The sequence below is a fragment of the Streptomyces sp. NPDC031365 genome, assembly GCF_055569765.1.
In genome coordinates, this window is the sequence record NZ_JBVIIM010000002.1 from 157700 (window position 1) to 214613 (window position 56914).

Annotated in this window: 50 protein-coding genes and 1 pseudogene (2 of these 51 cut by a window edge); 20 read left to right on the forward strand and 31 right to left on the reverse strand. The window is 72.6% G+C overall.

Going from position 1 to position 56914, the window contains the following annotated elements:
* The 11 genes and pseudogenes from ACZ5C2_RS03420 to ACZ5C2_RS03470 all read right to left on the reverse strand — a co-directional run.
* Positions 1-371, reverse strand: partial view of an AAA family ATPase gene (locus ACZ5C2_RS03420; protein WP_468786050.1) — the 5' portion only. It extends 691 nt beyond the left edge of the window; the window shows 371 of its 1062 coding nt (coding positions 1-371); its start codon is at positions 369-371; the stop codon falls past the left edge of the window.
* Between the two features lie 32 nt (positions 372-403).
* Complete coding sequence (locus ACZ5C2_RS03425) at positions 404-2086, reverse strand: VMAP-C domain-containing protein (protein WP_468786052.1); 1683 nt, start codon at positions 2084-2086, stop codon at positions 404-406.
* Positions 2083-2436, reverse strand: coding sequence for a CU044_2847 family protein (locus ACZ5C2_RS03430; protein WP_468786054.1), 354 nt, complete (start codon positions 2434-2436; stop codon positions 2083-2085). Before ACZ5C2_RS03430 ends, ACZ5C2_RS03425 begins: the two co-directional genes overlap by 4 nt.
* Before the next feature lie 73 nt (positions 2437-2509).
* Positions 2510-3871, reverse strand: coding sequence for a carboxyl transferase domain-containing protein (locus tag ACZ5C2_RS03435; RefSeq protein ID WP_468786056.1), 1362 nt, complete (start codon positions 3869-3871; stop codon positions 2510-2512).
* Positions 3864-5315 carry an acyl-CoA synthetase gene (locus ACZ5C2_RS03440; RefSeq protein WP_468786058.1) on the reverse strand — a complete coding sequence of 484 codons (1452 nt, stop codon included), beginning with the start codon at positions 5313-5315 and terminating at the stop codon, positions 3864-3866. Before ACZ5C2_RS03440 ends, ACZ5C2_RS03435 begins: the two co-directional genes overlap by 8 nt.
* 64 nt (positions 5316-5379) lie before the next feature.
* Positions 5380-5589, reverse strand: a pseudogene (locus tag ACZ5C2_RS03445) (SLC13 family permease); the annotation flags it as partial.
* Positions 5590-5614: 25 nt separating this feature from the next.
* Entirely contained in the window at positions 5615-6688 is a 1074-nt protein-coding gene (locus ACZ5C2_RS03450) for a MerR family transcriptional regulator (RefSeq protein ID WP_468786060.1), read from the reverse strand.
* Positions 6689-6776: 88 nt separating this feature from the next.
* Positions 6777-8282, reverse strand: coding sequence for a sensor histidine kinase (locus tag ACZ5C2_RS03455; protein ID WP_468786684.1), 1506 nt, complete (start codon positions 8280-8282; stop codon positions 6777-6779).
* Between the two features lie 41 nt (positions 8283-8323).
* A complete protein-coding gene (locus ACZ5C2_RS03460) occupies positions 8324-9028 on the reverse strand; it encodes a response regulator transcription factor (protein ID WP_468786062.1) in 705 nt (234 codons plus the stop codon).
* A 42-nt stretch (positions 9029-9070) separates the two neighbouring features.
* Entirely contained in the window at positions 9071-9892 is an 822-nt protein-coding gene (locus ACZ5C2_RS03465) for an ABC transporter permease (protein WP_468786064.1), read from the reverse strand.
* Entirely contained in the window at positions 9889-10821 is a 933-nt protein-coding gene (locus ACZ5C2_RS03470) for an ABC transporter ATP-binding protein (protein ID WP_468786066.1), read from the reverse strand. Before ACZ5C2_RS03470 ends, ACZ5C2_RS03465 begins: the two co-directional genes overlap by 4 nt.
* Before the next feature lie 264 nt (positions 10822-11085).
* Here ACZ5C2_RS03470 and ACZ5C2_RS03475 point away from each other — a divergent pair, with 264 nt between their 5' ends.
* Entirely contained in the window at positions 11086-11958 is an 873-nt protein-coding gene (locus tag ACZ5C2_RS03475; protein WP_468786068.1) for an ATP-grasp domain-containing protein, read from the forward strand.
* Here the strand turns inward: ACZ5C2_RS03475 and ACZ5C2_RS03480 are convergent.
* From ACZ5C2_RS03480 to pgfA, 10 genes are all read right to left on the reverse strand, one after another.
* On the reverse strand, positions 11939-12547 hold the full coding sequence (locus ACZ5C2_RS03480; RefSeq protein ID WP_468786070.1) for a hypothetical protein: 609 nt from the start codon (positions 12545-12547) through the stop codon (positions 11939-11941). The two genes, ACZ5C2_RS03475 and ACZ5C2_RS03480, sit on opposite strands and share 20 nt — an antisense overlap.
* Entirely contained in the window at positions 12516-13352 is an 837-nt protein-coding gene (locus ACZ5C2_RS03485) for an FkbM family methyltransferase (RefSeq protein ID WP_468786072.1), read from the reverse strand. The genes ACZ5C2_RS03480 and ACZ5C2_RS03485 overlap by 32 nt, the downstream gene beginning before the upstream one ends.
* Positions 13349-13648: a Trm112 family protein gene (locus ACZ5C2_RS03490; protein WP_468786074.1), complete on the reverse strand. Its 300-nt coding sequence runs from the start codon at positions 13646-13648 to the stop codon at positions 13349-13351. Before ACZ5C2_RS03490 ends, ACZ5C2_RS03485 begins: the two co-directional genes overlap by 4 nt.
* A complete protein-coding gene (locus tag ACZ5C2_RS03495; protein WP_468786076.1) occupies positions 13645-14571 on the reverse strand; it encodes a hypothetical protein in 927 nt (308 codons plus the stop codon). Before ACZ5C2_RS03495 ends, ACZ5C2_RS03490 begins: the two co-directional genes overlap by 4 nt.
* A 16-nt stretch (positions 14572-14587) precedes the next feature.
* Positions 14588-15328, reverse strand: a complete 741-nt coding sequence (locus tag ACZ5C2_RS03500; protein ID WP_468786078.1) for a class I SAM-dependent methyltransferase — start codon at positions 15326-15328, stop codon at positions 14588-14590.
* Positions 15325-16581, reverse strand: a complete 1257-nt coding sequence (locus ACZ5C2_RS03505) for a condensation protein (protein ID WP_468786080.1) — start codon at positions 16579-16581, stop codon at positions 15325-15327. Before ACZ5C2_RS03505 ends, ACZ5C2_RS03500 begins: the two co-directional genes overlap by 4 nt.
* Positions 16578-20879, reverse strand: coding sequence for an alpha-(1->3)-arabinofuranosyltransferase domain-containing protein (locus tag ACZ5C2_RS03510; protein ID WP_468786686.1), 4302 nt, complete (start codon positions 20877-20879; stop codon positions 16578-16580). Before ACZ5C2_RS03510 ends, ACZ5C2_RS03505 begins: the two co-directional genes overlap by 4 nt.
* Positions 20876-21601 (reverse strand): class I SAM-dependent methyltransferase, encoded by a 726-nt coding sequence (locus ACZ5C2_RS03515; RefSeq protein WP_468786082.1) that lies wholly within the window; start codon positions 21599-21601, stop codon positions 20876-20878. The genes ACZ5C2_RS03510 and ACZ5C2_RS03515 overlap by 4 nt, the downstream gene beginning before the upstream one ends.
* A 128-nt stretch (positions 21602-21729) precedes the next feature.
* On the reverse strand, positions 21730-22881 hold the full coding sequence (locus tag ACZ5C2_RS03520; RefSeq protein WP_468786084.1) for a glycosyltransferase family 4 protein: 1152 nt from the start codon (positions 22879-22881) through the stop codon (positions 21730-21732).
* Between the two features lie 217 nt (positions 22882-23098).
* A complete protein-coding gene (gene pgfA, locus ACZ5C2_RS03525) occupies positions 23099-24088 on the reverse strand; it encodes a cell envelope lipid trafficking protein PgfA (protein WP_468786086.1) in 990 nt (329 codons plus the stop codon).
* 218 nt (positions 24089-24306) lie between these two features.
* On the opposite strand from pgfA, the gene ACZ5C2_RS03530 reads away from it, so the two are divergent.
* The 4 genes from ACZ5C2_RS03530 to ACZ5C2_RS03545 all read left to right on the forward strand — a co-directional run bounded on the left by ACZ5C2_RS03530 (position 24307) and on the right by ACZ5C2_RS03545 (position 27504).
* Positions 24307-24459 carry a hypothetical protein gene (locus tag ACZ5C2_RS03530; protein ID WP_468451085.1) on the forward strand — a complete coding sequence of 51 codons (153 nt, stop codon included), beginning with the start codon at positions 24307-24309 and terminating at the stop codon, positions 24457-24459.
* Positions 24460-24462: 3 nt separating this feature from the next.
* A complete protein-coding gene (locus ACZ5C2_RS03535; protein ID WP_468786088.1) occupies positions 24463-25704 on the forward strand; it encodes a PucR-like N-terminal domain-containing protein in 1242 nt (413 codons plus the stop codon).
* A gap of 175 nt (positions 25705-25879) precedes the next feature.
* Positions 25880-26653: an IclR family transcriptional regulator gene (locus ACZ5C2_RS03540; RefSeq protein WP_468786090.1), complete on the forward strand. Its 774-nt coding sequence runs from the start codon at positions 25880-25882 to the stop codon at positions 26651-26653.
* The gene (locus tag ACZ5C2_RS03545; RefSeq protein WP_468786092.1) at positions 26650-27504 is read left to right on the forward strand and encodes an SMP-30/gluconolactonase/LRE family protein; all 855 of its coding nucleotides are present in this window, start codon (positions 26650-26652) and stop codon (positions 27502-27504) included. The genes ACZ5C2_RS03540 and ACZ5C2_RS03545 overlap by 4 nt, the downstream gene beginning before the upstream one ends.
* A 158-nt stretch (positions 27505-27662) precedes the next feature.
* Here the strand turns inward: ACZ5C2_RS03545 and ACZ5C2_RS03550 are convergent, their stop codons facing one another.
* From ACZ5C2_RS03550 to ACZ5C2_RS03575, 6 genes are all read right to left on the reverse strand, one after another.
* Positions 27663-29066 (reverse strand): FAD-dependent monooxygenase, encoded by a 1404-nt coding sequence (locus ACZ5C2_RS03550; RefSeq protein ID WP_468786094.1) that lies wholly within the window; start codon positions 29064-29066, stop codon positions 27663-27665.
* A complete protein-coding gene (locus tag ACZ5C2_RS03555) occupies positions 29056-30255 on the reverse strand; it encodes an MAB_1171c family putative transporter (RefSeq protein WP_468786096.1) in 1200 nt (399 codons plus the stop codon). The genes ACZ5C2_RS03550 and ACZ5C2_RS03555 overlap by 11 nt, the downstream gene beginning before the upstream one ends.
* A 31-nt stretch (positions 30256-30286) precedes the next feature.
* Positions 30287-31471 (reverse strand): MAB_1171c family putative transporter, encoded by a 1185-nt coding sequence (locus tag ACZ5C2_RS03560; RefSeq protein ID WP_468786098.1) that lies wholly within the window; start codon positions 31469-31471, stop codon positions 30287-30289.
* Positions 31468-31992: a toxin gene (locus ACZ5C2_RS03565; RefSeq protein WP_468786100.1), complete on the reverse strand. Its 525-nt coding sequence runs from the start codon at positions 31990-31992 to the stop codon at positions 31468-31470. The genes ACZ5C2_RS03560 and ACZ5C2_RS03565 overlap by 4 nt, the downstream gene beginning before the upstream one ends.
* A gap of 91 nt (positions 31993-32083) precedes the next feature.
* Complete coding sequence (locus ACZ5C2_RS03570) at positions 32084-33319, reverse strand: DUF6545 domain-containing protein (protein WP_468786102.1); 1236 nt, start codon at positions 33317-33319, stop codon at positions 32084-32086.
* Between the two features lie 647 nt (positions 33320-33966).
* Positions 33967-36750 carry a glycoside hydrolase family 35 protein gene (locus ACZ5C2_RS03575; protein ID WP_468786104.1) on the reverse strand — a complete coding sequence of 928 codons (2784 nt, stop codon included), beginning with the start codon at positions 36748-36750 and terminating at the stop codon, positions 33967-33969.
* Positions 36751-37047: 297 nt separating this feature from the next.
* Between ACZ5C2_RS03575 and ACZ5C2_RS03580 the strand changes: the two genes are divergently transcribed.
* Positions 37048-37698 carry a DUF4360 domain-containing protein gene (locus tag ACZ5C2_RS03580; protein WP_468786106.1) on the forward strand — a complete coding sequence of 217 codons (651 nt, stop codon included), beginning with the start codon at positions 37048-37050 and terminating at the stop codon, positions 37696-37698.
* 214 nt (positions 37699-37912) lie between these two features.
* On the opposite strand, the gene ACZ5C2_RS03585 is transcribed toward ACZ5C2_RS03580, so the two are convergent.
* From ACZ5C2_RS03585 to ACZ5C2_RS03600, 4 genes are all read right to left on the reverse strand, one after another.
* Positions 37913-39124, reverse strand: coding sequence for a PucR-like N-terminal domain-containing protein (locus ACZ5C2_RS03585; RefSeq protein ID WP_468786108.1), 1212 nt, complete (start codon positions 39122-39124; stop codon positions 37913-37915).
* Positions 39125-39351: 227 nt separating this feature from the next.
* A complete protein-coding gene (locus ACZ5C2_RS03590) occupies positions 39352-40293 on the reverse strand; it encodes a hypothetical protein (RefSeq protein WP_468786110.1) in 942 nt (313 codons plus the stop codon).
* A gap of 46 nt (positions 40294-40339) precedes the next feature.
* Positions 40340-41971 carry a DUF6801 domain-containing protein gene (locus tag ACZ5C2_RS03595; protein WP_468786112.1) on the reverse strand — a complete coding sequence of 544 codons (1632 nt, stop codon included), beginning with the start codon at positions 41969-41971 and terminating at the stop codon, positions 40340-40342.
* A gap of 104 nt (positions 41972-42075) precedes the next feature.
* The gene (locus tag ACZ5C2_RS03600; RefSeq protein WP_468786114.1) at positions 42076-42708 is read right to left on the reverse strand and encodes a hypothetical protein; all 633 of its coding nucleotides are present in this window, start codon (positions 42706-42708) and stop codon (positions 42076-42078) included.
* 719 nt (positions 42709-43427) lie between these two features.
* Here ACZ5C2_RS03600 and ACZ5C2_RS03605 point away from each other — a divergent pair.
* From ACZ5C2_RS03605 to ACZ5C2_RS03670, 14 genes are all read left to right on the forward strand, one after another.
* Positions 43428-44432 carry an ABC transporter ATP-binding protein gene (locus ACZ5C2_RS03605; protein WP_468786116.1) on the forward strand — a complete coding sequence of 335 codons (1005 nt, stop codon included), beginning with the start codon at positions 43428-43430 and terminating at the stop codon, positions 44430-44432.
* A complete protein-coding gene (locus ACZ5C2_RS03610) occupies positions 44429-45193 on the forward strand; it encodes an MlaE family ABC transporter permease (RefSeq protein WP_468786118.1) in 765 nt (254 codons plus the stop codon). Before ACZ5C2_RS03605 ends, ACZ5C2_RS03610 begins: the two co-directional genes overlap by 4 nt.
* A 6-nt stretch (positions 45194-45199) precedes the next feature.
* Positions 45200-46006, forward strand: a complete 807-nt coding sequence (locus ACZ5C2_RS03615) for an MlaE family ABC transporter permease (protein ID WP_468786120.1) — start codon at positions 45200-45202, stop codon at positions 46004-46006.
* A gap of 1 nt (position 46007) precedes the next feature.
* A complete protein-coding gene (locus tag ACZ5C2_RS03620; protein WP_468786122.1) occupies positions 46008-47273 on the forward strand; it encodes an MCE family protein in 1266 nt (421 codons plus the stop codon).
* A complete protein-coding gene (locus ACZ5C2_RS03625; protein ID WP_468786124.1) occupies positions 47270-48343 on the forward strand; it encodes an MCE family protein in 1074 nt (357 codons plus the stop codon). Before ACZ5C2_RS03620 ends, ACZ5C2_RS03625 begins: the two co-directional genes overlap by 4 nt.
* Complete coding sequence (locus ACZ5C2_RS03630) at positions 48340-49383, forward strand: MCE family protein (RefSeq protein ID WP_468786126.1); 1044 nt, start codon at positions 48340-48342, stop codon at positions 49381-49383. The genes ACZ5C2_RS03625 and ACZ5C2_RS03630 overlap by 4 nt, the downstream gene beginning before the upstream one ends.
* Positions 49380-50405, forward strand: a complete 1026-nt coding sequence (locus ACZ5C2_RS03635) for an MCE family protein (RefSeq protein WP_468786128.1) — start codon at positions 49380-49382, stop codon at positions 50403-50405. Before ACZ5C2_RS03630 ends, ACZ5C2_RS03635 begins: the two co-directional genes overlap by 4 nt.
* Entirely contained in the window at positions 50402-51763 is a 1362-nt protein-coding gene (locus tag ACZ5C2_RS03640) for an MCE family protein (protein WP_468786130.1), read from the forward strand. The genes ACZ5C2_RS03635 and ACZ5C2_RS03640 overlap by 4 nt, the downstream gene beginning before the upstream one ends.
* Positions 51760-53037 carry an MCE family protein gene (locus ACZ5C2_RS03645; RefSeq protein ID WP_468786132.1) on the forward strand — a complete coding sequence of 426 codons (1278 nt, stop codon included), beginning with the start codon at positions 51760-51762 and terminating at the stop codon, positions 53035-53037. The genes ACZ5C2_RS03640 and ACZ5C2_RS03645 overlap by 4 nt, the downstream gene beginning before the upstream one ends.
* A complete protein-coding gene (locus tag ACZ5C2_RS03650; protein WP_468786134.1) occupies positions 53034-53549 on the forward strand; it encodes a hypothetical protein in 516 nt (171 codons plus the stop codon). The genes ACZ5C2_RS03645 and ACZ5C2_RS03650 overlap by 4 nt, the downstream gene beginning before the upstream one ends.
* The gene (locus ACZ5C2_RS03655) at positions 53546-54277 is read left to right on the forward strand and encodes a hypothetical protein (protein WP_468786136.1); all 732 of its coding nucleotides are present in this window, start codon (positions 53546-53548) and stop codon (positions 54275-54277) included. The genes ACZ5C2_RS03650 and ACZ5C2_RS03655 overlap by 4 nt, the downstream gene beginning before the upstream one ends.
* A 26-nt stretch (positions 54278-54303) precedes the next feature.
* Complete coding sequence (locus ACZ5C2_RS03660; protein WP_468786688.1) at positions 54304-54852, forward strand: nuclear transport factor 2 family protein; 549 nt, start codon at positions 54304-54306, stop codon at positions 54850-54852.
* 48 nt (positions 54853-54900) lie between these two features.
* A complete protein-coding gene (locus tag ACZ5C2_RS03665; protein WP_468786138.1) occupies positions 54901-55653 on the forward strand; it encodes a hypothetical protein in 753 nt (250 codons plus the stop codon).
* 160 nt (positions 55654-55813) lie between these two features.
* On the forward strand, positions 55814-56914 hold the 5' portion of the coding sequence (locus tag ACZ5C2_RS03670) for a lytic transglycosylase domain-containing protein (protein WP_468786140.1). The gene runs 174 nt beyond the window's last position; only the first 1101 of its 1275 coding nucleotides appear in the window; its start codon is at positions 55814-55816; the stop codon falls past the right edge of the window.

Below are 56914 nucleotides of genomic sequence, written 5' to 3' on the forward strand. Positions count from 1 at the left end.
GGGTCGTACTGGTAGAGGCCGTCGTGCAGCGTGCTCCGGCTGGTGATGTTCCAGCGCAGCACCGGGCCGAGGCGCAGCTCGCGGGCGACCGCGTAGACGAGCGAGGACTTGCCGGTACCGGGCGGCCCGGTGACCAGTAGCGGACGGCGCAGATACAGGGCGGCGTTGACGAGCTGGACCGTCTGGGGTGTCGCCCGGTAGGTCGCTGCGCGATGGGTGCGGTCGGGGGAGACGGCGGCGGCGTCGGCCTCCTCGTCGGGCGGGTCGAGTGCGGGACCGCCGTCGAAGGCCCGCCAGGGCGGGGGCGGCGGCAGTTGGGCGATGCCGTCGTGCGGTTCCTCGGTGCCGGTGTAGACGGGCCACAGGGGCATGGGGTTCTTCTCCGTGGGGTCTCGGCGGGCGGTCAGGCGACGGGGGAGTGCAGGGGGGCGGCGGTCTCCGGGAAGCAGCGCGGGTCGTCCCACAGCAGCTGCACGTCCCTCGCCCAGTGCCCGTCCGCCTCGTCGGCGGCGTCCGCCGTCAGCCGTAGGGACAGGACGTGATGCGGAAGGTCGGCGGGCGGAACACCGGCGACGGACGCGGTGAGTTCGTCGAGGAAGGCCCCGCCGCCGCAGGGATCGTCGTGGCCGGCCTCCGGACAGCCCGTGCGGGGCCACAGCAGCACGGGAACGGGGACGGTCAGGCCCACCTCGAAGTGCTCCCGCACGGCTGCGGGGGGAGAGGCGAAGCCGACCAGGCCCGTGCCGTTGTCCCACAGCCGCTTGCGCAGACTGGGCGGCCGCTCCGGCGTGCCGCACTCGATGCGGTGCACGGTCGCCGCCGGACCCCCGTCCAGCTTCCGCCACTTCTTGTGGAGCTGATGGCGCATCCGCCCGCTGCGGTGGCGGGTGCGGTCCGCCACCACGAGCGGATAGGCACAGCCGAGCGGAGTGGGGTCGTCCGTGCCGCACTCCCAGCGCGCCACCGGCTCGTTCAGCCAGCCACGCGGCAGTACGAAGGTCAGCAACTCATCGGCTTCCGGGGTGAGTTGGGTGACAGCCTCGTCGATGTGCTCCTGGACATAGGCCCGTACGCCGGACCGCGGCAGTCGGCGAGCCCCCACCGGGCGGCGCTGTCCGTCGCGGTACGCGGACACCTCGACGGTGACCTGGTCGGGGCCGGCGCCGCTGTGATCGATCTCCACGACGATGGGCGACCAGGCGGTGGCCCGTCCGGGCCGTCCGCCCGGGACCGTCTCGCACCGGCCGTCGGGACGCTCCAGCAGCTCGCGCAGCCGGGCGGTGAACCGGGGCACCGCCTCCGGCACCTCCCACTGCACGTAGGTCGCCGCGGACGCCAGGGAGCCGAAACCGCCCTTCGGCAGGCCGGGACCGAAGGCGCCCACGGCGTCGACGTACAGCCGGTCGTGATCGCACGTCCGCCCCTCGCGTTCGGCCCGGCGCACCAGCTCGTACAGCTCTCTCAGCTGGTCCCGCGTGTGGCCCGGAGTCGGCACCAGCTCGCCCAGGCCGCTCCAGTAGCGGGCCATGACCTCGGTGGGCAGCATGCGCCCCGCGCGCACCTCCCGGCCGCCCGCGACCGCCGTGACCATGCCGACCACCGAACCGTCGGCCAGCGTCACCGCCGCCCCGCTGAAACCGTCGGCCAGCGGCTGTCCGTGTCCGGAGACGGCCTCCAACTGCACCCACTCGTCCGCGATCAGGGGCCCGGGCACAGCGCGGTACAGCGCGAGGGCGCCCTCGTCGTAACCGCGCGGAAAGCCGTACGCGATCAGGCCGGGGGAGGGCAGGTCGCGCTCCGCGCCGGGCGGCGCGAAGACGGCCGGGGCGAGCGGTACCTCCCGCTCCAGCTCCAGTACGGCCATGTCCCCGGGGTCGGTGGTGCCGCCCCGCCAGCCGCCGTGGACGGCCACCGTGGCGCAGACCTCACCCAGCTCGGCGCGGTTCGGGAAGCTCACCGACACCGCCGACGTGCCGCTCGCCGCCACGACGTGGGCGCAGGTGACCACCTGGCGCGCCGAGACGAGGAAGCCCGCGCCCACGTCGTTCCCGCACTGGATCCGGGTGTGCCAGGCAGCGCCGCTCATCGGGGGCCGGCGGCCACACGGTCCGTCCCGGGCGTCGGCTCGGGTGCCCAGCTGAGCTTGACGACCAGGTGTCCCTCCGCCGCTCCCCTGGCGATGACGGCCCCGGCCTCCGCCGTGAATTTCACACCGAACTCGAGCTCCACCGCGTCCGGTCTGAGTGAGCCGTCGCGGAACACCCGCAGCGCGGACTCGGCGGCGGCCCGCACCCCCTCCAGGGAGCCCTCGAAGGTGCGTGCCGCCTGGGCCGGTGCGCCGCCGCGCGAGACGAGCCGGGCTCCGGACCCGTCCTCCACGCCCTCCACCACGACCGCACTGCCGCTCTCGGTGGTGAACTGCATCAATCCGTCCATCGCGCGGCGCGCCCCCCGTTGTGTACGACTGCGTGAACTCCCCATGTTAAAGCTGGTGTTCGCCTGGTGGCGGTCAACCGGCCGACTCCGCCCGCCCGGCCGTTCCGGTTCCCACGATCCCGCGCACCACCCCCAGCTCCACCAGGTCCTGCGGGCGGATGCGGAGCCGGTCCGCCGTTGCCTCCACCTCCTGCGGAGGGCGCTTGAGGATGGCCGCCGCGAGCTCCGGAGTGATCACCGAGAAGTAGCTGTCCGGGGTTGCCCAGGTGTTGCCGGGGGCCGCCAGGGCCAGCGCGCCGCCGGAGCCGCCCTCGCCGACGACCAGGGTGGTCACCGGCGTACGAGCGGCGGCCACCGCGCCGAACAGGTCGGCGATGGCCGGCCCCGCGCCCTGCCGTTCCGCCTCCGCGTCGTTGGCCGCGCCCGGGGTGTCCACGAGCGTCAGCACCGGGATGCCGAGCCGGTCCGCCAGCCGGACCAGCCGGGCGGCGGTGCGGTAGCCGGCGGGACGGGTGGCCGCCCCGGTCTGCGCGGCGTAGGCGACCGTACGGCCCCGGTGTTCACCGAAGCCGCAGAGCATGCCGTCGGGGTCCCTGCCGCCGCAGCGGTCGCCGCTGATTGTGACGCGGGAGGAGAAGTAGGCGTCCAGGTAGGCGGTGGCACGAGGGCGTTCGGGGGAGCGGGCGCGGCGGACCGCGTCCCAGCCGGTGGCCGGGAGGTCCGGTGCGCTCAGGGGGAGGGGCGTCGGGGCCGGCGCGGTGGAGGAGCGGGTCAGCAGCCGCAGCCAGCGGCCGAGGGTCTCCCGCAGTTCCTCCGGCCGGACCAGCGCGTCCGCCGAGCCCGCCGCAACCTGCGCCTCGGCCGTGTACGCCGCCGGGTCCGCGTCCGCCGGGCGCACCCGTGAACCGGCGAAGGCGACCTGGGCGCCGGGCAGCGCCAGTACGACGTCGGCGCCCGCCCCCAGAGTGGCCCAGCCGCCGCCGGTCGTCGGATCCCGCAGCACCGCGATCTGCGGCAGCCCGGCCTCCCGGGTGAGTGCCGACTCCCGTGCCACCCGCTGGAGTTGGGTCAGCGCGAGCATGCCCTCCTGCATCCGGCTGCCGCCGGTGGCGACCAGCGGCACCACGGGCAGCCGGTGCGCGCGGGCGTGCTGGTACGCCGCCTCAAGACGGTCGCCGGTGCGTTCGCCGAGGGAGCCGCCGAGGAAGCCGAACTCGAACGCGATGAGGACGGCCCGGGTGCCGTCGATGCTCGCGGTGCCGCAGACCACGGACTCCCGCTCGCCGGTGCGTTCGGCGGCGAGGGCGTGGGCGGTGTCGTAGCCGGGCCAGCCGAGTGGGCCGTCCGGGGGTGACTGCCGGTCCGGATGCGGCAGCTCGGTGAAGTCGTCGGTGAGGGCGGTGACGGTCTCTCGGGCGGAGAAGCGGTCAGCCACGGGACAGCGCCCGCTTCATGATCTTGCCCATGTCGTTGCGGGGCAGGGCGTCCAGATGGTGGACGACCCGTGGCCGCTTGTGCGGGGCGAGACGCCCGGCGACATGAGCGGCCAACTCCTCGAGCACGGGCGGAGACTGCGGATCCGCCGGCACCACCCACGCCACGATCCGCTCGCCCAGATCGGCGTCCGGCTCCCCGGTGACCGCCGCCTCCCGCACCCCCGGGTGTTCCAGCAGCGCGTTCTCGATCTCACCCGCGCCGATCTTGTACCCGCCGCTCTTGATCAGGTCGGTGGCCTTGCGGCCGACGATGCGGACATAGCCGTCGGGGTCGCGCACCGCCATGTCCCCGGTGCGGAACCAGCCGTCGGGGGTGAACGCGGCGGACGTGGCGTCCGGCCGGCCCAGGTACTCGGTGAACAGGTTCGGCCCGCGCACCTGGATCTCGCCGACCGTCTCACCGTCGTGCGCCGCCACCGGCGAGCCGTCCTCCTCCACCAGCCGCAGCTCCACCCCCGGCAGCGGCACGCCCACCGTGCCGGGGCGGGCCTCGCCGTCCGCGCGGACACTGGTGTTCATCAGCGTCTCCGTCATGCCGTACCGCTCGACGACCCGGCGTCCGGTCGCCGCCCCGATCCGCTCGTGGTCGTGCACGGGCAGTGCGGCGGAACCCGACACCAGCAGCCGCGCCCCGGCCAGCGCCTTCGCCAGCTCCGGCTCGGTCGGCAGCGCCTCCGCGACCCGGTGGTACATCGTCGGCACGCCGAACAGCATGGTCGCGCCGCCGTTCAGCTCGCGCGCCACGCCCTCGGTGGTGAACCTGCCCAGGTGGCGCACGGAACCGCCGCGGCGCAGCGGGCCGAGTGTGCCGAGGACCAGCCCGTGCACATGGAACAGCGGGAGCCCGTGCACCAGCACGTCGTCGCCGGTCCACCGCCAGGCGTCGGCGAGGGCGTCCAGGGTCGTGGCGATCGCGCGGCGGGGGATGACGGCACCCTTGGGCGGGCCGGTGGTGCCGGACGTGTAGACGATCAGGGCGGGATCCTCCGCGCCCCGGGTGCGGTCATCGGGGAGTACACCCCTCCCCGCCGGGTCCACGTCGATGCGGCGCAGACCGTCCAGCGGGGCGGGAAGCCGTGTGCCGGACGCGGTGAGCACGAGGTCCGGGGCGCTGTCGGTCAGGATGTGGCCGAGTTCCTTCCCGCCCGACTTCGGGTTGAGCGGCACGACGGCCACCCCGGCGAGCAGCGCCGCGGTGACCGCGACCGCGGTCTCCATAGTGGGCGTGGCCCATACGGCGACCCGGCGCGCCTCCTTCAGGCCGTCGGTCACGGCGCCGGCGGCCGCGGCGAGTTCCCCGTACGTCAGTGAGCGCTCGCCGAAGCGCAGGGCGGGCCGGTCGGCGGCCTGGCCGTCGGTCAGGGCCGGGAAGAGAGAGGACACGCGTCGTACTCCTTCTGTGGAACCAGCTGTCGTTCGTAGGTTGCCAGGTGCTCGTGCCCGGGGCCTACCCCCACCCGGGCACGACCATCACCCGCCACACCACCGCCGGGACCACCGCGACCACGATCCCGCCGTACGTCATCAACTGCCGGAAGAAGCGGTCGCGGTCGACGTCCGGGGCGGCGGCCAGGACCAGAGCGCCGTTCGTGGAGAACGGGCTCACGTCCACGACCGTCGCCGACACCGCCGGCGCCGCCACCATGCCGACGGCCCCCGCGGGCAGCCGACCGGCCCGTGGGTCAGGCCGCTGTCTCCACCACGTCCGCCACCACGCAGCTGATGTTGTCCGGGCCGCCGGAGTCGTTGGCACCGGTGATCAGGGTCTGGACCGCCTGGTCCGGAGTCGGGGCGGTGGTCAGGACGTTCCTGATCGTGTCGTCGGGGACGACCGTCGAGAGGCCGTCGGAGCAAAGGAGGTAGCGGTCGCCCGGGTGGGCGTCGTGGAGGCGGAGGTCGGGGGAGGAGGTGGTTGCCTCCGTGCCCGTGAGGGCCTTCAGGAGAAGGGTGCGCTGGGGGTGGGAGACCGCTTCCTCCGGGGACAGCCGGCCCTCGTCGAGCATCGACTGGACCACCGTGTGGTCGTGGGTGACGCGGAACAGCTCGCCGTCGCGCAGCAGGTACGCGCGGGAGTCGCCGATGTGGACCAGGGCCAGGCGGGAGCCCGTCCAGAGGAGGGCCGTCAGCGTGGTGCCCGCTTCCTCCGCGCCGTCGGCCGCGTCACGCACCGCCTGCGCCGCGCCCTGCACCGCGTCCTCCAGGAGGTTCAGCACCCCGCCCGCCGGTACCTCCCGCGTGTCCAGGAACCGCAGCGCCTCCACCGCCGCGTTGCTCGCCGGCGCCCCCGCCGGACCGAAGCCGTCGGCCACGGCCAGCAACCGGGCGCCCGCATACGCCGTGTCCTGGTTGGCGGGGCGGACCCGGCCCCGGTCGGAGTGGGCGCTGTAGCGCAGCTCCAGTGTGCTCATGGTGGTGTCCCTTCTCGACTCTTCCGTGAGGTGATCGACCAGGAACGCGGCGAGGTCCCGCCGCAGCGCCGTCTCCGCCTCCACCCGGGCCCAGTACGCCCGGATCTCCACGGCGGCGGCACCGTCGTCCAGCGAGCGGACGCGACGGATCTCGGCCAGCGGCATGCCCAGGCGGCGCAGCCACGCCACCAGACGGGCCTGCTCGAGCTGGTCCGCCGCGTAGTAGCGGTAGCCCGTGTCCGGGTCCACCCGGGCGGGGCGCAGCAAATCCAGCTCGTCGTACAGGCGCAGCGCCTTCGGGGACAGCCGGCACGCCTTCGCGAAGGCGCCGATCGTCAGCATGTCCATCGCCCTTCCCCTCTTTTCGCACCGCGCTTCCGCGCTTCCGCGTTTCCGCGTTCCGCCACCGATGCTGGGGCTTCCCCGAAGGGGAAGGTCAAGCGTGGTGGTCGTCCGTCGGGTCGTGCGGCGGGAGGAGGATACGGAACGTGGCGCCCTCGCCCGGGGCCGTGCGGAGTTCCACCCGGCCGTGGTGGGCCGTCACCAGGGATCTGACGATCGCGAGGCCGAGGCCCGCGCCCCCGTCGCGGGTGCGACCACGGGCGGCGTCGGCGCGGTAGAACCGGTCGAACGCACGGGCGGCCTGGTCGGCGGACATGCCCGGGCCCTCGTCGTGGAGTTCCAGGACGGCCAGCCCGTCGCGCGTGCCGACCCCGATGCGGACCGGCGTGCCGGCCGGAGTGTGGGCGACCGCGTTGCCGACGAGGTTGGACATCACCTGCCGCAGCTTCGCCTCGTCGCCGAGCACCGGCGCGCCTCCCGGCGGGCCGCCGCCGGGCCCGGTGAGGGCGACGGGCCGTCCGGGGTCGAGGGCGCGCAGGTCGTGCAGGGCGTCGGCGGCCAGGGTGCGCAGGTCCATGGGGGTGGGGCGGAGGGGAAGGTCCGCGGCGGACGCGGGCTCGTCGAGCCGGGCGAGCAGCAGCAGGTCCTCGACCAGCCGGATCAGCCGTCCCGCCTCCCGCTCGACCCGGCCCATCGCGGCGTCGACGTCGGCGCGTTCGGGCATGCCGCCCATCCGGTACAGCTCGGTGAACCCCTTGATGCCGAACAGCGGGGTGCGCAGCTCATGACTGGCGTCCGCGAGGAAGCGGCGCATCCGCTCCGCGGAGGCCGCCCGGGCGGCGTCACTCTCCTCGATCCGGTCCAGCATGCCGTTGAGTACCCCGGCCAGCCGGCCGAGTTCGGTACGGGAGTCGGCCAGTCCGGGCACGCGGCTGGACAGGTCGCCGTCCGCGATGGCCGCCGCGGTCGTCTCGATGCGCCGCAGCGGACGCAGTCCGACCCCCACCGCGAACCATCCTGCCGAGCCGAGCAGCACCAGCACGAGAGAGTCGATCACCAGCACCCGGGTGCCGAGCTGCCGGATCGTCGCGTCGACCTGGGTGAGCGAGCCGGCGACCACGACGCTCCCCCCGTCGGCCGCCGGCCCGTCCGGGCCGTCGAGCGGCAGGGCGATCGCCCGCCAGGCCGTGCCGCCGTCCCGTGCCGGAGCCTCGAAGGCCCGTCCCTCGCGTCCGGCAACCGCCGCCGCGTCCAGGCCGGGCAGGACCGGGGCGCTTCCCACGGCAGGCCGGACCACGCGCAGCGCCCGGCCGGCCGGGTCCAGGTAGACGACATGGACATCCCCGGTCAGCTGCCGCTCCACGCTCTGCCGCACCTGCGGCGTCCGGTCACCCGCCACATCGGCCAGATCGGTGAAGCGCGAGGTGACCGTGGCGGCGGTACGCAGCCGGTCGTCCAACTGCCCGACCAGGTCCCGTTGCAGCAGGGTGACCACGAGCGAGCTGCCGCCGAGCAGGGCCACCACGAGCAGCACCAGCGAGATCGCCAGCAGTCGGCCGCGCAGCGAGATGCGGCCGCGCAGCGAGATGCGGCCGTGCAGCGGGACGCGGCGGCCGCTCAGCCGGCCCGCGGGGTGCCCCCTCACTGCCGGGGCCTGCGCAGCACGTACCCGGTGCCGCGCACGGTGTGAATGAGTTTCGGGTCGTCCTGGTCCACCTTGCGGCGCAGATAGCTGATGTAGGAGGCCACGATGCTGTCGTCGCCGCCGAAGTCGTAGTGCCAGACCAGCTCGAGCAGCTGGGCCTTCGACAGCACCTGTCCGGCGTTCTCCATCAGCACCCGCAACAGGCTGAACTCGGTCGGCGAGAGCTGCACGGGATGCCCGTCCCGGGTCACCTGGTGGCTGTCGGGGTCGAGCTCCAGCGTGCCGACGACCAGCCGCCCGTCCACCGGACGGCCGCTCGTACGGCGCACGATGGCCCGGATGCGCAGCACCAGCTCCTCGAGGTTGAACGGTTTCGTCAGATAGTCGTCACCGCCCGCCCTCAGCCCGCCGATCCGGTCCTCGGGCGCGTCCCGGGCGGTGAGGAACAGCACCGGCGGATGCCCCGACAGCGTGGAGGAGTGCTCCTCGCGCAGCCGCCGGACCACCTCGAAGCCGTCGAAGTCGGGCAGCATCACATCCAGCACGATCAGGTCGGGGCGCCGCTCCCGCACCGCGGCCAGCGCCTCCGCGCCGGTCTCCACCGGGACCACGTCGAAGCCGGCCAGCCGCAGGCTCGCGGACAGCAGTTCGCGCAGGGTCGGCTCGTCCTCCACCACCAGCAGCCGTTCGGACGCCGTCATCCGTCCACTCCCCACCTGATCGCCGGCTTCCAGTCTGCGGCCCTACGCGTCCCGCTTGCGGAAGACGACGAACGCGACGGCGAGCAGAGCCGCCACACAGCCCGCCATGACGGTGAGCCCGGGCCAGGGGGCCAGCAGCTGCGGATCACGGTAGCCGGTGATGATCTGCCCCCCGGCGATGGGCGGCCAGTACGTCGTCATCCAGTCACCGAACGCCCCGGGCAGCGCCGGAGCGAACGCCTGCACGATCAGCAGCACCCCGAACAGGGTCGTCACCGTCGCCGTCGTACTGCGGATCACCGTCCCGATCGCCAGCCCGAACAGCGCGGCCAGCGTCAGATACAGCGCCCCGCCCCAGATGGCGCGCAGCGACTCCGGATCGGACAGGGCGACGTGCGGGGCACCGGCCCCCTCCAGTGCCGCCTGCCCGACCAGGAACCCGCCGAGGGAGACCAGCAGCCCCACCGGCAGAGCGACCGCGATCAGCGTCATGGCCTTGGCCGCCAGCACCCGTGTCCGCTTCGGTACGGCGGTCAGCGTGCCGACGATCGTCCGGGCGCCGTACTCGGAGGTGATCACCAGACCGCCCAGCAGACCGAGAGCGATCTGGGCCAGCAGATAGCCGCGCAGACTGGTCGCCAGCGGGTCGAAGGAGGCGCGGTCGGCCGCGCTCAGGCCGGCGTACCCGCCGCCGGCGGACGTGCCGTTCAGCGCGGCCAGGCCGACGCAGAAGACCAGGGTGCCCAGGACGATGTGGAGGGTCGACCGCATCGTACGGATCTTGATCCACTCGGCGTGCAGACAGTGGGCGAACGTCGCCCGGCCCGCCGCCTCCGCCCGTACGCCCACGGTGCTCGCGCTCATCGAACCGTCTCCTTCGCCTCTGCCTGCGCGTTCTCCGTGTGGTACTCGACGGCATCGCGGGTCAGGTCCATGAAGGCCTGCTCCAGGGACGCCTGCCGCGGTGTCAGCTCGTGCAGCTCCACCCCGCCCACCGCGGCCAGCGCGCCGATCTCGGCCGCCTCCAGCCCGGTCACCACCAGCCCGTCCACGCCGTCCTCGCGCACCTCGACCGCCGCGGACAGCATCCGCAGCAGCGAGGCCGCCTGGGGGCTGCGCACCAGGACCTCCCGGCCGGAGTACGCGTCGATGAACGACGTCACGGCGGTGTCCGCGATCAGCCGGCCGCGGCCGATCACGATCAGGTGGTCGGCGGTGAGCTCCATCTCGCTCATCAGGTGACTGGACATCAGCACCGCGCGCCCCTCTGCCGCCATCCGCCGCATGAACCCGCGGATCCAGACGATCCCCTCCGGGTCGAGACCGTTGAGCGGCTCGTCGAAGATCAGCACCGGGGGATCGCCCAGCAACGCCCCCGCGATGCCGAGCCGCTGCCGCATGCCGAGCGAGTAGGTCCCGGCCCTGCGGTGGGCGACTCCCTCCAGACCCACCTCCGCCAGCACCTCGGCCACCCGGCGGCGCGGGATGCCGTTGCCGGCCGCGAGGGCCAGCAGATGGTGCCGCGCCGTGCGGCTCGGCAGCACCGCGCCGGCGTCCAGCAGCGCGCCGACCGCCCTGAGCGGCGCAGCCTGGGCGGTGTAGGGGCGCCCGCCGACGGTGGCGGTCCCGGACGTGGCGGCGTCCAGGCCCAGGATCATCCGGAGCGTGGTCGACTTCCCGGCACCGTTGGGGCCGAGGAACCCGGTCACCTCCCCCGGGCGGACGGCGAACGTCAGGTCGTCGACGGCCAGGACCTCGCCGTAGCGCTTGGTGAGTCCGCGGACTTCGATCACAGTGACTCCAGAGCCGATGGGTGCGTGTGTGCGAGCGGGGTGCGCGCCGTCGTGGTGCCGTGCACCACCCCACCGTGGCCGGGGCGTCTGGACCGGTCTGGACGATGGTGAACGCCCGATGGGAACCACAGGCCGGGCCCACCGGAAATCCGCAGGTCACGGCAGTCCGCCCGGCCGGGACGGACGGAAACTCACACAGAACACTCAGAAACGGAACTGTTAGCCTGCTCGTCGATCAGCTGTTCGCATGAGGAGTGAGTCGCCGTGCCCCGTATCGCGCTCGTGACCTGCGCACCCGGCCCCGACACCGCCGAGGACCGGGATCTTCCGGCGCTGGTCCGGGCGCTGGAGGAGGCCGGGGCCGAGGCGTCCGCCGAGGTGTGGGACGACGCCGAGGTGGACTGGGCGGGCTTCGACCTCGCCGTGATCCGCTCCACCTGGGACTACAGCTGGCGGGCGGCGGAGTTCACCGCGTGGGCCGAACGGTGCGGCACGCTCACCCGGCTGGCCAATCCGGCGGACGTGGTGCGGTGGAACACCGACAAGCGGTACCTCGGGGATCTCGCCGCCGCCGGGGTGCCGGTGGTGGACACCCGGTACCTCTCGGCGGGTGACCCGCTCGACCTCCCCGTCGACCACGAGTACGTCGTCAAGCCCACCTCCGGCGCCGGCGCCCGGTTCGCCGCCCGCTACACGCCCGAGGAGCACGACACGGCCGTACGGCATCTGCGGCGGATGCACGCCGAGGGATTCACCGCGATGGTGCAGCCCTATGTGCGCGGCATCGACACCGCGGGGGAGCGGGCGCTGCAGTTCTTCGGGGGGAACCTGCTGCACGTGAGCCGCAAGGGGCCCGTCCTCACCCCCGGTACGCCCTACGACCAGCGCAAGGTCGCCCACCCCGGGCTGACCGCCTGGGCCCCCACTCCCGAAGAGGCCGCCCTCGCCGAAAAGGCGCTGGCCTCCGTGCCGGGCAGGCCCGAGCTGCTGTACGCGCGCGTCGACCTCGTGGACGGAGAGGACGGCCGGCCCCGGGTGATGGAGCTGGAGCTCGTGGAACCGAACCTGTTCCTGTGGCTGCACCCGGAGTCGGTGCCGCGTGTCGTGGAGGAGATCCTCAAGGCCGCGGCCCGCTGACGGCCGTCCGCTGCAGCAGCCCCCACGTGAACTCGGCGACCACCTCCCGCCGTACGCCGCTCGCGTCCGGAGCGGTGAAGGCCAGCCCCCATCGGGTGGGGGCCGTGCCCTCCAAGGGGCGGGCGGGGGCGAAGGCGCGGGCCGCCTCGTCGACCGTGCAGGACCAGGGCGTGAGGTCCTCGACCGTGCGCAGGACGGGCGCCTGGGCGCCCGGCGCGCGGACCAGCCACTCGTTCCACACCGCACCGCCGGCCGCCGGGGTCAGCACCTCGAAGCGCAGGTCCGGCCAGAGCGGGAGCGGCCACTGCCATGCCTCGCAGTCCAGGTCGCCGATCCTGCGCGGGGTCCTCGACTCCGGCTCGCCGAGCACGGCCCGGTACCGCGACAGGGCCGGGCGGGGGCGCGGCGAGCGGAGCATCGCCTGCCAGCGCCTGTTGGCCTCGCGCATGTCCGCGAGGGAGGCGCCCAGTTCGCGCCGGGCGTCCTCCACCGGGCCGGGATGGTGATCGGCCATGCGGCGTAGCAGCACGAGCTGGAAGTCGATCGGGGTGAAGGGGCTACCGCGTCGTCCGGGGGGCATGGGAACCATCGTCGCCGACCGGGGGCGCTCCGGGGCGGTGGCCGTCCGGGAGGAACAGTACGGAGTTGATGTACCGCGGGCCCCGGAGCGCGTCGTGGGGAAGGACCCGGCGCAGCAGGCCGTGGGTGACGACATAGGCGTTGCGCGCCTGGTGGGACTCCAGCGGGAAGCGGGAGAGCGGGATCCAGGCGCGGTCGGGCAGCACCCAGCCGTCGTAGCCCAGCGTGGACAGATACGTCACCACCGGCTCGATCGGCTGGATACGGGACTCCAGCTCCACGAACAGGGCCGGTCGGTCGCGGGACAGGATTCCGGCGGCTCCGCGGAGCACCGCCGACTCGTTGCCGTCCACGTCGATCTTGATGAAACCGACGTTGTGCAGGCCGAGTTCGTCCAGGGTGACGCAGGTGACGTCGAGGGCCTGGCCGTGGATGTCCCGGCGGATCAGCGAGGACACGCCCCGGTCGCCGCTGTCGCCCGGGGGCAGCCACAGGTGGGCCGTGCCGGGCTGGTCCGAGGCCGCGGCGCGGATCACCCGGACGTTCGGCGGGGCGGTCGCCGTGAGCAGTCGGGCCAGGTGGGGGACCGGTTCCAGGGTCACCACCCGTCGGGCGCGCTCCGCCAGCCTGTGCGTCCAGGGACCGTACCAGCCGCCGACGTCCACCGCCGTGTCGCAGTCCGGCGGGCACAGGTCGTCGAGGCGGGCCAGTTCGGGCTCGTAGCGGGGGTAGACCGCTCTGGCCGTCGCGGCCACCAGACGCGTGGGGAGGAAGGCCGCCACCCGGGCCGCGAGCGTGCGGCGTGCCCTCGTCACGGTGTCGTCCCCGGAGTCCCGGAGCCGCCGCCGGAACCAATCCCGGAGCCGTTCCCGGAGCCGCTCCCGGGCCGGTCCCCCTCCACCCGCGTCAGCATCTCCTCGTGTTCCTCCTCCGACACCTGCTCCCCGGACGACGGCAGCAGCTGCGGAATGCCGTCGACGATCGGATAGCGGCGCCGCAGACGCGGGTTGTACAGCGCCCCGTCCCCCGTGCCGTCCGGCGTGAGCAGATGCAGCGGCCCCTTGTCGAGCGGACAGGCCAGAATCCTCAGCAGTGGGTCATCGGGTTTCACGGTCGTGTCAACTCCCTGGTCCGGACGGGCGGTTGTGGTGCGGTGTCGTGCTTCGGCATGGCCAGCAGTACGGCGACGGCGAGCACCGTTCCCATGACGCGCAGCGCCAGCCGGAGTGGCTCGTCCGGCAGTTGCTCACCGAACGACAGCGTGCCGAGCACCGCCGTGAACAGACAGGTCACGGTCGTACAGACCGGCACGATCAGCGAGGCCCGGCAGCGCTGGAGCGCCGCCTGTGACATCACCAGCCCGAACACACCGGTGAACAGCAGCAGATACGGATAGGGGGATCGCAGCAGGCCGACGACGGCGCCACCGACACCGTCGGCCGTCAGGTGGCTCGACACCCCCTTGATGGCGAGGGAACTGACCCCGTAGAGCAGGCCGACGGCCACGCCGTACTCGACACCCGTCGTGGGCATCCGGTGCCGGCGGCGGGCGTTGCGTTCCGCGGAGCTGTACAGCCACACCCCGGTGGCCAGCGCCGGCACACACACCAGCAGGATCAGTGGATACGGCGCGTCCTGTCCCACCGTGTCGGCGCCCGCGCCGCTCTCCTTCAGCGACAGCACCACCATCAGCAGGGCGAGCAGAATGGCGCCGAGCGCGTACCGTTCCCGGCCGCTGGTCTCCTCGCCCAACAGCCGGGCCGACAGCAGCACGAGCAGCACCAGACCGGAGACGAAGATGCCCTGTGCGGCGGCGATCGGCAGCGTGCGGTACACCGCGAGCTGGGCGGCGAAACCGGCCGCGAGCGCCAGCGAGCCGCCGATCCACAGCGGGCTGCCCACCACCAGCCGCAGCAGTCGCACCGGTTGGCGGATCGACACTTCGGGCAAGCTCGCGAGCGCCCGCTTCTCCAGGACGAACCCGCCGCTGTACAGGACGTTCGCCAACAGGGCCGCGGTCACTCCCCACCACATGGTCCCCCCGCCCCCTTTACGTCCGCCGCGCGTGCAGCAGCAGGATCGACGCGAGCGGCGCCCTGGCACAGGCCAGCCGGTCCAGCGGGCGCAGCGGACGCGGTACCCCGTGGAAGGGGGCGCCTTCGAGACGGACGACGGTGAAGCCGGACGCGGCGACGAACTCCCGCAGCGCACGGGCCGTGTACAGCCGCAGATGACCCACGACCTCCGAGCCCGGCCGCCCGTGGATACCGCGCATGCTGACCTCGGAGAAGACCGGCTGCACCCCGGCGAACAGCAGCACGCGGTTGTACCAGGCGGCGAGATTCGGGGTGGACAGCATCAGATGGCCCCCCGGACGGAGCACCCGGCGGATCTCGTCGAGCGCCGCGTCCGGGTCGACGAGATGCTCGATCACCTCGCTGAAGAGCACCGCGTCCGCCGACCCGGAGGCGAACGGCAGCCCTCCACCGCTCAGTTCACCGCGCACCGCGTACGGCAGCCGGGTGCGGGCGCGGGCGAGGGCGTCCTGGGACCAGTCGACGCCGACCAGCCGGTGGCCGCGCAGATAGGGGGTGGCGGTGGCGGCCGCGGTGCCGTCGCCGCAGCCGATGTCGAGGACCGTGCGCGGTCCGGCCCCGGCGGAGGCAGGGCCGAGCGCGCGGGCCAGCATCCGGGCCTGGCGGCGGCTGCGGGAGGGGCCGGAGGCCACGGGCACGGCCGGATTCTCGTAGAAGTCGCGCAGCTCCCCGGGCGGGGAAGCGGTGGTCGTCACGGGGTTTCCTCCGTGGTGTGGAGATAGTGCGCGAAGAGATCGCGCAGACGGTCGCCGTCGCCGTGGCCGAGCAGCGCGCGCGACCACCGCAGGGCCAGATGGAGCCGGCCCGCGGTGGAGGCGGTGGTGACGGTGAGGCCGCGGGGCATCCGGGCCGGCGCCGAGAACCACACGGCGTGCGCCCGGCCCGCCTCTTCGCCGAAGTCCAGCGGATACGGGATACGGCCGATGTTGCTGAGCAGCGTGGTCGACGTCCAGGGCGCCGCCGCCCTGCGCAGGCCCCGGGTGAGCGCGGCACGGCAGGCGACCGGGGCCCAGGGGGCGGTGAGCAGGGCGGCACCGTGGCCGAGCTGGGGGCGGGAGAGCGACTTCAGTGCGCGGGTGCGCCGGGCGGTGCGGCGCAGCAGTTCCGGCATGTCGTCAGGCTCCAGCTCCTCCGGGCCGAACGGTACTTCGACCAGCCGGGTGCCGTTGCCGATGGGCATCGTGGTGTCCCGGGGGCGGTCGTCGACCGGCATGGTGATGCGCAGGGGGCGGCGCGCCGCGCCGTGCTCCCGGTTCCAGTGGGTGATGGTCAGGGCGGTGGCGACCATGAGCTGGTCGTTGACGGTGTACGGGGAGCCCTTGGGCCGGTGCGGCAGTGCCAGCTCGGTGACGAGCAGGCCGTTGCCGGGCGCCGACTCGGGCCTGCCCGGCGCCACCCGGGCCGGCGGGGCCCAGTGGGACGGGGTGTCCGGCGGGCCCTCGGGCGTCTCCGGGGGACGTACGGGCGGGGCGGCCGGGGCGTTGTCCCGGCCGCCGTAGAGCTCGGCGGCGGTGGCCAGGACCCGGAGGCAGGCGGGACCGTCCGCGGCGGTGTGGTTGATGGTGAGGAGGAGAACGGTGCCCTCCCCGCCCACCACCTCCAGCCGGACCGGCGGGGACGCGGTGAGCGGGGGCGCCTGGGTGAGCGCCCGGGTACGGGCGCCCGGCAGGGCGTCCTTACCCGGCGGCGGGAAGCTCACCACCTCCACGTCCGGTCCGTCGGTCAGCTCCCATTCGTAGCGGCGCCGGTACCAGGGCCCCGGGGCCTCCCGGACGAGGATCCGGGGGTGCCGCCGCAGCGCCTCGGTGAACGCCTTGCGCAGACGCGGGGGATCCAGCTCCCCGGGGAGGTGCACCTCGATGTGCACCGTCTCCGGTTCCTCCTCCTGCAGGCAGTGCCGGGACACCTCGTCGACGACGGGGAAGGGGACGCGAAGGGGTGCGCTCATACGGGCCGGTCCTCTCCCGACCGGCCCCGTGCCGGGGGCGGGGGCACGAACGGACGCGCCCGGGCTGCGGAAGGCGGCGGTGGTGGTGTCGGATACGGTGCGGCGGCGGGCGCCGTGACCGGGGGCAGGACCGCCGTGGTGCCCGGTTCGTCGTCCGGACGCCCGCCGTACGGCTCCCGCTCCCGCTCCCGTTCCGCACCGAGGCTCACCAGGCCCGCGAACAGGCCTGTCAGTGCCAGCAGCTGGGCCACCCGGCCGAACGCTCCCGCGCCCGCGCCCACCGGCTCGCCCGCACCGAGCGCCGCCGCGATGCCCGCTCCCGCGAGCCCGGCGAACGCGATCGGCACCAGCAGCGCGTGCCGGCGCCACGCGAGCACCGCCAGGGCCGGCACCAGCAGTGCCCACCAGCCCGCGATCACCACGCCGACCAGCGTCAGCGCCACCGCCCCGAGCCAGGGGCCGGGCGCCGGAGGCACCGGCCGCGGCAGGTCGGGGCCCGCGGCCTTCCGGCGCCAGAGCACCAGACCGATCAGTACCGCGATCCCGGCCCCGCTCCCGATCAGCCCGGCGTCGTACGTGGTCGCCGGCTCGTAGGACAGCTTCACGGTGCCGCCCTCGCCCGCCGGGATCCGCCAGCCCTGCTGCCAGCCGTCCAGCCGCAGCGGGGTGAGCTCCTCGCCGTTCAGGGTGGCCTTCCAGCCGTCGTTGTGGTTCTCGAACATCGTGAGGTACGAGGCCGCTCCCGAGCCGACAGCCACCTCGCGGCGGTCGCCCAGCCAGTCCTGTATCCGCAGCTCACGGCTCGAGGCCGACGCCTCCGGCACGGTCCCGCGGGTCAGCGTCACGTCCGTCAGCGCCAACGGGCCCGCGTCACCGCCCTCCACCTGGTGTGTTCCCGTCGACAGTTCCAGCGCACCGTCGTCGCGCCCGCCCTGGCACAGCGTCACCTCGACCGGCCGCCGCTCCACCAGGTCGCGTACGGTCCCCCGCACGCCGGTCTCGTACAGCTCGCCGTCCACCGCCAGTACCGGGCCCTTGCCGCACTCCAGGGAGAACTCCCTGGTCTCCCGTGGCTGCGGGGTGCGGTACGCGTCGAGGGCCGGAACGTACGCCTCGGTCAGTCCCACCGGCAGTTGCATGTCGTCGTCGACCGCCGGGTTGTGCACGGTGAGCGGGGCGGTCCGGGTGACCGTGATGTCGAGGCGGTCGGTGGTGATCGGCGGGAAGCGGACCCAGCCGTTGTCGTCGACGCCGGCGATCGCCGCGCCGTCCGGGGAGCTGATGTGCACCTCGACGGCCCGCGTGGACAGCCCGCCGGCCGGCGCCAGCACCACTTCACCGACCGGCTGCCTGCCCGTCCAGCTCAGATGAACGGTCGGCCGGGCGCCCGCGATCCACGCGGTGGTCAGATCCCCGTCGGTGAGATTGCGGGCGGACAGCCCCGCGCCGAGGCGGGCCGTGGAGTCGGCGGTGGCGGTGATCCGGTTGCGCTGCTCGGGCGCCACCTCGTACAGCAGCCGGTCCAGCGCCTCGCCGGGCACGGCCACCGCGCTCGCCGTCACCTCGTACGTCCCCGCCGTCCCCGTGTCGAACCGCCGGTGCAGCCCCGCCTCGCTGCCCGCGAGGGACATCCCGGTGGGGTCGGCGGCACGGTGCAGGGAGACGATCTGTGCGGATGCGGTGGACTTCCCGGCGTCGGCGGGCAGCCGCAGCAGCCGCGTCACCTGCACGTCGGGCAGGTCGACCTCGGAGAATCCCGCGCCGGTGAGGCCGGGCCGCTCGGCGGTCGAGTCGACGATCGTCAGCTTCATCCACCCGGTGGACCCGGCGGGCGCCTTGATCTGCTGCTTGGTGCCGTTGGCCCGCAGGAAGGAGGTCTCGGACCCGTTCTCCGTCTCCACCCGCACCCGGGTCGGCGCCGCCCGCACACCGTCCTGGGGCAGCGGGGTGAGGCCGATGGTGTCGGGCATGTCGTAGGTGCCGTCGAAGCCGATCCGCAGCCACTGGCCGTCCGGGGAGCCGTCCGAACCCTCTGCCCAGGCGGTGTCCGGATTGCCGTCGAAGGCGTTCACCGGGTCGTACTGCGGCAGATGGAACAGCCAGTTGCCGTAGGACGAGGCCGTCACCGAGCGGGCGCCGCGCAGCTCGGCCACCGTCTGGTGGTCCAGGCCCTCGGTCGGCAGGATCTGGCGCGGCCGCTCACCCGCGTCCTGGGCGGCGTCCGGCGCGTTGCGCTCGTCACGGGTGTACGTGTACGACGTGTTGGCGTTGACCAGGCCGAACCGGGTGTCCGCCCGCCGCATCCCGTCGCCGATCACCTGCACCGGCGGTGTGCCGAGCCCCGGGTGCTCGTCGCCGGTCAGCACGGCCGGCCGGCCCCGCAGTTCGTCCGCCAGCGGCAGCAGCGCCTCGGGGCCGCCGGACACCACGGCGGTGTCGGCGACCGGCAGCAGCCGGGCCTGTCCCGGACGCGGGACGTCCGCACCGGCCGGACGGTAGATCTCCACCGCCCGCTGCCGCGGATACAGGCCTTCCACCTGGAGCGGGGTGCCGTGCGCGATCACCCCGCCGGTCGTCACCGGTCCGAGGCCCTTGGCCCGTTCGTACCCGGACTGCTCCAGGGTGCGCTTGACCGTCGCCGTCGGCACCTGGCCGATCTGGTCGGGGTCGAGATCATTGCGGACGACCACGTAGAAGACGCCCGCCCGGCTCAGGTAGTCGGCGAGTCCCGGCACTTCGCCACCGGTCAGCAGCGCCTGTTCCACCGCGTCCATGGCACGCCGGTTGCCGGGGGTGCCGAACGGCACGTAATCGCGCTGCGCCCAGCGGGAGTCGGCGACCACGTCCAGCGGCTGGTCGATGGTGGATCCCCAGGTGTGGATGCCGTGCGCGGTCGCGGGGACGACCAGGGCGCGCGAGTCGGGAGAGTTCTCCTCCAGCCAGTCGGCCGTCGCCTGCCAGTACGTGGGTATCTCCTGGAACGAACCCTGTCCGAGGATCGACCCGTTGAGATACGGCCACATCAGCCCCGGCAGGACGAGAACCGCCGCGACCAGCGGTGCGAACCGCCGGACTCGCATCCGATGGGCTCCGCGTGCCTCCGCGGACACCCCCACGAGATGCGCCAGTCCCAGGGCGAACGCGAGCGCGAGCCCTGTCTGGAACTTGTAGATGTTGCGGAACGGTGCCAGCCACCCGTCCAGCCAGCCCTGCACCACCGAGTGGAACGGGGCACCGAACGCGCCCCCGTACCCGGCCAGCAGCACCAGCGCCGCCACCAGCACGGTCAGCACCAGCCAGCGCCGCTCCGGCATGTCCCGCCGGGCCAGGCCGGCGAGGCCGAGACCCGCCGCGAGCGCCGAGCAGACGATCACCGGCACCGAGGAGGCGACCGCCCAGCCGGCCGGCAGCCACGCCTCACCGAAGTGCAGATACGCCACCCAGTTCCCGGCGCCGCGCAGCGCTTCCGTCGCCGCCATGGTGTCGGTGGTCGTCCGCGACGTCTCGATGTAGGGAAGGAAGTTCTCCCCGTGGGCCCCGAGCAGCAGCAGCGGTATCCACCACCACGCCGTCGCCACGATCATCGCCGGCGTCCACCAGGCGATCAGCCTGCGCTGCCGCGGCCCCGGCGGGCGGGAGAGCAGGTACAGCCCGACCGGCAGCAGGGACGCCAGCGTGGAGGCCGCGTTGACCCCGCCCATGAACGGCACCAGCAGCGCGGAACGCAGCGCCGCGACCCTGGCCGTGTACCGCTCGTCCGTCAGCGGCAGCAGCACCCACGGCAGCAGCGCGCCGGGCAGCGCGGCGGCCGACGTCGAACCGATGACCGCCGTGAACACCGGCCACAGCGCGTACGCCGCCGCCGCGAGCAGCCGGGACGCCCCGCTGCCCACGCGCAGGCGCTCCGCCAGCCGCAGTGCGCCCCAGAACGCCACCGAGACGATCAGTGACATCCACAGCCGCTCCGCCAGCCACACCGGCAGCTGCACCAGGTCGGCCAGCCAGTAGAACGGCAGCATCGGCCAGACATAGCCGATGTACTGGTCGGAGATGCCGCCGAACGAGCCCCGGTTGTGCCACAACTGGCCCAGGTCCGCGAGGAACTGTCCCGGGTCGACGGTGACGCCGAGCTTGGTGTCGAAGGTCTGCCGGCCCGGCTGCACCGCCAGGAACAGGACGAACACCACCGCCCAGAAGCCGAGCAGCCAGCGGCGTGACCGCGGGCCCTCCGGGGGGCCCGTGGTGGTCGCACGCGAGGGGACGGCTGCCGGAGGGGGAGCCTGGAGCGTGGTCGTCATTCGGGACACCGCCGGAGGATGAGGAGGAGGTTCCAGGTGGCGAACTCGCGCAGACCGGGCACCTTGACCACGGTCCGGGTGAGGAACGGCCAGTAGCGGGAGCGCGCCGACACGATCCGCACGTCGTCGCGGGCGCGCACCTGCCGCAGGGTGGTGCCGATGTGCACGGGGAAGAGGTTCTCGCCGAGCGTGTGCTTGGCGGGCCTGCCGGTACGGCGACGGTAGCGGGCGCGGGCCCGCTCGGCGCCGAGGTAGTGCCAGGGCGCCCACTCGTGACCGCCCCAGGGGGACAGCCAGTTGGTGAACGACACGTAGATCAGTCCACCGGGCCGGGTCACCCGCGCCAGCTCGCTGAGGAAGGTCCCCGGGTCGGCCACGTGCTCGAGGACGTTGGAGGAGAACGTGACGTCCGCGGCTCCGTCGGTGAGCGGCAGCAGATACCCGTCGGCGATCACGGTCCCGTCGGGAGGCTTCTCGCCCAGCTCCCGCACATCGGGCTCGAAGAGATAGGACTGAGCCCCTCGCCGACGGAACTCCTCGGTGAAGTGCCCGCTCCCGCCGCCGACATCGACGACGATCCGCCCGGCCACGGGGCCGCCGTACGCCTCGACCTGATCGACGGCGTCCCGCGCGAGTAGCGAGTAGCAGACGTCGGGCTCCTCCTGCTCCCGCAGGAAGGCACGGAAGAGGGCAAGCGACCGCCGCAGCGAGGGGTCCCTCACCGCTCGGGTCCGGCGAGCAGACCCGAAGGGGCGCGGGGCCGGGTCCACCCGCGGTTCGGCCGTGGGGCGCGACCGGGCGCGACGCTCCCGCAGCCGCGCCAAAACCGTACGGTCACGGTGCTCACGCGTCACGATGCGCAACCCCGAACCGCCTCACGGGCAACCGCCCGAAACCGCCGCACCGTGTGCTCCCAGCGATACCCCGCCGCGTGCTCCCGGGCGGCCTTGCCCATCAGTTCGCGGCGGTCCTCGGCAAGGGTCAGCGACATCCAGGCCGCCGCGAACGAGGACTCACCGTGCGCCAGCACGCCCGTCTCCCCGTCCCGCACGGAATCCCGCAGCCCCGGCACGTCGAAGGCGACCGCCGGGGTCTCGCGTGCCGCCGCTTCGGTGACCACCAGCCCCCATCCCTCCACGGCGGAGGGATGCAGCAGCAGCCACGCGGCGCACAGCAGCCGGTGCTTCTCCGCCTCGGAGACATGCCCGGTGAACTGGACTCCCGGGCCGGCGAGCCGCTCAAGCCGTTGCCGTTCCGGGCCGTCGCCGACGATCACCAGCCGGCCGCCGGTGACCGGCCGCACCCGTTCCCAGAGCCGCAGCAGCAGATCGATCCGCTTGTACTCGACGAGCCGGCCGACCGCCACGAACAGCGGTTCCGGCGACCGTTCGGCGAGCGGTCCGGGCTCGGCCACACCGTTGTGCACGACGCGTATCCGCTCCCGGGGAACGCCGATGTCGCGCAGCGCGTGGGCCGTGGACGGCGACACGGCGACGACCAGCCCGTGCCGGCGGGTGCCGGTGAGCGCCCAGTGCTCGAGTCTTCGTCCGATGCGTGCGGCCGGCGCCAGGGGGCCGCCGAACCGCATCTTCCACAGATCGGTGTGAACATGGTTGACCAGGCACAGTGTGGGTCCGTGGTGCCACAGCGGTGCCAGATAGGGCATGCCGTTGCACACCTCGACCAGCAGGTCGCAGTCGCCGACCTGACGGGCGAAGGCGGAACGGGCGCGCAGATAGTGGCCGTACGCTCCGCCCGCCGACACCACCCGGTAGTCACGGAAGGCCGCGGGCCCTCCGCACAGCAGGGTGACCTGGTGACCCATCCGGGTCAGGCCGTCGGCCAGTCGGTCGACCAGCAGCTCGGAGCCGCCTGCCGACGGATTGCCCAGGTCGCGGTGGGCGAGGAAGACGATCCGGCGGGGATGTGGGGGGAGCGCCGGAGAGAGCTGCGACGCGCTGGGGAGCGCGGTGGACAGCTGGGACGGCACGTGCTGGGGCATCGGTGCTCCAACTCGTCTCGGGGAACTCGGCGTGGGGAACGCGAGGAGGTGAAGAGGTGGGGTGGGAACGAGCCCCCTGCGGGGGCCCGAGGAGGTTCCTGGGTGAGGGGTGTGGACGGACTGTGGTTGGGTGGGGATTGGACAGTTTTCGCCCAGACGTTCCCTGCGGCTACTCACGAGCGTGACAATTTCCGGCTTTTCTTACTCGTGAGTCACTTCACTTGGTGAGGGGTGACCGGGGAGTACCGGACATATCCGGGTCTTCCTCGACCTTTCGCCCGCGTATCACCAAAGCGCCACCGATCGCCGTGAGGACGAATCCCGCCACAGCGGCCCCGACGGGCAAGGTCTCACCCACCAGGCGAAGCTGACCGCTGTCCCGCTCGGCCTGCCGCACGGCCTCCTTCTGCGTCTCGTCCGTGAACGCGAGCCCCTTCTCGGCGTCCAGCAGCACCGCCGCGTCGGTGTCCCCGCCCGGCGCCCGCAGCGTCTGCCTGGGGCTTGTCCGCGCGAAGACGACCCGGCCGGTGCGCTGGTCGACGATCAGCTCCACGCCGTGGTTGGAGTACCACTCCTCGGCCAGCACCTGCGGCCGGTCCGGCTGGTCGACGAGGCGGCCGGGCACCATCCGGGTTCCGGTCTTCGTCGGCGGCACCGAGGCGGTGAAGCGGTAGCCGGTGTAACCCTGGACCTTCCCCGTGCCCCGGTAGCGCATGACGACCGTGTCGCGGAGCGTGTTGTCCCACCACTGGTAGGAGCGTTTCTGCACGTCGAAGGGGAACTTCAGGTACGCCTCGCCCTTGATCTTCGGCTTCGCCTCACAGCACTGCACGGGCTTGGTGGTGGTGCGGTCCAGCACCCAGCGGTGCGGGGTGAAGCTCAGGGCGTCGTGCGGGTCGGCGGCCGGCAGTGACTTGTCCGTGTCGACCGAGGTCGTCACGTCCCACACCGCGTTGCCGGTGCGTTCGCTCTCCTCGACGTCGCCGCGCACCCGCTGGGTGATGGTGATCTTCTGGTCGGGCACGGTCTCGACCTTCTCCAGGTCGAAGACGCTGCCCCGGCCGGTGTAGACGGCGGTGGTGTCGATGTCGACCGGGTTCACCGCGGCCCGCGGCTGCACGTACCAGGCGAACAGGGGCGCCAGCACCAGCAGAAACGTGCCGAGACCCAGCAGGATCAGGGAAAGAGGGGAAGTTGTACGGCGCATCCGGGCACTCCAGAGGCTTGGGACGGCGCGGCGCGTACAGGCCGACGCCGTACGGGAAGGTGCGCGTGCGGGAGTTCCCCACCCCCTATGAGCTGGGAACCGTAGGCGCCCCTTGACGCAGTGTCAATGTCATGTCGACACTGTGGGCACGACACACCGGGGTGGTCGGTCACAGTGGGGGTGGGGAAAAACCTCCCGACAGAGAGGCTGACCCTGCGATGTCCAGACTGCTTGCTGCCGCCCTGACGGTCGCGCTCGCCGCCGCCCTCGCCGTAGGCGCCGCGGTCGGTGTCGTGGCCCTGCTCGAAGCCACGCCCGACCAGCCGAACACCCCATTGATCACCTACGAGCAAGCCGGTCAGGGGAGTTGACCAGTGACGGCGTCCCGCACCCTCACGGCCCGATCCGCCTGGCACGACGTACCGCGCCACCAGGTACGCCGGTTCGCCGAGATCGCCATGGCCGACGCGCCAGAGCTGGCCGAGGCCATCATGAGCGAGATCCAGCGCGAGTACCCGCATCTGCCGGTCATCCTCGACGACTCGGGTGAGCCCCTGGCACTCGTCGGCATCCGCCGCGCCATCGAGGACTTCGTCCAGCATGTCGCGCACGCCGACTACTCGGTGGGCCGGCCCACCGTACCGCCGGGAGTCTTCCAGGACTTCGGGCGGGGCGAGGGACTCAACGGCCGGTCACTGGACGCCCTCCAGGCGACCTACCGCATGGGCGTCCGCCTCGCCTGGCGCCACTTCGCCGAGATCGGCCAGCGGATCGACATCCCGCCACCCGCCATGTACGAACTCGTCGACGCCGGATACGAGTACCTGGACGGCCTGGTCGACCAGTCGGTGCGCGGATACGCCGAGGCCGCCGCCCGCCAGGCCGGGGAACGGCTGCGGCTGCAACGCCGGCTGATGGAACTGCTGCTCGCCGAACACCACCGGGGCGACCCGGCCGACGCGCTCGCCGAGCGGGCCGCCCGGATCGGCTGGCCGCTGCCCGGGAAGGTCGCGGTGGGCGTGCTGCTGCGCCCGGCGCGGGAGGCGGTGGCACCCGCCGTGGGCCAGGGGGTGCTGCTCGACATGGAGTACGAGCAGCCTCGCATGGTCGTGCCCGAACCGGACGCCGCCGGCCGCCCCGAACTGCTGCACCGCGCGCTCACCGGCTGGTCCGGGGCGATCGGACCGCCCGTGCCGGTCGCCGACGCGGCGAAGTCGCTGCGCTGGGCGGAGGCGGCCGTACGGCTGATGCAGCGCGGGCTGCTGCCCGCCGGTGAGGTGCTGCACTGCACCGAGCACACCGAGGCGCTGGTGCTGCTCCAGCCGGAGGAACTGATCGAGGACCTCGCGCTGAGATGCCTGGCCCCGCTGGCGCACTGCGGTCCGGCGCACGGCCGGCGCCTGGCCGAAACGCTCCTGGCATGGCTGGAGACGCGGGGTGGGGCGCCCGAGGTCGCGGCCCGTCTCGGCGTCCACCCGCAGACCGTCCGCTACCGCCTCCGCCAGATCCGTGAAATGTGGGGCGACGCCATCGACGACCCGGACCGCCGCTTCGAACTGGAACTGGTGCTGCGGGCCCAGCGGCTGCGCGGCACCCTCGGCGGACCGCGCTCCTGACCCGGCCCCGTACGGCAGAGAGGAGCCTCCTTCACCACTCCACGAGCGCGCAGGACGAACGCCCCCCATTGCCCGCCCCGGTGGGCTGTGGCTAGCCTGTGTTCGTCATGCCGATCGCCTGTTGAAATCTCGAACGAGGCGCAGGCGCCGTGAGACACATAGGAGGGGGCCGGTCGTGGGACGCCTCGTACCAGCCGTGACCCGGGCTCTCGACATCCTCGAGCTCTTCCTCGACGGGGACGGGACGCTCTCCGCCCCGGACATCGTGCGCAGACTCCAGCTGCCGCGCACCACCGTTCACGAGCTGGTGACCACGCTCGCCGCCCGGAAGTACATCGTCCCGGTGGCGGGCCAGCCCGGACGCTACCGGCTCGGCGTGCGCCCGTACCAGCTCGGCGCCCGCTACGCCGAACACCTCGACCTCGCCGCCGAGGGCCAGCAGGTCGCCCGCTCCGTCGCCGAGACCTGCGACGAGACGGTGCACGTGGCGATACTGGAGGACACCGACGTCATCTACATCGCCAAGGTCGACTCCACCCACGCGGTCCGCATGGTGTCGGCGGCCGGCCGTAGACTGCCCGCCCACTGCACCTCCGTCGGCAAGATGCTGCTGGCCTCCCTTCCCGAACACGAGCTCACCGCGCGCTTCCCCGACGACGCGGAGCTGACGGCGATGACCCCCAACAGCATCACCGACCCGGCCGCCCTGCGCGAGAGCCTGGCGGAGATCCGCGCCCGGGGCGTCGCCGCGGAGAGCCGCGAGTCCAACCCGGACGTCTCCTGCGTCGCCGCGCCGGTGCGCGACCGCACGGGACAGGTGGTCGCCGCGCTGTCCATCTCCGTACCGATGATCCGCTGGAGCGACGAGCGGCTGGGCGAGCTGGAGCAGCTCGCCGTCAAGGGTGCCGCCGAACTGTCCGAGCGGCTGGGCCACAGGAGCGTTGCATGACGAACACCTTCGACGTCGCCGTCCGCGCGGAGGCGGCCCTCGGTGAGGGCCCCACCTGGGACCCGGCCACGGGACGCCTGCTGTGGATCGACATCCTCGGCTCCCGCGTCCACACCTACGACCCGGCCACCGGCCGGCGCACGGTGCGCCGCACCGACCAGCACGTGGGCGCCGTCAAGCCCCGCGCGGGCGGCGGCCTCGTCCTCAACCTGCGGGACGGCATCGGGTTGATCGACCCCGACGACACCTTCCGCTGGCTGCACCGCGAGCCCGTTCCCGGCCGCCGCGCCAACGACGCCGCCGTCGCCCCCGACGGGGGCCTCTTCGCGGGCACCATGCGCTACGACGAGGCTCCGTGCGGCGGCACCCTGTCCCGCGTCAGTGGTGACGGCACGGTGAAGGTCCTCCTCGACGACGTGGCGGTGAGCAACGGCATCGGCTGGAGCCCCGACGGCCGGCTGATGTACTACATCGACTCACCGACCCGCCGTCTCGACGTCTTCGAAGTCGGCGAGGCGGACGGCCGCATCAGCAACCGCCGCTCGGTCGTCGCCCTCGAGGACGGCGCGGGCTTCCCCGACGGGCTGTGCGTGGACGCCGACGGCTGCGTCTGGGTGGCCCTGTGGGACGGCGGCGCGGTCCGCCGCTACACGCCGTCCGGCGAGCTGGACCGTGAAATCCGCCTGCCGGTCCCCCGCGTCACGGCCTGCGCCTTCGGCGGACCCTCCCTGACCGACCTCTACATCACCACGGCCCGCGTCGGCCTGACCTCCCCCCACCCCCTGGCGGGTTCCCTGCTGGTCGTCCCGGGAGCGGGCAAGGGCGTCCCCCAGCCCGCCTTCGCGGGCTGACGCCTCCCCGGCCCCCCGCTCCTCAATCGCCGGAGAGTTTCAGCCCCTCCGGCGATTGAGGAGCGGGGTCCGGGGCGGAGCCCCGGGTTCGGGACGGGAAGGGGTGGCGGGGGCGAGAAACCTCCTGGCGCGCCCCTGCGCCCCCGCGCCCCCGCCCCTCACACCCCCGACCGGTCCAGCGCCCGCAGGACCTCCCGCTCACCCGCCGTCAGCGGCGGCCGCGTCGACGGCGGCAGCGGAGACCCCGCGACAGCGGCCAGCACCGCCCCCGGCCGGAACATCCGCGTCGGCGGCGTCCGCAGGCTCGTGACGTCCCAGATCGCCGAGGCAGCCGGATACGACCCCGTGGCCGCCCTCATCATCCGGCGGGTGTACGCCGTCTGCACCCGGTCCGCCGCCGTCGGCCGGCCACCGCGCACCCCGGGATACAGCACGTCCTGGCCGACGGCCATCGACCAGGCCGCGTCCGCCGAGCGCGCAGCGCCCCGCACCACCCGCCGCGCCAGTCCCGGCACGCCGAACCCACCGGCCCGCCCCAGCTCACGGCTGAGCACCCGCGCACCGAACGCGGCCACCGACATCCCGTGCCCGTACGCCGGATTGAACGTGGCCAGCGCGTCCCCCAGCACCACGAACCCCTCCGGCCAGTGCGGCGCCCTCTCCAGGTAGCGCCGCACATTGCTGGTCGACCGGCTCAGATGCACATCGGTGAGCGGCTCCGCCCCGGAGATCAGCCGCCCCACGATCGGGTCGGGCAGCTGGAGCGCGTAGCGCAGGAACCCCTCCGGATCGGCCGGCGGCTCGCCCCCGCGCGTGCCACCGCAGCTCACCAGCCAGCGGCCCCCTTCGATCGGCATGACCATCGCGCTCCGGGCCGGCCGTGACACATACGGATTGGACTGCACGATCGTCAGCGGAAACCGTTCCGCGCCCTCCGGCACCCGGTAGACGCGCGAGGCGTTGACCAGTCCCGAGTCCACGGCCCGCTCCCGCACACCGGTCAGCCCGAGCCCGCCCAGCCAGCTGACCACCCGTGTCCCGCGCCCGCTCGCGTCCACGACCAGATCCGCGTCGAGGTCGGTGTCGCCGCCGGGCGCCGCGATCCGCACCCCGCGCACCCGCGCCGCGGAACCCGTCAGCCCCACCACGGCCGCCCGGCGGATCTCCACCGGTGTCTGTTCCCGCACGGTCTCCCGCACCACCCAGTCCAGCAGTGCCCGGCTGCACGTCACCATGGCCGGACCCTCGCGCCGCCACCGCCGCAGCCAGCCCTCGGGTGTGAGGGCCAGCATGCCCGAGCTGAGCGATATCTCGTGCGCCCCCTCGGCGAGCAGCCGCTTGCGCAGGCCGGGGCCCGGCAGCAGCTCCTCCATGGCGTCCATGCCGCCCGCCATCAGCAGATGGGCGTGCCGCCCCTGCGGCAGCCCCTTGCGGTGTTCCGGCCCGTCGGGCAGCTCGTCCCGGTCCAGCACGACCACCTCGTCCGCCCCCGCGGCGGACAGGACGGCCGCGGCCAGCATGCCGGCCAGACCGGCACCGATGACGACAGCTCTACGCGACATGGGGCTCCTCGGGTTCGGTCACGGATCCAGGAAGGGAGGGCGGCACCGCGCCGTCGGGCGCGGCGCCTTCGGCAGACGGCCGGTGCAGGGCCTGGGCCAGCTCCACCAGCCCGCCGGTGCCGGAGACCTCGGTGGCGTGCAGCCGGTAGGTGCCGGGGGTATGAGGCGGTTCCTCACCGGCGGCGGTCCGCCGTGCGGCGTCGGCGAGCATGGCCGCCTCCGCGGCCAGCCGCGCCTCGTGCGGGGAACTGCCCGCACGCAGCGCGGCGTCCCGCACCCGCTCACGGACCTCGTCGTCGAAGTACGGCGCCAGCGCGAGCAGCGCGTCGTGGATCGACACCTCACGCCACTGCAGCCGTGCCCGGGGCAGCTGCCACCACCCCGTCGGCGGTTTGGGCGCGCAGGACACCGACTTCACCAGGGACCACAGCGTGGCCAGCCGACGGTGGTCGCCCAGCGCCCGCCACTGCGCGACCGCGGACGGCAGCAGATACCCCGCCGAACACAGCAGCGCGGCCAGCGAGGCCATCGGCGGGGCGAGTGTGGTGGACAGGAAGTCGAGGTCGTGGCCCGTCCAACGCGCGACGATCGCGGTGTACTTGGCGGCCTGGAAGCCCACCACGTCCAGCAGCGCCCCCACCAGGATCAGCCGCAGCCCGGTCCGCAGCGGGCCGTCGACCTCGCGCCCCCACTTGACGCACACCGCGCACATCACCAGCATCGCCGCACTGTGCCCGAGCAGGTAGAGCAGGATCATCTCCCGCATGAACGGCGTGTTGGCGTAGTACGTGTCGAGGTCGGTGAGCCGCTCGGTGTCCGCCTCGGCGAGCAGGAACAGGACGACGATGGCGGCCATCAGCAGACCGTAGGCGGCGATGGTGCGCAGCACCCTGCGCCGTACCCGCTCCCGGGAGCCGCCCCGCCAGTTGATCAGCAGCACCAGCACCGAACAGCTGTACGCGCAGAGCATGCCGTAGGTCAGCGGGGCCCCGAAGTTGGGGGTGCCGGTGAGCTCGTTGACGGTGGACAGGGTGGCCGGGGCGGCGCACACGAAGACCAGCGCCCCGAGGACGATCGCCGCGCAGGTCGAGAGGGTCAGCGGATTGCGCATGGCTTCGCGCGGGCGGCGGAACAGCAGCACGGAGGTCATTGCGAACACGAAGGCCGCCAGATAGACGACGAGACTCATGCCGGCCAACTCCTGTCACCGCGAGTTCGGTTCATGCTGTTCCCGCCGTCGTCGTACCGCTCGGCACGGCGGAGGCCGCCGGCACCGGGACGGTTCCGGCCAGTGTGTCGGCGATCCGGGCGAGCACGGCCGGCTCCGGCACCCGGTCGAGGAGCCGGCCGGTGCCGCCGGACGGCGGGACCTGCCGACGGGGGTCGGCCTCCCGCCGTACCGCCGCCGTGATCACCGCGGCCCAGGCGGCGGCCTCCGCCCGTTCGGGATCACCCGTCGCTGCCAGCACCCCGGCGCGGGCGCGGTCGTACAACTCCCGGTCGAAGTAGGCGTCCAGATGGCTGAGCGCGTTGTGGATGCTGGTCTGGCGCCACATCAGCCGGGTGGTGGGGGAGGCGAACCTGGGCCGGGGCAGCCGCAGCGTCCGGCGGGTGAGCAGATCGTCCAGCGTCCGTTCCAGCGGCCCCAGCCGGGCGTAGGCCCGCCGGGCCCGCCGCCACTCGGCGGCGCGGGGCGTCACCAGCGGCACCAGCACCCCGACCACGGTCAGCAGGGCGCCGAGTCCCGCGGCGGCCGGGGAGACGGTGGTGCCGAGCGAGGACCAGTCCCGCCCGGACCAGCGGGCGCCCACCGCGATCAGCTTGACCACGCTGTACCCCGCCCCGCACAGCGCACCGGTGCCGAGCAGGATGAGCCCCGCCCGCAACCCGCCCCGCACCCGGCGCGCCCAGCGCAGCGCGGACACCGTGGTGACGGTCACGGTGGTGAGGTGCGCCAGCAGGTACAGCACGATCATCTCCGCGATGAACGGTGTCGCCGCGTAGTAGGTGTCCAGGTCGGTTCGGCGCTCCACCGGTGCGTCACCGAGGGTGAACGTCACGGCGATGCCGAGGACGACGACGGCATAGGCGATCACCCAGCGGCGGGCGGTGCGGCGCACCCGGGGTCCTCCGCGCCAGTGCACGATCAGGACCTGGGAGGCGGCGCCGTACCCGGTGATCGCCGCGTAGGTGAGCGGCGCCGCCAGGTTCGGCACGCCGCCGAGCCGGTTGACGGCGCCGACCGTCGGCGGCGCCCCGAGGAAGAAGCACAGGCCCGCCAGCCCCAGCACCGCGCAGATCGCCCGCAGATAGGGATCACGCCGGTGCCGCAGCAACTCGGGGGCCTTCACCAGCAGCCCGAGCCACAGCGCGCCGCAGCTGACGTAGTTGAGGAGGCCGCTCATCTCTTCGTCCCGCGGTAGTTGAGCGCGGCGCCGATACGCCCGGCGAGATCCTGGGGGTCCCCCGGGCCCGTTCCGCCCCCGACGGCGTACCCCGAGTCGCTGGAGGCCTCCAGCCAGGTGCGCAGCCGGCGGCCCATCAGCATGCCGAAGCGGTCGGCCTCCTGCTCCTCGGCCAGACTGAAGTCGGTGCGCGCGGCGACCGGCAGCGGGTGTCCACCGGTGTCCGTGGCCGCCTCCCGGCGGTTCATGTGCCACACCTCGTGGCAGAAGATCACGATCTGGTGCCATACGGCGGCCCGCTCGTCCACCACGACGTCGTCGTGCTCGTCGCGCTCCAGCCACAGCCCGCTCGCGGTGTGCGGCGGGAACGCCGCCCGGTGGACGACCACGTCGCGTCCCCGCCATGCGCTGACGGACGCGACGAGCGCCTCGAACAGCACCTCGGGATCCGCCGGCACCGCCACCTCGATGGGGTCGATGAGGGCGTCAGCGAGACGACGCATCTCCTTCCTGGTACGCACCGCTGTCTCCCTGTTCCCCTGGGTGTGGCTCGGTCACCTGTGCAATATGCCAAGACGGGTGCCGTCCCGGCCAGTTCCGTGTGCGGCACGGTCATTCGGTGACCGCCACGGTGTCCCTGGGTGCCACGGCGCGGGCGCGGATCTCCCGGATCACGTCGGGGTGGCGCAGGGCGCGCGAGACGGCCCCGATCTCGCGGAGCAGCTCCGTGGTGTCGCTGCCGTCGCCGCCGTCGTCGCCGTCCTCGTGCGGCCCGGCCCCGGCCGCGTCGAGGATCACCACGGCCGCGGCGAACGCCTTGGCCCGCTCCGGCGGGAAGCCCAGGCCGAGGGCGGCCGCGTACGACCGCTCGCGCAACCGCTCGTCGGTGCGCCGGGCCAGCGGCAGCAGCACGTCACGGATGAACGTCTCGCGCCGGGTCAGCCGCAGTTCGGGGCTGGCGCGCAGCACGAACGGCAGACCGGAGCCGTGCAGGCCGCGCATCAGCAGGTACAGCGGCCGCAGCCGGCGGTGGGCCAGCCGGATCCGCCAGCGTGCGTGCAGGTACTGGCCGGCGTGCGGCAGGATGAAGCCGACCGCTATCGACACGGCCGACAGACAGGCCAGCGCCGGGGCCACGTGCAGGCTGAGCCAGTCCAGGTCGTTCCCGGTCCAGCGGGCCCCCACGGCGGTGAGCTTGGCGGCATCGAACGCGAGGTTCAGCGCGTAGCCGATGCCCAGGAACTTCAGTCCCCAGCGCAGCCAGGCATCCAGTCCATCGGTGCGGATCCAGTTCCAGATCAGCTTCGAGGTGATGAGGACGGCGGCGGTGTGCGCGAGGAGGTACAGCAGGATCTCCTCGCGCATGAACGGCGTGGTGGCGTAGTAGGTGTCCAGGTCCCGGGTCCGCTCCACCGGCACGTCGGCGAGGGCGAACAACACCCACAGCAGGGCGATCACGCCCCCGTAGACGGAGACGACCCAGCGGGTGACGCGCCGGGTGGACGCGGAGTGCTCGGGCAGTCCGTCGCGCCAGGCGATGATCAGCACCAGACAGGACGCGCAGAAGGCGGTCAGCAGCGAATACACCCAGGGCGCCGAGATGTTCGGCACGCCGGTGACCCGGTTGACCCAGGCGATGGTCGACGGCGCGACGAACACGAAGACCGCGCAGGCGAGCAGCAGCAGCCCGCCGACCGCGCGCAGCAGCGGGTCCGTCCAGAGCCGGATGATCGTCGGCAGTTTGATCGCCAGGGCGGCGGCCAGCACGCCGGCCGGGATCCACCAGAAGGACGTGTAGAAGGCGCTGAGGAACGAGGCGGGGCCCATGGCCGCGTCCGCGAACCCCATCGCGTTCCCCCACTCTCATCCGCCGCCGCACTCAAGGCCGTTCGAGCCTACGCGCCGGGGCGTGTCCGCGTCATGCGAGGGCGGGCGGGAGACGGCTTCCCGCCCGGGGTTCCTGCCCGAACCATGGACGAGCCCGTGCATGACCGAACAAGAGGTTGGGGTAATGCCCTGGAAGAATCCATGAGCGGACGGAGCGGGGCACGGGCCTGCCGCCGATCACCGTCTTCGTCTTTCTCCAGCGCCGGATCGGGCCGGGCGTCGCCCACACGGGCCCGGCTGGTCAGTAACTCCGCCCGCCCGAGCCGGGGCCCGGCACCCTGAGCGGACGTGAGCGGCCGGCCCCGCCCCCTCAGGGAGGCGGGGAACCGCGCGACAAGCCCTCACCGAACCGCCGACAGGACCGAACCGCGGAAAGGAACACATGCGCACCGCCCGCTTCACGCTGGACCCCGCCTTCACCGTAGGGGAAGTGAACCCCCGCCTCTTCGGCTCGTTCTCCGATCAGCGCCCGAGCGGGTCGTCCCGCACCCGGCCGAGGGCACGGCACTGCATGACGGCCGGCTCTCCGCCGTACTGGAGCCGCTGTCCTGGAACGTGATCCGGCTGGCGTGAGCCGGGCCGGCGGGCCGTGCGCCCGGGCGGTGGACTCACTTCCCCGGTGAGTCCACCGTCTCCCTCGTCTCCCTCGTCTCCACCGGTTCCACCGGCACCCCGCCCCGCGCCGCCCCCAGCAGCGTCAGCCGTACATCGCGCGGGCCCGACGGTGTGGTCCCGTCGGACAGCACCGCCAGGGCCAGTGTGTTGGACCCACGGGTGCGCAGAATGCCGTTGGGCAGGACGAAGGTGTGCTGCGGGCCGACATCGTTGAGGTACTGGCCCATGTTCCAGCCGTTGAGGAAGATCTGGACGCGGTAGGCGCGTTCCGGGTCGTCCTCCAGGGTGAGGCCGACCGAGGCATCCACGTCCGGGTCGATGCCGAGGCGGAAGTCCGTCCGGTACCAGGCCACGCCCTGCCGCCGTTCCTCGTGCGGGAAGTCCACGGGCCGCCAGTCCCGGTCGTCGTGCCCTGGCAGATGCCAGCCGTCCCGCTCCCCGTGCAGGCCGCCGTTGTTGAGCGGTCCGCGTGCCCGGTCCGGCGCCACGGCCCCCTGGATCCGCCACTCCACCTCCCGCGAACCGCCCCTGAACGCGGCGGCCGTCAGCCCGCGCGCGGCCTTGTGGGTGTCGTCCGCCCGCTCGTCCCCGTCGTGCTGCATCGGCCGGACGAGCACGGACAGCACGTGCCGCCCCCGTGTGCGCAGCTTCCTCGGCACGGCGAAGGCGGCCGTGGCCGTCCAGGTGCCCTTCGACGGCGTGTCCTCGTCCGGTGCCGGCATGCGATGGGTCCCGAGGGGCCGTCCGTCCAGCCAGGCCATCAGCAGGCCGTGCGTACCGGTGCTGTAGGACAGCGACACCGACGTGATGCCGCGCGTGTCCGTCAGCCGCCCCCGGTACCAGACGTCGCCGTAGTGGAAGCCGTAGTCGTCCGCGAAGAGGACCGGCCCGTCCCCGGGCACGGGCGTGCTGCTGTGCGACGACGTGCGGTCGGCCACCGTCCACGCCGAGTCGTCGAAGTCCGGTTCGGACTCGGGGTTCCCGCCGCGCCGCCGCCAGTCGCCCAGCGCGGGCAGGGGCACGGCGGGGACGGCCGGCAGCATCCCCTCCATCACCAGGCTCCGGGCCCGGCCGAGGTACGTGCGCACCGGCTGCCCGTTCCAGGTCACGGAGGTGATCCCGCGTGGCCCCCACACCTCCACCCCGGTCTCGTCGACGACGTCGCCGACGAGGTGGACGGTGGAGCCGCGCAGGGTCGCCGAGCGCAGCATCGCGGGGCCGTACACCAGCAGGGAGCCGGAGGGGGTCTCGTACGGCCACAGGCGCAGCGCGGTCGTGTCGTCGGCGAAGAGCAGCACCAGGGGGACGTCGGAGTCCCCCTCCTTGACGAGCACCCTGCTCAGGCCTCCGGTGCCGAGCGGTGCGACGACGTTCAGCCTGCCCCGGTCGTAGGACCACGCGGGCTCGGTGTCCGCCCGGTCGACACCCGGCTGGATGTCGCAGTCCAGCGCGACCTGTGCCTGCTCACCGCCGCGGCCGACGAACACGGCGACGTCCAGCCGTCCGGCGGTCATGCTCAGCATGGGCTGCGCGGTGGAGTACGCCAGTCTTCGCCGGCCCAGCTTCAGCCCGGAGACGAGCAGCTTGGCGTCGCGCGGTGCCACGGTGACCGGCACCTCGATCCCGGTGTCCGGCAGCATCGAACGGACCTGCCCGGCCGAGTCGTTGCGCACGACGTACACCTGGGTACCGGTGTCGGGGTTGGCCAGGTGGTCCACCGTCAGCCGTTCGTCCTCCGCCCGCACCTCACCCGCCGGGTCCAGCCGGGCGAGGTCGGGCACCGTCCGCACCAGGTGCCCGAACTGCTGGAGCGGGGCCAGCTCCGGTGTGGGCCGGCGGCCCTCGTCGACGGGTGCGCCGGAGCCGTACGAGGTGTGGTCGCCCGCGCCGGGCAGCCACCCCCACGACGTCCCGCCGAACACCGTACGGACGTGCTGCGCGGTGATCCCGTGGGCGAGGTCGCTCAGGTGGCCGCGCCGCTCGTATCCGGCGTCGACGCGGAACCCGGGCGCCGGTGGACCGCCCTCGCGACGGCCGAACCGCCCGTCGCCGTGGAACAGCGGAACGTCGATGCGGTCGGCGCGCGTCTTCGCGTACAGGTGGGCCAGATGGGCGCGTCGGGCCGGACCGTCGGTGGGGAGCCCGCCCCCGTCCTCGAGCCGGTACAGCAGCACGGTGCCGCCGCCCGCGGTGAACAGGTGCCGGACGGCGATGGAGTTGACGGCGCTCAGCCACTCGTCGGCGTGCCGCAGATACTCCGGATCGTCGCTCCGCGCGGTTCCCCCGGTGGCCGTCAGCCACCCGGGGAAGCCCCCGGCGTCCACATCGGGGCCGAGGTACGGTCCCGGACGCAGGATGACGTACAGCCGTTCCTCGGCGGCCGTGGTCAGGAACAGGTTCAGATCCCGCACCCCGGTGAAGTCGTACGTCCCGGGTGCGGGGGAGTGATGGTTCCACGGCACGGGGACACCGACGGCGTTGTGTCCGTGGGCGCGCAGCTTCTGCAGCACGTCCCGCCACAGGGACGGGCTCGGCAGCCGGAAGGGGTGCATCTCGGCGGACCACAGCATCAGGCGGCGGCCGTCGACCAGCAGGGAATACCGGTCGAAGCCGACCCGGTGCCGCCTGCCGTCGGCCCTCGGGGCAGGGGGCGGCGGGCCGGTCGGCACGACGCGCGGACCGTGCGTGCCGGTCGCCGCTCCGCCGCTGCCGACCAGCGCGACACCGAGCGCCGCCGTGCCGGCCAGGGCGGTGAAGGTACGCCTGCTGAGCTCCAAGGGAGCGCCTCCTGTTGGGGTGCCACAAGCGGTGCTGGTGGGCGCCATTGTCTACGAACGGGCGCCCCGCGTTCACACGCGAGGGCCGGTACGCCCTTTGTGTCCCGTCGGGTCGTGGCAGAAGTGAATGGCCAGAGTTCGCTCTGTCCGCCCGTCGCGGGGCTCCATACGATGCGAGCGCTCCCGGCCTTCACCGCACCTTCATGCCTCCTTCACGAAGCCGGGAGCGCATGCGCCTGCCTTCATGGCATGTACATGACGCTTCAACCAACACCCCCCACCGAAGGACGGAGAATCATGGCTGGTGGCCTGCTCATGAGCGCGGCGGCGGCCGCGCTCCTCACCGCCGCGTTACCCGCGCACAACCCGTCGACCGGTTTTGAGGACCCGCCGCCGGACAGGATCGTCATCAAGGTCGCCACGGTGAACGGCTCGGGATGCCCCCAGGGCACGGCGGCCGTCGCCGTCTCGGCCGACAACACCGCGTTCACCGTGACGTACAGCGACTACCTGGCCCAGGCCGGCGGGAACTCCGACCCCACGGCGTTCCGCAAGAACTGCCAGCTCAGTCTGCTGGTCCACGTCCCCCAGGGCTTCACCTACGCCATCGCCAGCGCGGACTACCGGGGCTTCGCCTCGCTCCAGCCCGGCGCGAAGGGCACGCAGAGGGCGTCGTACTACTTCCAGGGCTCCCCGAACACGGAGTTCCGCACCCACCCCTTCGCGGGCCCCTACGACGACAACTGGCAGGCCACGGACGAAACCGACTGGGCGCAGCTGGTCTACGCGCCCTGCGGGGTGCAGCGCAACTTCAACATCAACACGGAGCTGCGCGTGAGCACCGGGACCTCGTCGCCCGACGAGGTCAGCTTCATGGCGATGGACTCCACGGACGGGGACATCAGCACGACGTACCACATGGCGTGGAAGGAGTGCCCGGAGGACTGACCGGCCGCTGAACGGTGGGCGGGCCCCGCGCAGGCCCGCCCGTCTCACCGGCCTCGACGGCGGAGCGGCCATGGGACCGCCGTCCACGAGTGCGGAGTCCGACGCCGGTACACCCGCCGGCCGTGCGCCTGACCGGATATGTGTCGTTCGCCGTAAACCTGTGCGGGAGCGGCGGCCGGCCCGTCGCTCGACGACCCGGCCGCCGGCCGCGGGGTCACTCCGTGCCGGCGTGGCTCCGCAGGTGCAGCGCGCGCAGGGCGACCTCGAGGGCGAAGCGGTGATCGGGGTCGGCGAGCCGGTCGCCCAGGTAGGTGTCCAGGGTCCGCAGGCGGTAGCGGACGGTCTGGGCGTGCACGCCCAGCATCTCGCCGACCTGCTCCGCGGGCGCCCGGGTGGAGATGTGGACCCGGAGGGTCTCGACGAGCCGGTCGCGCCGCCTGGCGGTCAGCTTGTCGAGCGGGGCCAGTTCCCGGGCCGCGACACGGTCGACGAGGGCGGAGTCGGACAGCAGCCACAGGGTTGTCAGATGATCCTCGCAGCGGATCAGCGGGGCGTCCGGTACGGCCCCGTCGTCGACGAGCTGGAGCACCCGGCGGGCCCAGCGGACGGAATCGGCGGCCTGGGCGACCGGTACGGTCAGGCCCACCGCGGCGCGGGTGCCGGCCAGGGCCGTACGGATCATGCCGAGGCGTTCGGGGGTGAGGTCCCCGGGGACGAGCAGGTGCGGCTGCGGTATGTCCAGGTCGGCGAGGACGTCCCGGTCGAGTCCCGCCTGGATGTGTTCCGGCACCGGAGGGCGCAGGGCGACGAGGAAACACGACGTGGGCAGCTCCCAGGCGGCGGCCTTGCACAGCTCGGAGACGGCCGGCCGGGGGAGGGGCGAGGAGGCCAGGAGTAAGTGCAGTAACTGTCTTCGTAACGCGGACTCCTCGGTGGCCGCTCTCTCCCGCACCTCCGCGAACCCCTCGCGGGTGATCGTCTCCAGCTCCTCCACGTACGCGAAGAGGGCGTCGGCGAAGCCGAGGATGAGCGTGGGGGAGAGGCTGTACTGCCGTCCCAGCGTCCTCGCCCGGCGCAGCGCGATCCGGGCGCCCAGCCGGTAGGCGCCCTGCAGGACCTCCAGGTCGCGGCCCTCGTAGGCCTCCACCCGGCCGAACCTGCGCAGCAGTTCGTCCCGCAGTTCGGAGCTGCTGGCCGGGTCGGCGACACGGTCCACGAAGGCGGTCAGTGCCTGCTCGACGCCCTGACGGATCGCGTCGCCGTCCGGTCCGTTGAGCAGCCTGCCGTACACCGGATAGGCACGGGTGACCTCGGTCCGAATCTCGTTCAGCAGCCCCGGGAGCTGCGGTCGCATGAAGGCCGCGAACTGCTTGGGGAGGGGGTCGAGTGGTTCACCGAGCACCGAAGAACGCGCACTTGAGGGCATGAGTGTTCCCTTGCTCTCCGACATGTCCGGTGGCGGGGCGGCCGGGTCCCGCCCGCATCGGACAGTACCCGGACCGTTCCTCTGGGTGGTCACCGGTCTGGATAGTTGACGGTAAATCAACTTGGTTGGGTTGTACATGTCTTGGATAGAAAGCGGTGTCGGTTGTGCGCGGTGGTGTGCGGTGCCCGTGGGGCCGGCCGTGCGCGGGGACCGGCCCCGGGACCCCGCTACTGGGCTGCGGAGTGCCAGTTCTCGGCCAGGACCTTGCCGGCGTCCGGGGCCGCGGTCCCGGGTGCGTTGAGGCCGGTGAGGTGGGTCTGCGTGTTCACGAGGGTGAGGCTGTTGTTCCCGGAGGCGGAGGGCAGTCCGGTCTTGGCGTTCACCGCGGCGTTGATCAGGCCGATGTTGAGGCCGCAGCCGGTGGCGGCGGGGACCGCGAAGGTGTCGTCGTTCTGGGTGGCGCCGGTGAGGTCGATCCGGCTCATCTCACCGGCCGCGTCCGGGGTGCCGTCACCCTGGAAGAAGGTCATCCCGAACGCCGGGTAGTCGCGGTTCTCGGGGCGCAGCAGGATCGGGTCGGCGGCCGTTCCGATGTAGCACTTGCTGCCGAGCAGCGGGTTCTCCAGGTGGATGCGGACCGGCAGGGCGACGATGGGCAGGTCCGTGAGGACGCCCGCGGTCTGGTCGAAGGCGTAGGGCGCGCCCACGGACTCCATGGTCGCGGTGATCTTGTTGAGGCTGGAGTTCTCCAGTGACTCGCAGATGCCCGTGATCACGAATATGTCGCTCGGACACATCAGGCCGAGCAGTCCGCCGGGCACGGTGGCGGGCTCGGCGATCAGTGCGCCGGAGGCGGGGGCCACCACGCTGCTGGTGCCGTCCGCGTTCTGCACGACGCCCATCTGGAGGCTGGTCTTCCCCGTGACCACGGTGGTGTCGCCCAGTTTGATGGAGCCGCTGGCCGAGGTGGAGACCACACACTGCGGGGTCTTGGCGAAGCCGTCGGCGGCCAGCATCGCCGGGTGGTCCACGGGGCAGCGGGTGAAGGGGGCCCACTCGCCGTTCAGCGTGGGCTCGGCCGCGGTCGCGGTGCCCAGGGAGGCGAGGGCGCCGAGCGCGGTCAGCGCGGAGACGGTGGCGAGTCTGGTGCGGGTGGAGAACCGGGGCATGGGGATGGCCTTTCGTGGGTTGGCGGAGGTGGGAGGGCGGGCCGGTTCAGCGTTCGGCGACCGGAATCTGATAGGGCTGGAGGTCCTCCGTGCACTGGCCCTTGGTGTCCGGGGTCTCGAACACCGGGACGAGGGGTGTGCACGTCTGGCCCTGGACCTGCTTGATGTAGTTGCCGGGACCGGAGACGGTGGCGGTGAGCAGACGGTCGAGGTCCTCGCCGTCGGTGCCGCAGCCGGTGAAGGCCGGGATGGTCACCTCGCCGGACAGCGGTCCGCCGGTGAGGAGCGTGTAACCGATGGAGTCCTCGCCGAAGACCTGCTCGGCCTTGCCGTACAGCACCACATGGTCGCCCGGGTGCTTCGCGGGGTCCGGTTCGACGGAGGTGAGGGACTTCCCGGTCCGGCAGCCGGAACCGACGTCCAAGGGGGTCCCGTTGACCTCGAGCGCGGTGACCTGGGCGATCAGGGGGACCCGTACGTAGGTCTCCGTGGTGATGAAGAAGTCGGAGTAGCGCATCGTCATGCGCGCGTTGATCTTCATGGGGCCCGTCTGCTTCAGCACCATGGTGGCTTTCACCGGGGTGAAGTCGAAGGAGAGGAAGGTGCTGTCGTAGGGCGGCGTCTCCTTGCGCCCCTGGTAGTTGAACTCGCCGGTCGCCTCCAGGGTCATGACCAGTTGCTCCGGGTCGAAGGGTTCGTCGGGCGGGGGCTGGAACTCTCCCCCGTCCATGATCAGGACGCAGGACGGCGGGAGGTACGAGGCGCCCTTCTGCTTCTTCACGTTGGCGTAGCCCGTGACGTAGGCGTTGAGCGATCGCGGCATGGGCGGGTGCTGCTCGTCGTAGCGGCACGGCGGCACGTCACGGTCCGCGGCGGTGCCCGGTGAGTTCTCCAGCACCCTCGGCGACCGGTCGCCCTGCTGGTCCCGCTGTCCGTTCTCCGGCGCCGAGGACGTCCCGTCGGGTGCCGGTGCGGACGGTGAACCGCCGGCCCCCGGTGAGTCGGGACCGACCGGCACGGTGGCCAGCAGCCGCTTGTCCGGCGCGTCCTCGGCGGGGGCGCAGTCGACGGTCAGTGAAGCGCTTCCCGTGCTGCTGGGGCTGTCGCTGTCGCTGTCGGCACCGGTGCCGGCACCGGTTTCGGTGCCCTCCGCCGTGCCGAGGGCCAGATCGATGGCCAGGGCGCCGGCGGTGAAGGTCAGGTCGCCGTCGCTCCGGCCCGCCACCGAGGGGACGTCGCCCCGCGTGGTCAGCGTCAGCGGCCCGGACTCCGGCAGGGCGACGGGCTCGGAGCTCCCCCGCCAGGTCGCCGCCGCCGTGGCCGAGTTCTGGGCCACACCGACGGCGAGCCGGGTCACGGGGCGCACCTCGGCCGCGTCCCGCGCGGTGAGGTCCGCCACCGCCTGCGCCGGGAGTTCCACGGTGGTCGTGACGCCGGTGGGCGAGAACGCCTCGCCCGCCTTCACCCGTTGCGGGAAGTCCGCCGAGATCCGCACCGTCGCGGGCGCCTTCCCCGAGGGGAGCGCGCAGACGTAGGGGAGTTCGGCGTCGACCTCCTGGGTGCCCGCGGCCGAGGCCGTGGTCGGGATCAGGGCGGCGAGCACGACGAACGCGGCCATCGAGGTGAGCTTGGCGCGGGCTCGGCGTGGCCGCGGGATGACGGCTCGTTGGGCTCTCATACAACTCCGCTCGGCGGAAGGGACGGTGTCGGCGGTATCCGGCGCAGAGCCCGCGAACGCCCGGCCGGGGGTGCCGGCCGGGCGGTTGTCAGCGGGACACCGGCTTACGGGTTGGAACCGACGATGGTCGGGATGGTGTTGGTGCCGGCCACCTTGACGGCGTAGTTGCCCTTGAAGGTGGGCTTCGTGGTCGGCGTGACGATCGCGCCGCAGTTGACGGGGTTGCTGACCGCCAGTTCACCGGCGACGCTGTTGACCGCCAGGATGCCGGTGGAGTTGGTGTAGGTGGCCGAGGCCTTGCCCGTCACCGTGAACTTGCAGATGCCGGCGCTCACGTTGGCCTTGACGTTGCCGATGTAGCCCGTGGTGACTCCGGTCGAGGCGTTGTAGTCCACCGCCATGACGTCCCAGGGGACTACGGCCATGGTGGTGACGTTGCCCAGGATGCTGGTGCAGGGCGCGCCGGACGAACCGAAGTTCATGGTGGTGATGTCGGCGACGTCCCCGGGGTTGCCGGTGGTGCTCGCCATCGTCCCTTTCGCGGTCGAGGACGTGCAGGTCATCGGGATGGTGGCGGTCAGCACGATGTTGCCGACGTTCACGGCCTCGAAGGAGGCCGGGGAGGGGCTGACGGTCCACACCGTGGAGGGCACCGCGGAGGCGGTGCCGACGGTGAGGCCCAGTGCGGCCGCGGCCGCACACGCCGCGACGGCTGATCTCTTCATGTAGGTCTTCATGGCTCGGGTATCTCCTTGAGGGTTGACCGGCAGAGACGGGCCGTTGCCGAAGTGGACGAGGGAGCGGACGTACGGCCCGCGCTTGGACGTCGACCGTCCATGAGCCATGACGTTACCGGCGGTAAACTTAGCCGAACAATGCGACGGTCCATGATTCTTTTGAAAAGGGAACAAGCTGTTTCCCGGGTGAGTGGTCCGCGCTTCACCTTAGTCATCTGCTGCCAAGGTGGGAATATACGGCCGGTGTGCGGCGGCCGGTCCCCGGTCGCAGCCGGCGGCGGGTCGTGATGCTCACCGGCCAACAAGTTACCGACGCGTTTTTGTGCCCGTGCTGACAGGTTCTGGATGGTCGAAGCGGGTATCCCGGAAAACTCGTATTCCGGTGTTGCCCGTCGAGGTTACTCGGCCGTAACGTGCCGGTGCGGTGCTCGGTTCCAGGTCGGTGGCCCCCGTCGGCCGGAGCCATGACGGACGTTTCCGGCCCACCCTCCCTCGGGTTCGGGCGTTCGTCGGTGGGGTCTCGCGCATCCACACCCCCCAGGAGGTGCGGGACCCTGCGCTGTCTCCGCGGAGACAAGTGCGGGGCCGCGGAGTTGTCTGCGCGGTGACAAGTTCGGGAGGGCCGGCGGTGATCCGTGCCGCACCCGTTGTCGACGAGCTCCGCGCCGACCTAACGTGCGCCCGCAGCGCCTATTCGATGGACGTCCGCTGGAGGTGATATGGGAATCGAAGTAGTGGTCGAGGGCCTGACCAAGTCCTTCGGTAAGCAGAGCATCTGGCGGGACGTGTCACTCACTCTTCCGGCCGGAGAGGTCAGCGTGATGCTGGGCCCGTCCGGCACCGGGAAGACAGTTTTCCTGAAGTCGCTCATAGGGCTGCTCAAACCAGAGAAGGGCCGTGTCCTCATCGACGGAGTGGACATGGTGAACAGTCCCGAAAGGGATATCTACGAGACTCGTAAATTGTTCGGTCTCATGTTTCAGGACGGAGCCCTCTTCGGGTCCATGTCCCTTTTCGACAACATCGCCTTCCCGCTGCGCGAGCACACCCGCAAGAAGGAGTCCGAGATCCGCCGCATCGTCATGGAGCGGATCGAGGTCGTCGGGCTGCTGGGCGCGGAGGGCAAGCTCCCGGGCGAGATCAGCGGCGGCATGCGCAAGCGGGCCGGCCTGGCCCGCGCGCTGGTCCTGGACCCGCAGATCATCCTGTGCGACGAACCGGACTCCGGGCTCGACCCGGTGCGCACCGCCTATCTCTCCCAGCTGCTGATCGACCTGAACGCCCAGATCGACGCGACGATGCTGATCGTCACGCACAACCTCGACATCGCCGCCACCGTGCCCGACAACATGGGGATGCTCTTCCGGCGCGAACTGGTCACCTTCGGTCCGCGCGAGGTGCTGCTCACCAGCGACGAGCCGGTCGTCTCCCAGTTCCTCGGCGGCCGGCGCGAGGGGCCCATCGGGATGTCCGAGGAGAAGGACGCGGCCACCCTCGCCGCAGAGGCGGACACCGCCCGGCCCGCCGGTCCCCGGGTGATCGTCCCGCAGCTGGAACCGTCGCCCGGCCTCCCCGTGCGACGGGCCGTCGCCCGACGGCGTGAGCGAGTCATGGGCATGATCGATTCGTTGCCGCTCGCCGCGCGCTCCGCCATCCGGGACACCTACGCGGGGAACGCCGGGGCGACCACCCTGACGATGCCCGCCGCCGGGAGCGGCGCATGATCACCGGCGCGCTCCGGCAGACCGGCCGGCTCTTCGCGCTCGCCGCCGAAGTCAGCCGCGCCGTCTTCCGAAGACCCTTCCAGTTCCGCGAGTTCGTCGAGCAGTTCTGGTTCCTCGCGAGCGTGACCATCCTGCCCGCCGCCCTCGTCTCGATCCCCTTCGGCGCCGTCATCGCCCTCCAGGTCGGTTCCCTGACCCAGCAGCTGGGAGCCCAGTCGTTCACCGGCGGCGCCAGCGTCCTCGCCGTCGTCCAGCAGGCGAGCCCGCTCATCGTCGCCCTGCTGATCGCCGGCGCCGGCGGTTCGGCCATCTGCGCGGATCTCGGCTCCCGCAAGATCCGCGAGGAACTCGACGCGATGGAGGTCATGGGCGTCTCGCCGGTCCAGCGACTGGTCGTGCCCCGGGTCCTGGCCGCGATGGGTGTCGCCGTGCTGCTCAACGGACTGGTCTCCGTCGTCGGCATCCTCGGCGGCTACTTCTTCAATGTCGTCCTGCAGGGCGGCACCCCCGGCGCCTACCTCTCCAGCTTCTCCGCCCTCGCCCAGCTGCCCGACCTGTACATCAGCGAACTCAAGGCGCTGATCTTCGGGTTCATCGCGGGCATCGTCGCCGCCTACCGGGGCCTCAACCCGCGCGGCGGCCCCAAGGGGGTCGGCGACGCCGTCAACCAGTCCGTCGTCATCACCTTCCTCCTGCTCTTCTTCGTCAACATGGTGATGACGGCCGTCTACCTCCAGATCGTCCCGCCGAAGGGAGGCTGAGGTCCGATGGCCTCCCCGCTCGCCCTGCTCGACCGCTCCGGCGACCAGCTGCTGTTCTACGTACGGGCCCTCCTGTGGATCCCGCGGACCCTGCGCCGCTACCTCAAGGAGGTGCAGCGCCTCCTCGCGGAGGTCGCCTTCGGTTCCGGCGGCCTCGGTGTCATCGGCGGCACCATCGGCGTGATGATCGCGATGACGCTGTTCACCGGAACCGTCGTCGGACTCCAGGGCTACGCGGCCCTCGACCAGATCGGCACGGCCGCGTTCACCGGATTCGTCTCCGCCTACTTCAACACCCGCGAGATCGCCCCCCTCGTCGCCGGACTCGCCCTCTCCGCCACCGTCGGCGCCGGCTTCACCGCCCAGCTCGGCGCCATGCGCATCAACGAGGAGGTCGACGCGCTGGAGGGCATGGGCATCCGCTCCATGCCCTACCTGGTCACCACCCGCATCATCGCCGGCGTCGTCGCCATCGTCCCGCTCTACGCGATCGGGCTGCTCTCCTCCTACCTCGCCTCCCGCTATGTGACCGTCCTGTTCAACGGGCAGTCCCGGGGGACGTACGACCACTACTTCAACCTCTTCCTCTCCCCGACGGACGTGCTGCTCTCCGTACTGAAGGTGCTGATCTTCAGCGTGATGGTGATCCTCGCCCACTGCTACTACGGATTCCGCGCCTCCGGCGGACCGGCCGGCGTCGGTGTCGCCGTCGGCCGGTCGGTGCGCAACGCCATCGTGCTGATCAGCGTCACCGACTTCTTCCTGTCGCTGGCCCTGTGGGGCGCGACCACGACCGTGAAGGTGGCGGGGTGAGATGAGCGGACCCCGGGGATCCCGAGGACAGACGCTGCGCCACCGGCTCGCCGGAGTGGTGTTCGTGCTGGTGCCCGCCCTGCTGATCTGGCTGGCGGTCGCCGTCTACGACAAGGAGTTCACCGAGTCCGACCGGGTGGTCGTCGAGACCGGCAGCGCCGGCAACCAGATGCACCCGGGCGCCGAGGTCAAGCTGCGCGGCGTCGTCGTCGGCGAGGTCCGCGCCATCGACGCCACCGGCGACGGGGCCCGGCTCACCCTCGCCATGAAGCCCGGCGCACTGGACGACGTACCGTCCGACGTGCGCGCGCAGATGCTGCCGACCACGCTGTTCGGCGAGCGGTTCGTGGCCCTAGTGCCGCCCGCGAACCCGTCGCCGCAGCCGCTGGCCGCCGGAGCCGTCGTCCCCCAGGACCGCTCCGCGAACGCCATCGAACTCCAGCAGGTGCTCGACAACGTCCTGCCGATGCTCACCGCCGTCCAGCCGCAGAAGCTCTCCGCGACCCTGTCGGCCGTCTCGCAGGCCCTGGAAGGGCGCGGCGGCAGACTCGGCGAGACGCTGAGCCTGCTGGACGAGCACCTGGCCGAGTTCAATCCGAACCTGCCCGCCCTCAACCGTGACCTCAGGGAACTCGTGAAGGTCAGCCATGTCTACGCGGACGCCGCGCCCGACATCATCACGGCGCTCACCGACTTCACCACCACCAGCGGCACCCTCGCCGAAAAGGAGGCGGACCTCGCCTCCACCCTCGGCGCCACGACCCGGACGGCCGAGGACATGACGGCCTTCCTGCGCAAGAACGAGGGCAACCTCATCCGGCTCGCGGCCACCAGCCGGCCCACCCTGGAGCTGCTCGCCGAGTACTCCTCGGCCTTCCCCTGCACCCTGCGCACCCTCGCCGAGTTCGTACCGGCCATGGACAAGGCGCTCGGCAAGGGCACCGACCGGCCCGGCATCCACGTCGACGTCACCTCCGTCACCGCCCGCGGCGCCTACCGCCCCGGCCGGGACACCCCGGTGTACGACTCCGGCGGCGGGCCCCGCTGCCCCTCCGTGCCCTACGTCGGCTCGCTGCCCCGGCCCACCGTACGGGCGGCCTCCTCCGCGGCCGCCCAGGACCTCGGGCCCGCCAACTCCCCGGCGGAGAACGACCTCGTCAACGAACTGCTCGCCCCCGCCGCAGGTGAGAGCCCCGGCGACCTGCCCGACTGGAGCAGCCTGCTCGTCGGCCCCGTCTACCGCGGTGCGGAGGTGACCCTCGGATGACCGGGACCGACCCGACCGACCACGCGCACACCCGTCGCCGCCCGCTGACCGGGCCGCTGCTCAAGTCCCTCGTCTTCGTGGTGGTCACCGCCGTCGCCACCACCGTGCTCGGTCTCGGCGTCGCCGGCTCGGGTACCGGCACCGGAACCGGCGGCCGTACCTACAAGGCCCTGTTCACCGATGTCACCGGCCTCATGGCCGGCGACAGCGTACGGATCTCCGGGGTGGCGGTCGGCGAGGTGACCGACGTACGCGTCGTCCAGCGGCGCACCGCTCAGGTCACCTTCACCGTCCGCGACGACCGCACGCTGCCCCGGTCGACCACCGCCGCCGTGAAGTACCTCAACATGGTCGGCCAGCGCTATGTGTCCCTCGGCCGCGGCAGCGGCGACCTCACCGGCACCCTCGAGGAGGGCGGCACCGTGCCGCTCGACCGCACCACACCCGCGCTCGACCTGACCCTGCTCTTCAACGGCTTCAAACCGCTGTTCGAGGGGCTCTCCCCGAAGGACGTCAACGAACTCGCCGGATCGATCGTGCAGGTCCTCCAGGGCGAGGGTGCCACCGTCGACAGCCTGATCCGCCACATCGGCTCGCTCAGTACCACCGTCGCCGCCAAGGACAAGGTGATCGGCCAGGTCGTCGAGAACCTCACCACCGTCCTGGACACCCTCAACGACCGCGAGGACAGCTTCGACGACCTCGTCGTCACCCTGCGGAAACTCGTCACCGGCTTCGACAAGGACCGCAAGCCCCTCGGCAAGGCCGTCGCGGCCATGGGTGACCTGACCACCGTCACCGCCGACCTCGTCAAGGACGGACGCGCCCCCCTCAAGCGGGACATCCGGGAACTCGGCCGGCTCTCGGGGAACCTCGGCGAACACACCCCGCAGATCGAGGAGTTCCTCGAGCGGACCCCCGCCAAGATGACCGCCCTGGCCCGCCTGTCCTCCTACGGATCGTGGTTCAACCTCTACCTCTGCGAGGCACGCGTGAGCGGAGTGACCACCTCCGACGGCTCCGAACCGCCGACCGGTATCGCGATCACCGAATCGAGGTGCCGCGGATGAGACGCCCGCGCATCACACCGGTCAAGGAACGCAACCCCGTCGCCGTCGGCGTCGCCGGGCTGCTCGCCCTCACCCTGCTGGGCGGCCTCGCCTACAGCGCGGACCGGCTCCCCTTCACCGGCGGCACCGCCTACAGCGCCGACTTCTCCGAGGCGGCCGGCCTGGACGAGGGCGACGAGGTGCGCATCGCCGGCGTCAAGGTCGGCAAGGTCACCGGCGTCGCGCTGGACGGTGCCAAGGTGAAGGTCTCCTTCGAGGTCGAGGACGCCTGGCTCGGCGACCGGACGACCGCCGCCATCGCCATCAAGACCGTCCTCGGCGACAAGTACCTGGCGCTCGACCCGCTCGGCTCCGGCCCGCAGGACCCCGGCAGTCGCATCCCGCTGACCCGCACCACCTCCCCCTACGACGTGACACAGGCCTTCCAGGACCTCAGCGGCACCGTCGACGCCATCGACACCCGGCGGCTCGCGGAGAGCTTCGCGACCATCTCCGAGACCTTCGAGGACTCCCCGCCCCATGTGAGCAAGGCCGCCACCGGACTGTCCGACCTGTCCCGCTCCGTCTCCGAGCGGGACGCCGAACTCTCCCGGCTCCTCAAGGGCAGCGCCCGGTTCTCCAAGACGCTGGAGAACAAGAAGTCCAGCTTCGAGACCCTCATCGAGGACGGCGGCTCCCTGCTCGGCGAACTGCGCAACCGGCGCACCGCCATCCGCGCCCTGCTCAAGGGAAGCCGGGAGCTGGGCACCGAACTGGGCGGCCTGGTCAAGGACAACGAGAAGCAACTCGGTCCCACCCTGAAGGCCCTCGGCCGGGTGACCGGCGTCCTGGAGAAGAACAACACCCAGCTCGGCAAGACCCTCGCACTGGTCGGCCCGTACTACCGCCTGGTCGGCAACACCCTGGGCAACGGCCGCTGGTTCGACAGCTATCTCTGCGGGGTCGTGCCCCGCGACTACCTGCCCGAGACCTCCCAGCCCGAGACCGGATGCCTGCCGCCGAAACAGCCGGCGGCGGCCCAGGGGAGCGGTGAGCGATGAGCCGACGCAGAAAGATCCTCACCGGCCTGCTCGCCCTCGTGCTGGTCGCCGCGGGCGGCCTGGTCGCCGTCTCGGCCCTCTCCTCCGACGGGATCCGCGTCACCGCCTACTTCGACCGCGCCATCGGCGTCTATGCCGGGTCCGACCTGCGCGTCCTCGGGGTACGGGTCGGTGAGGTCGAGTCGGTGCGGCCGCAGGGCACCACCGTCCGCGTGGAACTCCGCCTGGACGAGGGGGTGAAGGTCCCCGGGAACGCGCGGGCCGTCGTCGTCGCGCCGAGCGTCGTCGCCGACCGCTATGTGCAGCTCACCCCCGCCCACAGCACGGGCCCCGCCCTCGCCGACGGCGCCGTACTGCCCGCCTCGCGCAACCGCGTCCCCGTCGAGATCGACCAGATCTACGACTCGATCACCGAACTCGGTGAGGCGCTCGGACCGGACGGCGCCAACGCCGACGGCGCCCTGTCCGGACTGCTGCGGACCGGCGCCGCCAACCTCGACGGCAACGGTGAGGCCATCGGCGACAGCGTCGAGGAGTTCGGCAAGGCGGCGAAGACCCTCGACGGCAGCAGCGGCGACCTGTTCAGGACGCTCGGCAGCCTCCAGACCTTCACCACCATGCTCAAGAACAAGGACGGCGACGTACGCACCGCGCAGGAACGCCTGGACGAGGTCGTCGGCTTCTTCGCCGACAACAAGGACGACCTCACCGGCGCGCTCGAGGAACTCGGCAAGGCCCTCGGCCAGGTCAAGACCTTCGTCGAGGACAACCGGGGCGAGCTGAAGAAGAACGTCGACCGGCTCGTCCCCCTCACCCGGACCCTGGTCGAGCAACGCGCCTCGCTGGCCGAGGCGCTGGACGTGGCACCGCTGGCCGCGGGCAACGTCGTCAACGCCTACAACCCCGACACCCGCACCCTCGACGGCCGCGCCAACCTCAACGAGATCAGCATGGGCGGCCCGATGCTGCCGCTGCCCGTCACGGGCGCCTCGTCGGCGACGGCGGGGAAGGGGGAGAGATGAAGCGCGGCACACGGAGCACCGGACGGGCCGCCGCGACGCTCGGACGCGGCGCGTTCACCACCGGCCGGGTCGCCGGCCTCACCGCGGGCGGACTGATCGCCCTCGGCCTCGGCTTCACCCTCGCCGTCGGCGGGGTCGCCGCCGTCCCCCGCGGCTTCGACGGCATCGGGGATCTGCCACTGCCCGGCGGCGCCGACCTCGGTGACGACCCCTACACCGTCACCGCGGAACTCGGCGACGTCCTCAGTCTGGTCCCGCACTCCGCGGTACGGGTCAACGACGTCGCCGTCGGCCGGATCACCGGCATCGAACTCGCGGACGACGCCTGGTCGGCCCGCGTCACCATGGAGATCAACGGCGACGTCACGCTGCCCGCCGACGCGACCGCCCGGCTCGAACAGTCCAGTCTGCTGGGCGAGAAGTACATCCAGCTGATCGCGCCCGCCGAGGGAAGCGGCGGCGGCAGGCTGGCCGACGGCAGCGTCATCCCGCTCTCCCGCACCAGCCGCAACACCGAGGTGGAGGAGGTGTTCGGCGCGCTGTCCCTGCTCCTCAACGGCGGCGGCGTCAACCAGCTCAAGACCATCACCCGGGAGCTCAACACGGCGCTCGGCGGTCGGGAACCCGAGGTCCGCTCCATGCTGAAGCGGGTCAACACCCTGGTGACCGACCTCGACGACCACCGGGAGGACATCACCGACGCCCTCGACGCCGTCAACCGGCTCTCCTCGACCCTCGCCCACCGCAAGGACGACGTCGGGACCGTCCTCACCGACCTCTCGCCCGGCCTGAAGACGCTGGAGAGGCAGCGCGGCTCCCTGCTGACCATGCTGCGTTCCCTCGACACGCTCTCCGGCGTCGCCGTCTCCACCATCGACGCGAGCAAGGACGACATGATCGCCGACCTCAAGGCCATCGCGCCGACGCTGAAGGCGCTCGCCGACGCCGGCGCGGACCTGCCCGACTCGCTCCAGGTGCTGCTCACCTACCCATTCACCGACGAGGTGCTGAGCGGAGTGAAGGGCGACTACCTCAACGCGTATCTGAGCATGGTCGCCGCGCCGGGGACCGAGGTGATCCCGCCGATCGCGGACCCGACCGCCCCCTCACCCGCGCCCACCCACACGGTGGGCGGCGAGGCGGGTGCGGCCGGGAAGAAGCGGTCCTTCGGAGAGGACGACGGCGGGGCCACGGGCCGGGGCTCCGGGGCGTCGTCCGCCTCGTCCGCCGCCCCCTCGTCCGCCGCGTCGCCGGCACCGTCGCGCGACTCCTCGCCGCTGCCCCTGCCTTCCGTGTCCGCGCCCGCCACCGGGACGCACACCGCTCCGGCGGCCCCGGAGGGAGGTGAGAGCAGGTGATCACCCTCGCCGTACGGCTGAAGAACCTCGCCTTCCTCGTCGTCGCCGTCCTCGCCCTCTCCTTCCTCGGCATCCGCTACGCCGACCTCGGCCGGTTCGTCGGCGTCGCCGACTACTACACCGTGGACGTACATCTCCCGCGCACAGGAGGTCTGTTCACTCACTCGGACGTGACCTACCGAGGCGTCTCGGTGGGCCGTGTCGGCCCGATCGGCCTGACCGCCGACGGCGTCGTCGCCGAACTCAGGATCAAGAAGTCCGCCCCCCGCATCCCCGCCGACACCAAGGCCGTGGTCGCCGGGCTCTCCGCCGTGGGCGAGCAGTACATCGACCTGCGGCCGGAGAGCGACGGTTCCCCCTACCTCACCGAGGGCACCCGTATCGAACAGGCCGACACCCAGGTGCCCGCACCCGTCACGGATGTCCTCGCCAGCGTCGACGACCTCGTGAGCTCCGTCCCGCTGGACGATCTGCGCACGGTCGTCGACGAGTTCGGCAAGGCCTTCGAGGGACACGGCGACGACCTCCAGGTACTGCTCGACAGCGGCAGCGACTTCGTCGAGGCCGCCGACCGGGCCCTGCCGTCCACCACCCTGCTCATCACCGACGGCGAGACCGTCCTGCGCACCCAGGCCCAGGAGGGCAAGGCCATCCGGGACTTCGCCGTGGGGGCGGAGGAACTGGCTCGTGCCCTCAAGGGCTCCGACGCCGACCTGCGCCGTCTCCTCGCCGTCACACCCGAGGCCGCCACCCAGATCAGCGGCGTGCTGCGGGACCTCGATCCGAGCCTCGGCGTCGTACTCGCCAACCTGCTCACCACCGCCGAGGTCGCCGTCACCCGGCAGCGCGGCATGGAGGAACTCCTCGTGAAGTACCCGGCGGCCGTCGCCGCCGGCTCCACCGCCGTCGACGGAGGGAAACTGAACCTCGGCATGGCCGTCACCTTCTTCAACCCCCTGCCCTGCACGGCCGGATACGGCGCCACGCGCTACCGCAACGGCCTCGACCTCGGCACCGCGCCCGCCCTGAACACCGGCGCGGCCTGCACCGCCCCGGCGGCGGGAGGGTCGAACGTACGCGGCTCGGCGAACGCCCCCAGGGGCGGCCCCGTGCCCGATCCGGCCAGGCCCGGTTCCCTGCCCTCGGGCAGCGGCGCGGCGGCGAAGGACGGGGCCGCGGCGCTCCCCGGCGCGCTCGCCCTGCCCGGACAGAGCGGCGAGGCACCGCGGGACCTGACGGGCATCCTCGCCCCGGCCACTGGTGGTACGCGATGAGGCGGGCCCGGATCCTCGCCGGAGCGGGACTCGCGCTGGCCCTCGGCTTCTGCGGCACCGGTGCGTGGACGTACGCCCAGGCGCGCACCGACGACTCGCTCGCGTACGGCCGGGAGCGGGACGAGGCGCTCGCCGACGGACGCGCGGGCATCGCCGTACTCACCACGCTGGACGCCACCACCCGGCAACGGGCGGAGCGGAGCATCCGGGACTGGCGTGACGCCTCCACCGGGCCGCTGCGCGAGGAACTGGGCGACACCGGGGCCGAGACGGGAGCCTCGGCGCGCGGCACGGTCACCGACGCCGCCGTCACCGCTCTCGACACGAGGTCCGGCACGGCCAAGCTCATCGCCACCGTCCGCGTCGAGGTCACCCCGGCCGGCACGAAGAAGCCGACCACCGACCGCAAGCGCCTGGAGGCGGTCCTGGCCCGTACGGGCGAGGGCGAGTGGAAGGTGAAGGCACTGAGCGCCGTACCGGTCGAGGGCGAGAGGGAGACCAGGGATCGATGACACCGACATGGCTACCGCGCAGGGGCGGTTCACCGAAACCCGGTACGGGGAGGGACGCGCCTGCGGCTTCGGACCCCGCGAGCCCGCTGTCGGGGGGCGCCGCTGCCGGGAGCGAGGGGCCGGCGAGGGAGAGCCGCGACGGCGGAGGGCCCGGAAACGAGGGCTCCGGCCCCGAGGACGAGTGGTCCGACGGCGCACCCGGTGACGCCCCCGCCCGCCGCCTGCCGGACGGCCGCCTGCGGCGGGTCGCCCCGGCCGGGGTCGCCCTGGCCCTCGTCCTCGGTGGCTGTGGCTTCTTCTACGCGGCGCACCAGCTGAGGTCGGCCGCGCCCGCACAGAACCGCGCGCTCACCGACACCGAGGCCACCACCCGCGTCGCCGGTGACGTCGGCAACTCCCTCGCCCGTGTCTTCTCCTACACGCCGGACGGCACCGCGGCCGCCGAGCGCTCGGCACGCACCGTCCTCGACGGCCGCGCCGCGCGCCAGTACGCGACGCTCTTCGAGCGCGTCCGCGACGACCTCACCGAGCAGCGCGTCACCCTGAGTACCCGGGCCGTCCGCACCGGAGTGGTCGAACTCGACGGTGACAGGGCCCGTCTGCTGGTCTTCCTCGACCAGACCTCCCGCCGCGGCAAGGCCGAGGTCACCACCGCGGCGGCCCAGCTCACGGTCACGGCACGGCTGGAGAACGACCGGTGGCGGATCGTCGACATCAAGGCCCGCTGACCATGCGCGGGAGACTGGAGCACCTCATGGAACGCGCGGCCCGCCCCCTCGTCACCAGCCGCTTCCGGCCGCTTCCGGCCCTGGCTCTCACCCTCACCCTCCTCGCAGGCGGCTTCGCGGCGTGGACAGGCCAGGACTGGTACCGGGCGGCCCACGACGACCAGGCCGCCTACGCCGCACAGCGGGATGCGGCACTCGCCGCCGGAGAGCAGGCCGTGCAGAACCTGAACACGCTCGACCACCGCGACGTGAACCAGGGACTCGACCTCTGGGAATCCTCGACGACCGGTGAGCTGCACGAGCAACTGGCCTCCGGCAGAGCCGAGTTCGCCGAGCAGGTGAAGGAGGCGGAGACGGTCAGCACCGCCCGGGTCCTGTCGGGCGCCGTCGCCGAACTCGACGACCGCGCCGGCCGTGCCCGGGTGCTGGTCGCCCTGCGCGTCACCGTCAAGGCGTCCGACGGGGCGCGGACCGACAAGGACAGCCGCATGCTCGGCGAACTCACCCGGACCGACGGCCGGTGGAAGCTGAGCGCCCTGGGCCAGGCGCCCGTGGGCGGCACACCGGCCGGCTGACCGGTCCCGCACCGCAGAAGCCGGCCGCAGCGAGGAGGACACCGCACCATGTCGACGACCCGTCACCACATCAACCGCCAGCGGCGCCGTCAGGCCCGGGAGACCCGGCCCGCCGCCAACGCCACTGCCCCCGCCGGGAGTCCGGACAGCACGGGAGGCGGCACCGGCACCCGCGGCACGGCCGTCCTGGCCCCCGCCGACGCCCCGCCCCCGGCCTCGGACCGGCAGGCCGAGCCGGGCGCGGCCGGCGAGAGGAAAACCACGCGAGCCCGCCCGCGCCGCCCCTTCGGCCTGGTGGCACTCTGCGCGCTGACGGTGTTCCTCGGCGTCTTCGCGGGCTGGGCGCACGCGGAGGCCGAGGCGCTGCGAGCCGATCCCGCGCGGAGCAACACCGCACTGACCGACCTCGCCCGCACCAGCGAGATCAAGGGACAGGTGGCCAAGGCCGTCGACCGGCTCTTCTCCTACGACCATGCCGACCCCGGCGCTCACGAGCAGGCCGCGAAGGACCTCCTGACGGGGAAGGCCGCCGACCAGCACCGGGACCTGCTCGCCGACGTCCGCGAGCGGGCCGACAAGCAGAAGGCCGTCATCACCACGACGGTCACGGAGACGGCGGTCGAGCGGATCGACGGCGACCGGGCCCGGGTTCTCGTCTACGCCGACCAGAGCAGCGTCGCCACCGCCGGGAAGAAGGCCGCGAAGGACGAGGGCGTGTACGCGGCGGCCATGCTCGCCGCGGACGTCGTGCACCGCGACGGACGCTGGCTCCTCTCCGGCATCGACACCTTCGGCCGCTGAGAGCCGTGCGACCGGCCGTACCGAGCGAACGACCGCACCCCCCGCCGCACGCCCCGCACGTCCCGCACGCCCCGCACGTCCCGCACGTCCCGCACGCCCCGCATGTCCCGCACGTCCCGCACGTTCCGCACCTCCCACGGATCCGACAGGAGTGACGACCATGTCCGTACGCCGTGCCCGACGCGTGTATTCCGGCCGGGCCCGCAGGGGACTGCGCACGACCGTCCTCGCCGTGGCGGCCATGACCGCCCTCACCGCTTCCCAGGGGCCCGGCGTTCTCCGGGACGCGACGGACGCCCAGGCCGGACCGGCGGCCGACGACGCGGGGCCGGAGGCCGCGGGTGACCCGTACGCCGAACTCGCTCCACCGGGTGACGGCTCCTACCACACCGAACTCCCGCCCCTTGCGACCCCGGAGGTCGCGTCGGCCTCCCCCGCGCTCGGGCGGGACGTCCGTGTCCAGTCGGGCATCCCGGCCACCGTGCTGCGCGCCTACCGTGCCGCGGAGACGTCGGTCGGCAGGACGGACCCCGGCTGCCGGCTGCCCTGGGAACTGCTCGCGGCGATCGGCAAGGTCGAGTCCGGCCAGGCACGCGGCGGCGCGGTCGACCGGAACGGCACGACTCTGGGCCGTATCACCGGGCCACCGCTGAACGGCCGGGGTTTCGCCCTGATCCGGGACTCGGACGGGGGCGCTCACGACGGTGACACGGTCTACGACCGGGCGGTGGGCCCGATGCAGTTCCTGCCGTCCACCTGGGCCCGCTGGGGCACGGACGGCAACGGCGACGGCCGCGCCGACCCGAACAACATCTTCGACGCGGCGCTGGCGGCCGGACACTACCTCTGCGCCGGCGACCGGAACCTGGGCCGGCCGGCGGACCTGGACCGGGCGGTCCTCAGCTACAACCACTCCCGTTCCTACCTGGAACTGGTGCGGTACTGGCTGGAGTTCTACAGCCGCGGAGTCCACACCGTCCCCGACGGCAAGGGTGTCGTCCCCCGGAGTCCCGGCGCGGGCGGTGACACCCCGGCGACCGAGCCGGTCGACGCCGGAAGCGGCGGCAAGGGAGGCGGGGGCGGGGGCGGCGGCATCGTCATCGGTCCGCAACCGAGCGCACCGGGCGGCTCCGAGCCGCCCGAGCCGTCCCCGGGCCCGTCCTCGCCCGCTTCGGAGCCGCCCACCTCCCCGCCCCCCGGCCCCAGCAGCTCCCCGACGGACCCTCCGACGAGTCAGGAGCCCTCGGAGTCGCCCGGGGAG

Bases quoted from the DNA above. Each gene is read 5' to 3' on its own strand.
- ACZ5C2_RS03510 (WP_468786686.1), bottom strand. From the start codon at position 20,879: ATGACGACCACGCTCCAGGCTCCCCCTCCGGCAGCCGTCCCCTCGCGT.
- ACZ5C2_RS03425 (WP_468786052.1), bottom strand. From the start codon at position 2,086: ATGAGCGGCGCTGCCTGGCACACCCGGATCCAGTGCGGGAACGACGTG.
- ACZ5C2_RS03495 (WP_468786076.1), bottom strand. From the start codon at position 14,571: ATGTGGTGGGGAGTGACCGCGGCCCTGTTGGCGAACGTCCTGTACAGC.
- ACZ5C2_RS03665 (WP_468786138.1), top strand. From the start codon at position 54,901: ATGTCGACGACCCGTCACCACATCAACCGCCAGCGGCGCCGTCAGGCC.
- ACZ5C2_RS03600 (WP_468786114.1), bottom strand. From the start codon at position 42,708: ATGAAGACCTACATGAAGAGATCAGCCGTCGCGGCGTGTGCGGCCGCG.
- ACZ5C2_RS03460 (WP_468786062.1), bottom strand. From the start codon at position 9,028: ATGACGGCGTCCGAACGGCTGCTGGTGGTGGAGGACGAGCCGACCCTG.
- ACZ5C2_RS03595 (WP_468786112.1), bottom strand. From the start codon at position 41,971: ATGAGAGCCCAACGAGCCGTCATCCCGCGGCCACGCCGAGCCCGCGCC.
- ACZ5C2_RS03465 (WP_468786064.1), bottom strand. From the start codon at position 9,892: ATGAGCGCGAGCACCGTGGGCGTACGGGCGGAGGCGGCGGGCCGGGCG.
- ACZ5C2_RS03650 (WP_468786134.1), top strand. From the start codon at position 53,034: ATGAGGCGGGCCCGGATCCTCGCCGGAGCGGGACTCGCGCTGGCCCTC.
- ACZ5C2_RS03530 (WP_468451085.1), top strand. From the start codon at position 24,307: ATGTCCAGACTGCTTGCTGCCGCCCTGACGGTCGCGCTCGCCGCCGCC.
- ACZ5C2_RS03450 (WP_468786060.1), bottom strand. From the start codon at position 6,688: ATGGACATGCTGACGATCGGCGCCTTCGCGAAGGCGTGCCGGCTGTCC.
- ACZ5C2_RS03660 (WP_468786688.1), top strand. From the start codon at position 54,304: ATGGAACGCGCGGCCCGCCCCCTCGTCACCAGCCGCTTCCGGCCGCTT.
- ACZ5C2_RS03520 (WP_468786084.1), bottom strand. From the start codon at position 22,881: ATGCCCCAGCACGTGCCGTCCCAGCTGTCCACCGCGCTCCCCAGCGCG.
- ACZ5C2_RS03545 (WP_468786092.1), top strand. From the start codon at position 26,650: ATGACGAACACCTTCGACGTCGCCGTCCGCGCGGAGGCGGCCCTCGGT.
- ACZ5C2_RS03635 (WP_468786128.1), top strand. From the start codon at position 49,380: ATGAGCCGACGCAGAAAGATCCTCACCGGCCTGCTCGCCCTCGTGCTG.
- ACZ5C2_RS03585 (WP_468786108.1), bottom strand. From the start codon at position 39,124: ATGCCCTCAAGTGCGCGTTCTTCGGTGCTCGGTGAACCACTCGACCCC.
- ACZ5C2_RS03430 (WP_468786054.1), bottom strand. From the start codon at position 2,436: ATGGACGGATTGATGCAGTTCACCACCGAGAGCGGCAGTGCGGTCGTG.
- ACZ5C2_RS03560 (WP_468786098.1), bottom strand. From the start codon at position 31,471: ATGAGCGGCCTCCTCAACTACGTCAGCTGCGGCGCGCTGTGGCTCGGG.
- ACZ5C2_RS03605 (WP_468786116.1), top strand. From the start codon at position 43,428: ATGGGAATCGAAGTAGTGGTCGAGGGCCTGACCAAGTCCTTCGGTAAG.
- ACZ5C2_RS03580 (WP_468786106.1), top strand. From the start codon at position 37,048: ATGGCTGGTGGCCTGCTCATGAGCGCGGCGGCGGCCGCGCTCCTCACC.
- ACZ5C2_RS03590 (WP_468786110.1), bottom strand. From the start codon at position 40,293: ATGCCCCGGTTCTCCACCCGCACCAGACTCGCCACCGTCTCCGCGCTG.
- ACZ5C2_RS03610 (WP_468786118.1), top strand. From the start codon at position 44,429: ATGATCACCGGCGCGCTCCGGCAGACCGGCCGGCTCTTCGCGCTCGCC.
- ACZ5C2_RS03570 (WP_468786102.1), bottom strand. From the start codon at position 33,319: ATGGGGTTCGCGGACGCGGCCATGGGCCCCGCCTCGTTCCTCAGCGCC.
- ACZ5C2_RS03555 (WP_468786096.1), bottom strand. From the start codon at position 30,255: ATGAGTCTCGTCGTCTATCTGGCGGCCTTCGTGTTCGCAATGACCTCC.
- ACZ5C2_RS03615 (WP_468786120.1), top strand. From the start codon at position 45,200: ATGGCCTCCCCGCTCGCCCTGCTCGACCGCTCCGGCGACCAGCTGCTG.
- ACZ5C2_RS03630 (WP_468786126.1), top strand. From the start codon at position 48,340: ATGAGACGCCCGCGCATCACACCGGTCAAGGAACGCAACCCCGTCGCC.
- ACZ5C2_RS03640 (WP_468786130.1), top strand. From the start codon at position 50,402: ATGAAGCGCGGCACACGGAGCACCGGACGGGCCGCCGCGACGCTCGGA.
- ACZ5C2_RS03480 (WP_468786070.1), bottom strand. From the start codon at position 12,547: ATGGTTCCCATGCCCCCCGGACGACGCGGTAGCCCCTTCACCCCGATC.
- ACZ5C2_RS03625 (WP_468786124.1), top strand. From the start codon at position 47,270: ATGACCGGGACCGACCCGACCGACCACGCGCACACCCGTCGCCGCCCG.
- ACZ5C2_RS03620 (WP_468786122.1), top strand. From the start codon at position 46,008: ATGAGCGGACCCCGGGGATCCCGAGGACAGACGCTGCGCCACCGGCTC.
- ACZ5C2_RS03505 (WP_468786080.1), bottom strand. From the start codon at position 16,581: ATGAGCGCACCCCTTCGCGTCCCCTTCCCCGTCGTCGACGAGGTGTCC.
- pgfA (WP_468786086.1), bottom strand. From the start codon at position 24,088: ATGCGCCGTACAACTTCCCCTCTTTCCCTGATCCTGCTGGGTCTCGGC.
- ACZ5C2_RS03655 (WP_468786136.1), top strand. From the start codon at position 53,546: ATGACACCGACATGGCTACCGCGCAGGGGCGGTTCACCGAAACCCGGT.
- ACZ5C2_RS03550 (WP_468786094.1), bottom strand. From the start codon at position 29,066: ATGTCGCGTAGAGCTGTCGTCATCGGTGCCGGTCTGGCCGGCATGCTG.